At 67.4% G+C, this 57400-nt stretch carries 52 protein-coding genes, 2 tRNA genes and 1 pseudogene (2 of these 55 only partly in view); 38 read left to right on the top strand and 17 right to left on the bottom strand.

The features are described 5' to 3' along the window. Both C0012_RS08220 and C0012_RS08225 read right to left on the bottom strand, forming a co-directional pair. Positions 1 to 814, bottom strand: the 5' portion of a protein-coding gene (locus tag C0012_RS08220; RefSeq protein WP_110589086.1) for an ABC transporter permease. Its footprint begins 164 nt before the window's first position; the window shows 814 of its 978 coding nt (coding positions 1–814); it begins with the start codon at positions 812 to 814; the stop codon falls past the left edge of the window. After that, on the bottom strand, positions 814 to 2130 hold the full coding sequence (locus C0012_RS08225) for a quaternary amine ABC transporter ATP-binding protein (protein WP_198411100.1): 1317 nt from the start codon (positions 2128 to 2130) through the stop codon (positions 814 to 816). Before C0012_RS08225 ends, C0012_RS08220 begins: the two co-directional genes overlap by 1 nt. A 430-nt stretch (positions 2131 to 2560) precedes the next feature. On the opposite strand from C0012_RS08225, the gene C0012_RS08230 reads away from it, so the two are divergent. Both C0012_RS08230 and sufU read left to right on the top strand, forming a co-directional pair. Beyond that, positions 2561 to 3814 carry a SufS family cysteine desulfurase gene (locus C0012_RS08230; RefSeq protein ID WP_110589085.1) on the top strand — a complete coding sequence of 418 codons (1254 nt, stop codon included), beginning with the start codon at positions 2561 to 2563 and terminating at the stop codon, positions 3812 to 3814. Next, the gene (gene sufU / locus C0012_RS08235; RefSeq protein ID WP_110589084.1) at positions 3811 to 4248 is read left to right on the top strand and encodes a Fe-S cluster assembly sulfur transfer protein SufU; all 438 of its coding nucleotides are present in this window, start codon (positions 3811 to 3813) and stop codon (positions 4246 to 4248) included. Before C0012_RS08230 ends, sufU begins: the two co-directional genes overlap by 4 nt. A gap of 4 nt (positions 4249 to 4252) precedes the next feature. Here sufU and C0012_RS08240 read toward each other — a convergent pair whose 3' ends face one another. Further along, positions 4253 to 5122 carry an acyl-CoA thioesterase gene (locus C0012_RS08240; protein WP_110589083.1) on the bottom strand — a complete coding sequence of 290 codons (870 nt, stop codon included), beginning with the start codon at positions 5120 to 5122 and terminating at the stop codon, positions 4253 to 4255. Positions 5123 to 5204: 82 nt separating this feature from the next. On the opposite strand from C0012_RS08240, the gene C0012_RS08245 reads away from it, so the two are divergent. Next, a complete protein-coding gene (locus C0012_RS08245) occupies positions 5205 to 5870 on the top strand; it encodes a hypothetical protein (protein WP_110589082.1) in 666 nt (221 codons plus the stop codon). Between the two features lie 72 nt (positions 5871 to 5942). Here C0012_RS08245 and C0012_RS08250 read toward each other — a convergent pair whose 3' ends face one another. Next, a complete protein-coding gene (locus C0012_RS08250) occupies positions 5943 to 6347 on the bottom strand; it encodes a globin (protein WP_110589081.1) in 405 nt (134 codons plus the stop codon). Beyond that, positions 6347 to 8911, bottom strand: coding sequence for an aminopeptidase N (gene pepN / locus C0012_RS08255; RefSeq protein ID WP_110589080.1), 2565 nt, complete (start codon positions 8909 to 8911; stop codon positions 6347 to 6349). Before pepN ends, C0012_RS08250 begins: the two co-directional genes overlap by 1 nt. Positions 8912 to 9052: 141 nt before the next feature. Here pepN and C0012_RS08260 point away from each other — a divergent pair, with 141 nt between their 5' ends. The 4 genes from C0012_RS08260 to C0012_RS08275 are packed head-to-tail and all read left to right on the top strand — an operon-like array spanning position 9053 to position 13334. Next, positions 9053 to 10279: a ferrochelatase gene (locus C0012_RS08260; protein WP_110589079.1), complete on the top strand. Its 1227-nt coding sequence runs from the start codon at positions 9053 to 9055 to the stop codon at positions 10277 to 10279. Positions 10280 to 10302: 23 nt separating this feature from the next. After that, positions 10303 to 10803 carry a ribose-5-phosphate isomerase gene (locus C0012_RS08265; RefSeq protein WP_110589078.1) on the top strand — a complete coding sequence of 167 codons (501 nt, stop codon included), beginning with the start codon at positions 10303 to 10305 and terminating at the stop codon, positions 10801 to 10803. Between the two features lie 4 nt (positions 10804 to 10807). Then, positions 10808 to 11809 (top strand): Fpg/Nei family DNA glycosylase, encoded by a 1002-nt coding sequence (locus C0012_RS08270; RefSeq protein ID WP_110589077.1) that lies wholly within the window; start codon positions 10808 to 10810, stop codon positions 11807 to 11809. A 16-nt stretch (positions 11810 to 11825) separates the two neighbouring features. After that, positions 11826 to 13334: an amidohydrolase gene (locus C0012_RS08275; RefSeq protein WP_110589076.1), complete on the top strand. Its 1509-nt coding sequence runs from the start codon at positions 11826 to 11828 to the stop codon at positions 13332 to 13334. A 150-nt stretch (positions 13335 to 13484) separates the two neighbouring features. Here C0012_RS08275 and C0012_RS08280 read toward each other — a convergent pair whose 3' ends face one another. From C0012_RS08280 to C0012_RS15420, 3 genes are all read right to left on the bottom strand, one after another. Next, positions 13485 to 13967, bottom strand: coding sequence for a Dps family protein (locus C0012_RS08280; protein WP_110589075.1), 483 nt, complete (start codon positions 13965 to 13967; stop codon positions 13485 to 13487). 152 nt (positions 13968 to 14119) lie between these two features. After that, positions 14120 to 16951 carry a helix-turn-helix transcriptional regulator gene (locus C0012_RS08285; protein ID WP_162621844.1) on the bottom strand — a complete coding sequence of 944 codons (2832 nt, stop codon included), beginning with the start codon at positions 16949 to 16951 and terminating at the stop codon, positions 14120 to 14122. Next, positions 16948 to 17151: a hypothetical protein gene (locus C0012_RS15420; protein ID WP_162621843.1), complete on the bottom strand. Its 204-nt coding sequence runs from the start codon at positions 17149 to 17151 to the stop codon at positions 16948 to 16950. The genes C0012_RS08285 and C0012_RS15420 overlap by 4 nt, the downstream gene beginning before the upstream one ends. Before the next feature lie 126 nt (positions 17152 to 17277). Between C0012_RS15420 and C0012_RS08290 the strand changes: the two genes are divergently transcribed. The 7 genes from C0012_RS08290 (at position 17278) to clpX (ending at position 22584) form a co-directional block, all read left to right on the top strand. Further along, positions 17278 to 17808 (top strand): gamma carbonic anhydrase family protein, encoded by a 531-nt coding sequence (locus C0012_RS08290; protein ID WP_110589073.1) that lies wholly within the window; start codon positions 17278 to 17280, stop codon positions 17806 to 17808. Between the two features lie 80 nt (positions 17809 to 17888). After that, positions 17889 to 17959 (top strand) — tRNA-Gly (locus C0012_RS08295). A 275-nt stretch (positions 17960 to 18234) separates the two neighbouring features. Beyond that, a tRNA-Pro gene (locus tag C0012_RS08300) sits at positions 18235 to 18308 on the top strand. Positions 18309 to 18382: 74 nt separating this feature from the next. Next, entirely contained in the window at positions 18383 to 19720 is a 1338-nt protein-coding gene (gene tig, locus C0012_RS08305; protein WP_110589072.1) for a trigger factor, read from the top strand. Between the two features lie 157 nt (positions 19721 to 19877). Next, a complete protein-coding gene (locus tag C0012_RS08310; protein WP_198411101.1) occupies positions 19878 to 20471 on the top strand; it encodes an ATP-dependent Clp protease proteolytic subunit in 594 nt (197 codons plus the stop codon). 23 nt (positions 20472 to 20494) lie between these two features. Next, on the top strand, positions 20495 to 21151 hold the full coding sequence (locus C0012_RS08315; protein WP_110589070.1) for an ATP-dependent Clp protease proteolytic subunit: 657 nt from the start codon (positions 20495 to 20497) through the stop codon (positions 21149 to 21151). 161 nt (positions 21152 to 21312) lie between these two features. Beyond that, positions 21313 to 22584, top strand: a complete 1272-nt coding sequence (gene clpX, locus C0012_RS08320) for an ATP-dependent Clp protease ATP-binding subunit ClpX (RefSeq protein ID WP_110589069.1) — start codon at positions 21313 to 21315, stop codon at positions 22582 to 22584. Positions 22585 to 22592: 8 nt separating this feature from the next. On the opposite strand, the gene C0012_RS08325 is transcribed toward clpX, so the two are convergent. Beyond that, entirely contained in the window at positions 22593 to 23255 is a 663-nt protein-coding gene (locus C0012_RS08325; protein WP_110589406.1) for a helix-turn-helix domain-containing protein, read from the bottom strand. A 97-nt stretch (positions 23256 to 23352) separates the two neighbouring features. On the opposite strand from C0012_RS08325, the gene C0012_RS08330 reads away from it, so the two are divergent. Further along, positions 23353 to 24282: an oxidoreductase gene (locus C0012_RS08330; protein ID WP_110589068.1), complete on the top strand. Its 930-nt coding sequence runs from the start codon at positions 23353 to 23355 to the stop codon at positions 24280 to 24282. A 51-nt stretch (positions 24283 to 24333) separates the two neighbouring features. Here C0012_RS08330 and C0012_RS08335 read toward each other — a convergent pair whose 3' ends face one another. Further along, positions 24334 to 24567, bottom strand: a complete 234-nt coding sequence (locus tag C0012_RS08335; protein WP_110589067.1) for a hypothetical protein — start codon at positions 24565 to 24567, stop codon at positions 24334 to 24336. A 2-nt stretch (positions 24568 to 24569) separates the two neighbouring features. Then, positions 24570 to 27137, bottom strand: a complete 2568-nt coding sequence (gene valS / locus C0012_RS08340) for a valine--tRNA ligase (RefSeq protein ID WP_110589066.1) — start codon at positions 27135 to 27137, stop codon at positions 24570 to 24572. Between the two features lie 489 nt (positions 27138 to 27626). On the opposite strand from valS, the gene C0012_RS15425 reads away from it, so the two are divergent. The 7 genes from C0012_RS15425 (at position 27627) to C0012_RS08375 (ending at position 34608) form a co-directional block, all read left to right on the top strand. Continuing rightward, complete coding sequence (locus C0012_RS15425) at positions 27627 to 30605, top strand: hypothetical protein (RefSeq protein WP_162621842.1); 2979 nt, start codon at positions 27627 to 27629, stop codon at positions 30603 to 30605. A 50-nt stretch (positions 30606 to 30655) separates the two neighbouring features. Beyond that, on the top strand, positions 30656 to 31387 hold the full coding sequence (locus C0012_RS08350; RefSeq protein ID WP_110589064.1) for a hypothetical protein: 732 nt from the start codon (positions 30656 to 30658) through the stop codon (positions 31385 to 31387). Positions 31388 to 32111: 724 nt separating this feature from the next. After that, the gene (locus tag C0012_RS08360; protein ID WP_269777938.1) at positions 32112 to 32564 is read left to right on the top strand and encodes an SLATT domain-containing protein; all 453 of its coding nucleotides are present in this window, start codon (positions 32112 to 32114) and stop codon (positions 32562 to 32564) included. Further along, positions 32561 to 32713 (top strand): RNA-binding protein, encoded by a 153-nt coding sequence (locus tag C0012_RS15430; protein ID WP_162621841.1) that lies wholly within the window; start codon positions 32561 to 32563, stop codon positions 32711 to 32713. Before C0012_RS08360 ends, C0012_RS15430 begins: the two co-directional genes overlap by 4 nt. A 33-nt stretch (positions 32714 to 32746) precedes the next feature. Further along, the gene (locus C0012_RS08365) at positions 32747 to 33067 is read left to right on the top strand and encodes a hypothetical protein (protein WP_110589061.1); all 321 of its coding nucleotides are present in this window, start codon (positions 32747 to 32749) and stop codon (positions 33065 to 33067) included. An 87-nt stretch (positions 33068 to 33154) separates the two neighbouring features. Then, a complete protein-coding gene (locus C0012_RS08370; protein ID WP_110589060.1) occupies positions 33155 to 33385 on the top strand; it encodes a hypothetical protein in 231 nt (76 codons plus the stop codon). Positions 33386 to 33504: 119 nt separating this feature from the next. Next, on the top strand, positions 33505 to 34608 hold the full coding sequence (locus C0012_RS08375) for a PIN domain-containing protein (protein ID WP_162621840.1): 1104 nt from the start codon (positions 33505 to 33507) through the stop codon (positions 34606 to 34608). Positions 34609 to 34912: 304 nt separating this feature from the next. On the opposite strand, the pseudogene C0012_RS08380 reads toward C0012_RS08375, so the two are convergent. Beyond that, positions 34913 to 36093, bottom strand: a pseudogene (locus tag C0012_RS08380) (IS3 family transposase). Positions 36094 to 36362: 269 nt separating this feature from the next. On the opposite strand from C0012_RS08380, the gene C0012_RS08385 reads away from it, so the two are divergent. Both C0012_RS08385 and C0012_RS08390 read left to right on the top strand, forming a co-directional pair. Continuing rightward, positions 36363 to 36707: an ArsR/SmtB family transcription factor gene (locus tag C0012_RS08385; protein WP_110589058.1), complete on the top strand. Its 345-nt coding sequence runs from the start codon at positions 36363 to 36365 to the stop codon at positions 36705 to 36707. Between the two features lie 2 nt (positions 36708 to 36709). After that, entirely contained in the window at positions 36710 to 37681 is a 972-nt protein-coding gene (locus C0012_RS08390) for an SRPBCC family protein (protein ID WP_110589057.1), read from the top strand. A gap of 50 nt (positions 37682 to 37731) precedes the next feature. Here C0012_RS08390 and ggpS read toward each other — a convergent pair whose 3' ends face one another. From ggpS to C0012_RS08405, 3 genes are read right to left on the bottom strand one after another with little or no spacing between them, the layout of a single operon-like run. Then, positions 37732 to 39318 (bottom strand): glucosylglycerol-phosphate synthase, encoded by a 1587-nt coding sequence (gene ggpS / locus C0012_RS08395; protein WP_110589056.1) that lies wholly within the window; start codon positions 39316 to 39318, stop codon positions 37732 to 37734. Further along, positions 39315 to 40124 (bottom strand): HAD-IIB family hydrolase, encoded by an 810-nt coding sequence (locus tag C0012_RS08400; protein ID WP_110589055.1) that lies wholly within the window; start codon positions 40122 to 40124, stop codon positions 39315 to 39317. The genes ggpS and C0012_RS08400 overlap by 4 nt, the downstream gene beginning before the upstream one ends. After that, on the bottom strand, positions 40121 to 41236 hold the full coding sequence (locus C0012_RS08405; protein ID WP_110589405.1) for an NAD(P)H-dependent glycerol-3-phosphate dehydrogenase: 1116 nt from the start codon (positions 41234 to 41236) through the stop codon (positions 40121 to 40123). The genes C0012_RS08400 and C0012_RS08405 overlap by 4 nt, the downstream gene beginning before the upstream one ends. A 265-nt stretch (positions 41237 to 41501) precedes the next feature. Between C0012_RS08405 and ileS the strand changes: the two genes are divergently transcribed. From ileS to ndk, 4 genes are read left to right on the top strand one after another with little or no spacing between them, the layout of a single operon-like run. After that, a complete protein-coding gene (ileS, locus tag C0012_RS08410; protein WP_110589054.1) occupies positions 41502 to 44816 on the top strand; it encodes an isoleucine--tRNA ligase in 3315 nt (1104 codons plus the stop codon). After that, entirely contained in the window at positions 44813 to 46159 is a 1347-nt protein-coding gene (locus C0012_RS08415; protein ID WP_110589053.1) for a bifunctional folylpolyglutamate synthase/dihydrofolate synthase, read from the top strand. Before ileS ends, C0012_RS08415 begins: the two co-directional genes overlap by 4 nt. Continuing rightward, a complete protein-coding gene (locus C0012_RS08420; RefSeq protein WP_110589052.1) occupies positions 46160 to 46570 on the top strand; it encodes a DUF4233 domain-containing protein in 411 nt (136 codons plus the stop codon). Between the two features lie 52 nt (positions 46571 to 46622). After that, positions 46623 to 47039: a nucleoside-diphosphate kinase gene (gene ndk, locus C0012_RS08425; RefSeq protein ID WP_110589051.1), complete on the top strand. Its 417-nt coding sequence runs from the start codon at positions 46623 to 46625 to the stop codon at positions 47037 to 47039. 62 nt (positions 47040 to 47101) lie between these two features. Here the strand turns inward: ndk and C0012_RS08430 are convergent, their stop codons facing one another. Beyond that, positions 47102 to 47704 carry a vitamin K epoxide reductase family protein gene (locus C0012_RS08430; protein ID WP_110589050.1) on the bottom strand — a complete coding sequence of 201 codons (603 nt, stop codon included), beginning with the start codon at positions 47702 to 47704 and terminating at the stop codon, positions 47102 to 47104. Positions 47705 to 47978: 274 nt separating this feature from the next. Between C0012_RS08430 and C0012_RS08435 the strand changes: the two genes are divergently transcribed. Further along, positions 47979 to 50363 carry an Rne/Rng family ribonuclease gene (locus tag C0012_RS08435; protein WP_110589049.1) on the top strand — a complete coding sequence of 795 codons (2385 nt, stop codon included), beginning with the start codon at positions 47979 to 47981 and terminating at the stop codon, positions 50361 to 50363. Between the two features lie 5 nt (positions 50364 to 50368). Here the strand turns inward: C0012_RS08435 and C0012_RS08440 are convergent, their stop codons facing one another. Continuing rightward, entirely contained in the window at positions 50369 to 50644 is a 276-nt protein-coding gene (locus C0012_RS08440; RefSeq protein WP_110589404.1) for a DUF4031 domain-containing protein, read from the bottom strand. A gap of 285 nt (positions 50645 to 50929) precedes the next feature. On the opposite strand from C0012_RS08440, the gene rplU reads away from it, so the two are divergent. From rplU to rsfS, 9 genes are all read left to right on the top strand, one after another. Beyond that, positions 50930 to 51238 (top strand): 50S ribosomal protein L21, encoded by a 309-nt coding sequence (gene rplU, locus C0012_RS08445; protein WP_110589048.1) that lies wholly within the window; start codon positions 50930 to 50932, stop codon positions 51236 to 51238. Between the two features lie 15 nt (positions 51239 to 51253). Beyond that, the gene (rpmA, locus tag C0012_RS08450; RefSeq protein ID WP_110589047.1) at positions 51254 to 51511 is read left to right on the top strand and encodes a 50S ribosomal protein L27; all 258 of its coding nucleotides are present in this window, start codon (positions 51254 to 51256) and stop codon (positions 51509 to 51511) included. Positions 51512 to 51642: 131 nt separating this feature from the next. Beyond that, positions 51643 to 53163 carry a GTPase ObgE gene (obgE, locus tag C0012_RS08455; RefSeq protein ID WP_110589046.1) on the top strand — a complete coding sequence of 507 codons (1521 nt, stop codon included), beginning with the start codon at positions 51643 to 51645 and terminating at the stop codon, positions 53161 to 53163. Then, entirely contained in the window at positions 53160 to 54011 is an 852-nt protein-coding gene (proB, locus tag C0012_RS08460) for a glutamate 5-kinase (protein WP_110589045.1), read from the top strand. The genes obgE and proB overlap by 4 nt, the downstream gene beginning before the upstream one ends. After that, positions 54008 to 55264 carry a glutamate-5-semialdehyde dehydrogenase gene (locus C0012_RS08465; RefSeq protein ID WP_110589044.1) on the top strand — a complete coding sequence of 419 codons (1257 nt, stop codon included), beginning with the start codon at positions 54008 to 54010 and terminating at the stop codon, positions 55262 to 55264. The genes proB and C0012_RS08465 overlap by 4 nt, the downstream gene beginning before the upstream one ends. 67 nt (positions 55265 to 55331) lie before the next feature. After that, entirely contained in the window at positions 55332 to 55535 is a 204-nt protein-coding gene (locus C0012_RS08470) for a hypothetical protein (RefSeq protein ID WP_110589043.1), read from the top strand. After that, the gene (nadD, locus tag C0012_RS08475) at positions 55532 to 56131 is read left to right on the top strand and encodes a nicotinate-nucleotide adenylyltransferase (RefSeq protein WP_269777932.1); all 600 of its coding nucleotides are present in this window, start codon (positions 55532 to 55534) and stop codon (positions 56129 to 56131) included. Before C0012_RS08470 ends, nadD begins: the two co-directional genes overlap by 4 nt. Further along, positions 56128 to 57093 carry a prolipoprotein diacylglyceryl transferase gene (locus C0012_RS08480; protein WP_110589042.1) on the top strand — a complete coding sequence of 322 codons (966 nt, stop codon included), beginning with the start codon at positions 56128 to 56130 and terminating at the stop codon, positions 57091 to 57093. The genes nadD and C0012_RS08480 overlap by 4 nt, the downstream gene beginning before the upstream one ends. Positions 57094 to 57110: 17 nt before the next feature. Beyond that, a protein-coding gene (gene rsfS, locus C0012_RS08485) for a ribosome silencing factor (protein WP_110589402.1) crosses the window boundary here: on the top strand, positions 57111 to 57400 show its 5' portion. It continues 73 nt past the right edge of the window; only the first 290 of its 363 coding nucleotides appear in the window; its start codon is at positions 57111 to 57113; its stop codon lies off the right edge, out of view.

Here is a 57400-nt window from a genome sequence, read left to right on the forward strand (position 1 = left end):
GTGCCGCTGTGACGCGGTCGAGGAAGACCGCGAGGATGACGACGCCGAGGCCTGCTTCGACGCCCTGCGCGATGTCGATCGTGGAGATCGCCGCGACGACCTCCTTGCCGAGGCCGTCGGCTCCCGCCATGCCGGCGATGACCGCCATCGACAGCGCGAGCATGATGACCTGGTTGACACCGGCCATGATCGTGGGAAGAGCGAGAGGCAGCTGGATTCCACGGAGGATCTGCCCGGGCGCCGCTCCGAACGCGTGCCCGGCTTCCACCGTCTCGCTGTCGACGCCGCGGATCCCGAGCTCGGTCAGGCGTACGCCCGGAGGCATCGAGAAGATCACGGTCGCGACGAGGCCGGGAACGACCCCGATGCTGAAGAACACGATCGCGGGGATGAGATAGACGAAGGCGGGCATCGTCTGCATGAAGTCGAGGATCGGCTTCAGGACCGTCTGCACGGCGGCGTTTCGTGCCGACCAGATGCCGAGCGGAACCGAGATGACGATCGCGACGAGCGCGGCCATCAGGACGAGCGCGAGCGTCTGCATCGCCGGAACCCACATGTCCATCCCGACGATCAGGACGAATGTGATGGCTGTCCCGACCGCGAGCTGCCACGACCGGAAGAGCCAGCTGATGAGTGCCGCGACGATGATGGCGACGGGGATCGGCGTGGCGAGCAGGACGTCGGTGAGCGTATCGACGAGCCAGCTGACGACCATCGTGATGAGGTCGAGCAGCCACTCGAGGTTCTCTTTGACCCAGTCGACGGCGGTATCTACCCATTGGCCGACAGGGATCCGGAAGTTCTCGAACATCAGCGGGCCTCCTCGTGTCCGGTCGCGGGGGAGTCGACGGGGCGACCATCCTCGCTGTCCGCGAGCACCTGGTCGATGACTGTCGTCGGCACGGGCTGCGCCGGGAGCGTGATCTCCTCAGTTGACCCGGGGCCCGGGCCGAGAGCCGCGAGCAGTGTCATGCGGGGGATCACGCCGACGAGCTTGCCCGCTTCGTCGACCACCGCGACGGCGAGCTTCGACTCGACGGCCGGGATGAACAGATCCATCAGCACATCGTCGACGTTGACGGTCGTCGCGTCGTTCTTGATGGCGCCCTGGATCGAACGCTCGCCCTTGCGGACGAGCTTCAGCGCGTCCCGGTCCTCGAGCGTGCCGAGGAGCTTCCGGTCGCGGTCGACCACGTATACGGCGCTCAGGAAGGCGTCGCGCATCGTCTTCAGAGCCGTGCGCGGGCCGGCCGTCGACGAGACGACCGCGATCGGCTTCTCCATGACGTTGCCGGCCGTGAGCACACGGGCGCGGTCGACATCCTGGACGAACTGCTCGACATAGTCGTTCGCCGGGTCCGTGAGGATGTCCTCAGGGCTGCCGACCTGCACGATCCGGCCGTCGCGCATCACGGCGATGCGGTCGCCGAGGAACATTGCCTCGTTGAGATCGTGCGTGATGAAGATGATGGTCTTGTGCAGCTTCTGCTGCAGCTCGAGGAGCTGTTCCTGCATCTCGCGGCGGATGAGCGGGTCGAGCGCGCTGAACGCCTCGTCCATCAGCATGATGTCAGTGTCGGCGCAGAGCGCGCGGGCGATGCCGACGCGCTGCTGCATTCCGCCCGACAGCTGGCTCGGGAACTTCTCGCCCCAGCCGCCGAGGCCGACGAGGTCGAGGATTTCGTTCGCCTTGTCGAGGCGCTCGCGCTTGCCGACGCCCTGCAGCTCCAGCGGGTACGCGACGTTGTCGGCGACCGTTCGGTGGGGGAGCAGCGCGAAGTGCTGGAACACCATCGAGATGTGGTCGCGGCGGATCGCGCGCAGGGCCTTGTCGGAGATCGTCGTGATCTCCTGATCCCCGATCGTGAGCGTGCCTGCGGTCGCATCGTGCAGACCATTGATCATGCGGATCAGTGTCGACTTGCCCGAGCCCGACAGGCCCATGACGACGAAGATCTCTCCTCGCTGCACTTCGAACGAGGCGTCGATGACGGCGGCGGTCGCGCCGTCGAGTTCCTCCCGCGGCGTTCCCGCGCGGAGCTTGTCCACTGCTTCCTGCGTGCGGCGGCCGAAGACCTTGTAGAGGCCGTTGGCCTTCACCAGCACGTCGTTGTTTTTCTCTGTCACGTTCTCCTGCGACGAGCGCGTCCTTCATGACGCAACATGCGCGCTCGGCCCTCGGGTTGGCGGATCGTGATTGATCGACCCCAGCGGCCGTGTCGGACGCGACACCGCGGGACGAGGAATCGGAAGCCGGGTTGCGTGTCGACATTCCTACATTCCTGACAGCCCTAGAATAGCGGGGTGCGAGAACACCGATCGCACATGCGGCCAGATTTCGTCGTCGTCTGTCGAACTCAGAGTGGCGTCTGTCCGCCGAGATGCGTGGAATGACGCGAAAAATGGGGCACCGTCGTGTTGTCCGTCGAGCCTCGGGACGTTATGGAATCGTGAGCGCGAGGTCTCCGAGCGTTCACGTGAGCGTCACGTCGACGCCGGGACGCTCGGGATGCGGGAAGATGGAGGGACACCCCTCGTCCACCAGGGAGCTCACTCGATGCCCACAGCCCTCGGCGCGCCCGTGCGCGCGGACTTCCCGTTCTTCCAGGCGCACCCCGACGCCGTCTATCTCGACACGGGGGCGACGTCGCAGCGCCCGGCCGCCGTGCTCGACGCGGAGGTCGACTTCGTCCGCAGCGACTATGCGGCGGTGCATCGCGGATCCAGCATGGCGACGGGTGAGGCAACCTGGGCGTTCGAGAACGCGCGTGAGCAGGTGGCCGGCTTCGTCGGCGCCGGCGAGCGCGAGATCGCCTGGGCACAGAACGCGACCGATGCGCTGAACATGATCTCCCTCGGGATGGCGGACGCTTCGGCCGGAGTCGGTGACGATCGCTTCGCGCTCAGGGAAGGCGACGAGATCGTCGTGACCCAGGCCGAGCACCACGCGAACCTCATCCCGTGGCAGCGGCTCGCGGCCAAGACCGGCGCGACGCTGCGTTGGGCCCCGGTCGACGAGAGCGGCGTCTGGACGATCGACGGATTGCGCGAGCTCGTCTCGTCCCGCACGCGCATCATTGCGTTCGCTCACGTGTCGAACGTCACGGGCCTGATCGCGCCCGTCGCGGACATCGTGGCGATCGCTCGCGAGTTCGGTGCGCTCACGGTGCTCGACGCCTGCCAGTCCGTCCCGCACATGCCTGTCGACCTCGCCGACCTCGGCGTCGACTTCGCCGTCTTCTCGTCGCACAAGATGCTCGGACCGACGGGCATCGGCGCGCTCTACGGGCGCGCCGAGCTTCTCGACGCCCTCCCGCCCGCGCGCACAGGCGGATCCATGATCACGGTCGTGTCGATGGAGCAGGCTGACTTCCTTCCCGCGCCGCACCGCTTCGAGGCGGGCACGCAGCCCGTCAGTCAGGCCGTCGGATTCGGCGCCGCCGCCGCCTATCTGCAGGGCCTCGGCATGGACGAGGTCTTCCGGCACGAGCACGAGATCGCCTCGGCGCTCGTCGAGGCGGTCGAATCCGTCCCGGGCGTCCGCCTCATCGGGCCGGCAGCGGGGCAGCCCCGTGCCGCCCTCGCCAGCTTCCTCGTCGACGGCGTGCACGCGCACGACGTCGGCCAATTCCTCGACGATAGGGGGATCACCGTGAGAACCGGACATCACTGTGCCCAGCCGCTGCACCGCGCGCTCGGGACGGCCGCATCGACTCGCGCGAGCGCGGGCGTCTACTCCTCGGCGGATGACGTCGAGGCGCTGCGAGTTGCCCTCGGCGACGTGCGCGGATTCTTTGGGGCCGACCGATGAGCGGGCTCGAGTCGATGTACCAGGAGCTGATCCTGGACCACGCGAAGACCCCCGAGGGCAAGGGCGATCCGTCGAATCACCCCTTCACGCACCACGAGTTGAACCCGTCGTGCGGCGACGAGATCACGCTCGGCATCACGGTTGAAGATGGTCGCATCTCGGGGCTTGAATGGGATGGCCAGGGGTGCAGCATCTCGATGTCGTCCGCGTCGATCATGAGCGAGCTGCTCTCGGGGGCGACGCGCGACGAGGCCCTCGCGCGGATCGACGAGTTCCGCGAGATGATGCGCTCCCGCGGTAAGGTCGAGCCGAGCGAGGATCTGGGCGACGCCGCCGCGTTCCAGAACACCGCGAAGTACGTGATGCGCGTCAAGTGCGCCATGCTCGCGTGGGTCGCTCTCGAAGCCGACCTCAAGGCCTCCCTCGCGGCCTGATCCGTCAGGCGTCCGCGGGCGTGCGCGCCATGATCTCTTGCGCGACGCTGGCGACGAGCGCGCCGTCGCGAGAGAAGATGCGGCCGACGTTCATGCCGCGGCCGCCCTGAGAAGTGGGCGACTCGGCGACGTAGAGAAGCCACTCGTCGACCCGGGCAAAGCGGTGCCACCAGATCGCGTGGTCGAGGCTCGCTGAGCGCAGACCGGGCGTCCGCCAGGGAACGCCGTTCGCACGCAGCGTCGGCTCTTGGATCGTGAAGTCACTCATGTAGGCGAGGATCGTCCGGTGGAGGGACGGGTCGTCGTCCAGGCGTTCGCGGATTCGGATCCAGGTGGCCTGGTGCGGCGTCTGCTCCGGCACATCGAGGAAGATCGCTCCGTCGACGTGGCGTGCCTCGATGGGGTTCGCGCGCAGCAGCCGGGATGCGTCTCCGAGCTCCTGCTCGGCCGAGGGCAGATCCTCCGGCGCCGGTGCCTCGGGCATCGCGAACTGATGCTGCATCCCCGGATCCTCGTCCTGGAACGAGATGATGCCGCTGAAAATCGGTGCGCCGCTCTGGTAGGCCTGCACCCGGCGGCGCGAGAAGGAGCGGCCATCGTGGATCCGCTCGACCGCGAAGGTCGTCGGCAGCGTGACGTCGCCCGGGCGCAGGAAGTAGCCGTGCAGGGAGTGCGGGAAGCGGTCTTCGGCGATCGTGCGCGTCGCCGCGGTGACGCACTGCGCGACAACCTGACCACCGAACACGCGCCCCGTCGGCATCGGGTGGGACGCACCGACGAAGATGTCCTCGTGCGTGCGCGCTCCGGTCTCATCGAGCTGGAGCACTCCCATGAGCATGTCGATCGGGTCACTCGGATACTCGATGCCGCTCATGGGGCTCCTTCTCATGACGTGGGATCTGACCTGCGGCGACACAGAGGCGTCTGCCCAGGCGCGCGTCAATAGTCTAGGGAGGGTGAGTGAGCGACTGGTTCTGGCGGATTCCGGATCGGCGCGCGACGCCCTGACCTTCTCCGGGCGGGCGGCGCGCATCGGCGACGAGGGCGTGCGTGTGCAGGCGCGCGGCGGCGTGCTCGCGATGACGGCTGCGGCCCTCGCGCCGCAGGGGCTGCTCGATCGCACTCCGACGGTGCTCGCGATGCGCGTGCTCCGGGCCGACCCCGAGCTCGAGTGCGACTTCGTCGTGGCTGAGCTCAGCGAGACCGACCACGAGAGTCAGGTCGGACTTCCCGAGCAGGCGATGGCTCCCGCGTGGGCCGGCGTGGCGCCGCCGCGGGCCGGTTGGGAGCGCGTGGGCGAGCTCGACGCGGCCACGCTCGCGTCGCGCGCGCAGTGGGGAATCGCGGCCGTCGCCCACCAGGTGCCGACGGACGCGGGCGAGGACGCCGTGCGCGTCGTGCGCGGATCCGTGTGGGGCCAGCCCGACGACGACCTGGGCGGTCTGCCGCTCGGGGTCGCGTTCGCGGCCTTCTCGTTCGGGTTCATCGCGGGCGAGGAGCGTGCGACGGTCTTCACATCGGGTCGCTGGACGCGCGTCTCGCTCGCCCGAGGTCACGTGCTCTCGCGTGGCCCCGCGGTCTCGGGCCTCACCTCGGTGCGGACGACGGGCGGCACTGCCTGACGAGCTGCCGCCACGACACGCCATGTCTCCGCGCGGGCGTAGAGCGTGTCGTGGCGACCGGCGTCTGAGCGGCTACTTCTCGAACGTGTTGACCATCGCGTAGGCGGCGCGTTCGAGGTAGTCCCACAGCGTCGCCTCGTGCACAGGCGAGAGCTCGGCCTCGTCGAGTGCCGTGCGCATGCAGCGCAGCCAGCGGTCGCGCGCATCGGGGTTGACGTGGAACGGCATGTGCCGCATCCGCAGGCGCGGATGCCCGCGCTGCTCGCTGTACGTCGCCGGCCCGCCCCAGTACTGCTCGAGGAAGAGGAGCAGACGTTCGGCGGCGGGGCCGAGGTCCTCCTCCGGGTACATCGGCTTCAGGACCTCGTCCTGAGCGACCTCCCGGTAGAAGACATCGACGATCCGGCGGAACGTCTCGCGACCGCCCACCTGCTCGTAGAAGGTGGGCGGCCCTCCGGTCTTCTGGATCTCGACCATCAGTCCTGTGCGTCCGCTTCGGCGTCGCGGGACTGGGCCGCGAGCGCGCGTTCGACGCCCGCGAGGTTCTCTGCGACGATGCGGCGCAGGGCGGCGGGCGCCTCGGCGTTCTCGCGCAGCCACGCCCGGGTCGTGTCCCGCAGCTCGATGTTCGCGAGGGGAGCGGGGTAGAGAAGCTCGAGGAGGTACGACGCGATCTGGAACGTCCGCTGCTCCCACACCGGCAGAAGCATGTCGAAGTACCGCGGGACGAAGGCCTCGAGGTCGTCGCGCGTTGCCGGGTGGACGAATCCCGCCGACGCGGCGCGCACCACCGTGTTCGGCAGCTCGTCGCTGTCGACGAGCGCTGCCCACTCCTTCTGCTTGCTCTCGGCGCCGGGCAGAGCCGCACGGGCCTGCGCGGCGAACTCGCCGCCCTTCGCGGTGTTGTCCGCGGAGAGGGCCTCGTCGATCTCGGCGCGTCCGATCGCGCCGCCCGAGGCGAGCGAGACGAGCAGCTGCCACGAGAGGTCCTGGTCGATGTCGAGCCCGGGAAGCTCGAGGGATCCGTCGCGCAGCTGCCGCACGCGATCCCAGTGCTCGGAGCGCGACGCCGCGAGCGCGAACGCCGTCGCGAGCTGCAGCTGCATGTCGCTGCCGGGAGCCGCCTTCTCGAGGAGGCTCCACAGTCCGTCGGCGACCTTCGCGCGCTGCGCCTCGCGCGTGTCCGGCGCCACATAGCTGTGGGCGGCGAGCCGCACCTGTGCGAGCGTCGTGCGCACGGTCGTCGACTCGGTCTCCGTGCCGAGGCCGGCGAGGACGAGGTCGATGTAGTCGCGCGCCGTCATCTCGCCGTCGCGCGTCATGTCCCAGGCCGCTCCCCAGACGAGCGAGCGGGCGAGCGGATCCGCGATGTCGGCGATGTGCGCGATCGCCGTGGCGAGGCTCTGGTCGTCGAGGCGGATCTTCGCGTATGCGAGGTCTTCGTCGTTGAGCAGCACGAGTGCGGGCCGCCGATGCCCGACGAGCTCGGGAATCTCGGTGAGATCGCCGTCGATGTCGACCTCGACGTGGTGCGTGCGCTCGAGCGAGTCGCCGCGCATCTCGTAGAAGCCGATGCCCATGCGATGCGGTCGGATCGTCGGGTGATCGGCGGGCGCCGTCTGCATGACGGCGAATCGCGTGATGATGCCGTCGACATCGTCATCGATGACGGGCGAGACGGTGTTCACGCCGGCCGTCTCGAGCCACTTCGCCGTCCAGGTCTTGAGGTCGCGGCCACTCGTGCGCTCGAGCTCGACGAGCAGGTCGTCGAGCCTCGTGTTCTGATAGGCGTGCTTACGGAAGTAGGCCCCGACACCTGCGAAGAACGCCTCAATGCCGACGTAGGCGGCAAGCTGCTTGAGAACGGATCCGCCCTTGGCATAGGTGATGCCGTCGAAGTTGACCTGGACGTCCTCGAGATCGGAGATCTCGGCGACGACGGGATGCGTGGACGGCAGCTGATCCTGCTTGTAGGCCCAGGTCTTCTCCATCGCGTTGAACGTGGTCCACGCTTCGGTCCACTCGGTGGCCTCGGCCGTCGCGATCGTCGACGCCCACTCCGCGAACGACTCGTTGAGCCAGAGGTCGTTCCACCACTTCATCGTCACAAGGTCGCCGAACCACATGTGCGCGAGCTCGTGGAGGATCGTGACGACACGACGCTCCTTGACGGCGTCGGTGACCTTGCTGCGGAACACGTAGGTCTCGGTGAAGGTGACGCAGCCGGCGTTCTCCATCGCGCCCGCGTTGAACTCGGGGACGAAGAGCTGGTCGTACTTCGCGAACGGGTAGGGGACTCCGAACTTCTCCTCGTAGTAGGCGAAGCCCTGCTTCGTCTTCTCGAAGATGTAGTCGGCATCCATATCGGCCCAGAGGCTCTTGCGTGCGAAGACGCCGAGAGGGATCGTGCGTCCCTCGCTGTTGACGAGCTCGTCTCGGACCTCCTCGTAGGGCCCGGCGACGAGCGCCGTGATGTACGACGAAATACGCGGCGTCGGCTCGAAGCCCCAGGTTGCGGATCCGCCCTCCTCGTGGGGGATGGGCTCGGGCGTGGGCTGGTTCGAGACGACCTTCCACTCCTTGGGCGCGGTCACCGTGAACTGGAACGTCGCCTTGAGGTCGGGCTGCTCGAACACCGCGAACACACGCCGCGAGTCGGGAACCTCGAACTGCGTGTACAGGTAGGCCTCACCGTCGACCGGGTCGACGAAGCGGTGCAGCCCCTCGCCGGTGTGCGTGTACTCGCAGTCGGCGTCGACGATCAGCTCGTTCGACTCCTCGAGGTCGTTGAGCACGATGCGCGAGTCGGCGTAGATGTCGGACGGGGCTAGCTCGCGCCCGTTCAGCGTGACCTCGCGCAGGTCGCGCGCGATGAGGTCGATGAACGTGGTCGCGCCGGGAGTCGCGTCGAACCGCACGACGCTGCGCGATCCGAACACCTCCTCGCCCTTCGTGAGATCGAGCGCGACCTCGTAGCTTCGGGTGGCGACGACTCCTGCGCGCTCTTCGGCTTCGACGCGAGTGAGGTTCTCTCCAGGCACTGTGGCTGCTCCCATGAGTTCGTCGGGGGATCCGCCCGCGCGCGGTCGGCGACGCAGGCAACTGCTACAGCCTACGTTGCTCCTTCCAGACCTGGATGAGTGCTGAGCCGGTCGGTGCGGATTCGGTGCGAATATAGATCTGTGACAGTCGACCCACAGCACTCCTCAGCGCAGTCAGACCAGACCGTCCTCTATGCGTCGCCCGCGGCGGCATCGGGAGCGCCCTTCGTCGAGACGCCGACGGCGTACGACGCGGTCCTGCTCGCGAGTTTCGGCGGACCCGAAGGGCAGGACGACGTGATCCCGTTCCTGCGCAACGTCACGAGTGGCCGGGGAATCCCGGACGAGCGCCTCGAAGAGGTGGCAACGCACTATCGCCACTTCGGAGGCGTCAGTCCGATCAACGACCAGAACCGCGAGCTCCTCGCGGCACTGCGTGCGGAGATCGTGAGCCGCGGACTGGATCTGCCCGTCTACTGGGGCAATCGCAATTGGGATCCGATGCTGGAGGCCGCGGTCTCCGAGGCCTACGCTGACGGTCATCGCACGGTCCTCGCCCTCGCGACGAGCGCCTACAGCTCGTACTCGAGCGACAGGCAGTACCGCGAGGACATCGCCCGGGTGCTCGGATCGGGCGAGGGCGGCACGGGGCTCGGTGACGGCGACGACCCGATGACGATCGACAAGGTGCGCCTCTTCTTCGACCACCCGGGATTCGTCGAGCCCTTCTTCGAGGGCATCCGCGACGCCGTGGTGGCATGGCTCGAAGCCGGACGTCCGGCCCGCGAGATCCGCTTGCTGTTCTCGACGCATTCGGTGCCGCTCGCCGACGCCGAACGCTCGGGGCCGCGCGACGTCGACTTCGGCGAGGGCGGCGCGTACGCGGCCCAGCATCGCGCTGTCGCGGCGCACCTGGTCGCGCGGTTGCGCGAGGAGATCCCGGCAGCCGCCGAGATCGACTGGTCGCTCGTGTACCAGTCTCGTTCCGGCCCGCCGTCGCAGCCGTGGCTCGAGCCCGATGTGAACGATGTCATCGCGGGCCTGCCCGACGAGGGCGTCACCGCCGTCGCCGTCGTTCCGCTCGGATTCGTCAGCGACCACATGGAGGTCATGTGGGATCTCGACAACGAGGCGAAGGAGTCGGCCGAGGAAGCGGGCCTCGCGTTCGCGCGCACGCGTACGCCGGGCTCGCACCCGGCGTACGTGGCAGGCCTCGTCGACCTCATCGAGGAACGAATCCACGGCACACCAGCCGCCGAGCGGCCGCACCTGACGGAGCTCGGGCCGTGGTTCGATGTGAGCCGCCCGGGAAGTGACGAGAACGTCCGCCTCGGTTTCCGGCCCGCAGCCGCGGGCATCGCGCCCTGAGCGGATACGGCAGAATCGTCACCATGCGCATCCATATCGCGACGGATCACGCCGGCCTCGAGTTCTCTGACCGACTGCAGGAGCATCTGGTCTCCCAGGGGCACGCGGTCGTCGACCACGGCCCCGACCACTACGACGCCCTCGACGACTACCCGGCGTTCTGCATCCGGGCCGCTCAGGCAGTCGTGGCAGATCAGCGTTCGGGCACCGAGGCGCTGGGCGTCGTGTTCGGCGGCTCCGGAAACGGCGAGCAGATCGCCGCGAACAAGGTCGAGGGCATCCGCGCGGCGCTCGTGTGGAATCTGTCGACGGCCGAGCTCGCCCGCGAGCACAACGACGCGAACGTCATCGCCATCGGAGCGCGCCAGCACACGGTCGAGGAAGTGTTCTCGTTCGTCGATCGCTTCATCGCGACATCGTTCCCGGGTGAAGAGCGCCACGCTCGTCGCATCGCTCAGGTGGGCGCCTACGAGCGCGACGGCGAGCTCGTCGACGGCCCGGCACCTCGCGAACGGAGCGTGTAGCGGGATGCCCGAGGGGCATTCCGTCCATCGCATCGCCCGCCAGTTCGACCGCAACTTCACGGGGCGGTCCGTCGCTGTGTCGAGCCCGCAGGGGCGATTCGCCGACGGCGCTGCCCTCCTCGACGGGCGGAGGATGTCGCGGGCGATGGCCGTCGGGAAACAGATGTTCCTCGAGTTCGACGGAGACCGCTGGCTGCGCGTGCACCTCGGGCTGTACGGGGCGTGGGACTTCGCGGGGGAGATCCTCGTGGATCCGACGATCGCGTCGGCCAATGGGCGTATGGGGCAGACGAATCAGCGCGGGACCGATCTCGAGGAAGCCATTCACGACGACGCGGGCGAGAACTCCCTCGCCTCGATCGGCGCTCCGCGGAAGACGCGCGGACACGTACGCATGTCCGAGCAGACGAAGGGCGTCGACGACGGGGCCGAGCTCGAATGGCCGCCGCCCGTCGTCGGGCAGGTTCGCGCGCGGCTCATGACGGAGGTGACGTGCGCCGATCTGCGTGGCCCGACGGCGTGCGTCGTAGAGACTCCCGAGCAGATCGACGCCGTGCTCGACCGGCTCGGTCCGGATCCGCTCGTGGGGGATCCGCGCGAGAACGAGGAGCGCTTCGTCGCCGCCGTCCGTCGCCGCGGCGTCGCGATCGGTCAGCTGCTCATGGACCAGGCCGTCGTGAGCGGCATCGGCAACGTCTATCGCGCCGAGATGCTCTTCCGCGCGGCGCTCGATCCGCACACGCCGGGTCGACGTGTGCCCGAGGACGTCGTGCGCGGACTGTGGCATGACTGGACGGAGCTGCTCCGCATCGGCGTCGAGACCGGTCAGATGATGACGATGGACGGTCTCACGGGGGAGGAGTGGCGTCGCGCCATGGCGAGCCGAGACGATCGCCACTGGGTATACCACCGGGCTGGCCTGCCGTGCCGCCGGTGCGGGACCGAGATCGCGCTCGAAGAGATGCAGGCGCGCAAGCTGTACTGGTGCCCTGGCTGTCAGAAGTGACCCGCGAAGGGGAGACATGCATATCGGAGAGAACGTCGACGTCATCGCGAACGCGCGCATCGCGGGGGAGGGGCGCGAGCTCCTCGCCCACCCGCACACCGCGCGCGACGGCCTGTTCGATCTCTGGGTGACGGGCGGTCGGATCTCCGACATCGCGCCGTCAGGCAATCTGCGCCCGCGCGGAGCCGTTCTCGACGCGGAGGGCGCATGGGTCGTTCCCGGACTGTGGGATCACCACGTGCACTTCCTGCAGTGGGCGCTGGCATCGAGCAGGCCCTCGGTCGAGCACGCCGGCTCACCCGCAGAGGCGGCCGCGTTCGCCGCGGGGATTACCCCGCAAGCGGACGGACGGCGCGTGCTCTCTCGGCTCGCGACAGCGCTCTGGGAGGCGGAGCCGACACGAGCGGTGCTCGACGCTGCGACAGGCGATGTGCCGAGCTATCTCCTCGGCGTCGACGTGCACTCCGTGTGGATGAACGAGGCTGCATTCCGCCGGGAGGGAATCGCGCCGACCGAGAGCGGACTCGTGCGCGAGTCTGCGGCATTCGAAGTGATCGATCGGCTCGATGACGTCGAGGGATCCGTCGCCGATGCGGCGCATGTCGAGGTCGCGCGGCGCGCGGCGGCGCGCGGCGTCGTCGGGATCTGGGATCTCGAGTTCGGTGAGAACCACGCCCCGTGGCGCCGACGCTCGGATGCCGGGTGGGACGCGCTGCGGGTGTTCTCGAACGTCTACCCCGACGATCTGGAGGACGTACTCGCGCAGGGCCTGGCGACGGGCGATCCTCTCGCCGCGAATCCGCTTGTGCGACTGGGCATGCTGAAGGTCATCGGTGACGGTGCGCTCGCGAGCGGGACTGCGGCCACATCGCACGACTACGACGCGCACCCGCATCATCGCGGCGTACTCGGAGCCTCGCCGGAGCAGATGGCCGATCTCGTTGCGCGGGCGGCGGCCGGTGGCATCGCGACGACGATCCACGCGATCGGCGACGCCGCGAACACCGCCGCGCTGGATGCGTTCGCGCGATGCGACGTGCCCGGGCGCATCGAGCACGCGCAGCTCGTCTCGGCGAGCGACATCCCGCGCTTCGCGCGTCTCGGCGTCGACGCGAGCGTGCAGCCTCAGCACCTCATCGACGATCGCGAGCTCACCGATCGCTTCTGGGCGAATCAGCCGGCGCGGCCCTATCCACTGCGCGATCTGCGGGACGCAGAAGCGAATCTCCTGCTCGGATCCGATGCGCCCGTGTCGCCGCTCGACCCGTGGATCCAGATGTCAGCGGCCGTGTTCCGCACGGACGACGCGCAGGATCCGTGGCAGCCGGAGCAGGCTCTCGAAGCGCGCACGGCCCTCGCCGCGTCGACGGAGGGCGGATCGGCGGATCCGGTCGCGATCGAGCCGGGGGCGGTGGCCGACCTCGCCGTCGTCGCGCACGATCCGCTCGTCGCGACGCGAGATGAACTGCGTGCGATGCCCGTCGCCGCGACGATGATCGGCGGCCGGTTGACGCACCTCGGGTGACCCGAGCCTCACCAGATTCGGAGATCTCACGAGATTCGGATCCTTTCGGCGGATCCGCCCGCGATTCGTGAGATCTCCGCATTTCGTGAGCCCGCTCACGCACGCGGCCCCGCCGCCCGGAGGCGACGGGGCCGTGCGCGATGCGTCAGATCACTCTGCGACGTGGGCCACGAGGAACCAGCGGTCCTTCTCGAGGCCGGCCTTGATGCCGATCGCGATGTCCTGGCTCGTGAGGTCGATCTCGTCCAGGCCGTCGATCGCGGCGTCGAGGTCGGCGATGACGGCGTCGATGTCCTTGACGACGCCGGCGATGATCTCGTCGGACTGCGCGAATCCGGCAGGGGCGCCCGTCTCCGAGACCTTCGCGGCGACCTTGTCGATGCGCGAGTCGATCGGCAGGCCCAGAGCGACGATGCGCTCCGCGGCCTCGTCAGCCCATCCGCCCGCGTGGTCGACGAGCGTGTCGAGGAACTCGTGCACGCCGACGAAGTTGGCGCCGCGGACGTGCCAGTGCGCCTGCTTTCCGTTCACCGTGAGCGCCTCGAGCCCGAGGACGATCGGGGAGAGGAACTGCGAGCTGGCGGCGGCGACGGTCGGGTCGGCGGCGGTGGTTGCGATGGTGGTCTTACCCATGATGGTCCCCTTCTTTTGGTTCGAGACGGGATGATCGGTTCCCGCGTCATGGTCAACGTTACTCGTCTGGCTCCCGCGCGCAAGCAAGGAAAGCCTCGTTTGAATCTGGGTGTGACCTGGGGAAAGTGAGCCTGTCCTCAGTGAGGAAGGCCTTACCTCGACGACGTTCCGATGCGGGCGGCCTCGGTGCGATTCGCGGTGCCGAGCTTCCGGAGCACAGCCGATACGTGCACGCTGACCGTCTTCGCGCTGATGAAGAGGCGTTCGGCGATCTCGCGGTTCGTCAGCCCGTCGGTGAGAAGGGCGAGAATCTGTTCCTCCCGCGGAGTGAGCGACGATCCTGTGCGCGTGCGACCGGGAGTGAATCCCGACTCGCGAGCAAGACGCTCGGCGTGATCAACGAGCAGGCCCGTTCCGCGTGCGCGGGCGAGCGTCAGTGCCTCCTCGAGCGCGTCCGCTGATGCGCGGCGTTCCCCCGCACGGAGCAGCGCCTCGGCGTGCCGGATCCGTACGTACGGGGAGACGACACTCAGGAGGCGCGGGTCGTCCGCGACGACCGCGGCTTCCGCCCAGGCCGGAGCGTCGTCGGAATCCTCCGCGCGGATGATCGGCTCCCAGGCGGAGGCGGAGGGCCACCACGAGAACTTCGCCACGTGGGCGCGAAGACGTCGCATCTCGCGCTGCGGGTCGAGCCCGGGGACCGTCGTTCGCCGGGCGAGCGCGATCGTGCGGGCAGCGGTCCACGCGAACGGGAAGACGTGGGCGGCGTCGAACGCACCACCCGGGGCGATGAACATCTCCTGCGATGCGTCCCAGGCGGCTGCTGCGTCCGTGCGGGCGAGGGCCAGATCGGCGCGGACCCGCGCGACCTCGAGCCGGGACTGCTGGTCGATCGGCGCGAGGGCGGTGAACGTCCTGTCCTCCGCGGCGAGCGTCGCGGTGGCGGCGTCGAGTTCTCCCGTCCAGGTGAGCACAGAGGCCTTGGCGCGCGCGAGGTACGAGCGATAGGTCGATGGCGGTGAGAGCGCGAGGGCGCCGCCGATCTCAGAGCGCGCCTCGCTCCAACGCCCGAGCGCGATGAGCGGATCGGCGGCGTTGCTCGCGAGGATCACGCCGGATGTGCGGTCGATACCGCGGCGGCGGGCGCCGGCGATGCCCTCGCGGGCAATGGCGAGCGCGCGCTCATGATCGCCCGTGCGCTCGGCGAGGTCGGAAGCGTTGACCCAGTACCGGATCATCGCGCCCGAGTGATCCTCCGCGAGCGCGCGCGCCCGCTCCATCCCCGCGTAGGCATCGGTGATGCGACCGAGCGACCCATACGAGCGCGCGGCGAGGTTGACCGCGATCGATTCCAGGAGGGGATTGCCGATCTCTCGTGCGAGTGCGGCGCCCTGATCGGCGACCTCGCACGCTTCGGCGATCTGCCCGATGAGCATGAGCCGACCTGCGAGGGAGGTCATCGCGGACGCGCGCAGGCTCTGCACCTCGCGTGACGGTTCGAGTTCCGCGAGGATCTCGAGAGATCCGCGATAGGCCTCGACCGCGCCGGGCCGGGCCAGAAGGCTCAACGTCTTCCCGCGCCCATTCAGCAGATGGGCCGCGTCGAGCGAACCGGCCGGGGCGTGGGAACGCGCGCCATCGATGAGGCGCAGCGCGCGTTCGGCGTCGCCAGCGTTTCGCAGATGGGAGGCGGTGCGACCGGTGAGCTCGATCCGCGACATTCGCGCGAGACGCTCGGCATCGGGGACGGCATCCCACAGGGCGAGTGCCCGCTCGCCGTGCTGCGCGGCCGACGCGAACGCGAAGGCGGCGCGGGCGGCGCGTGTCGCCTCGATCCACGCGGGAAACGCGCGTGCCGCGTCACGGGCGCCATCCCAGTGCGAAGCGATCGCGGCGAGCTGCCCTTCGTCGCCCGCGCCGTATTCGAGAGCCTCGGCGTAGCGTGCGTGAAGGAGCTGTAACTCGCCCGGCATGACGTCTCCGAGGATCGCCTCTCCGACGAGCGCGTGTCGGAACGCGCAGACCTGGCCGTCGAGGACGATGAGCCGCTCGCGCGCCGCTTCCCGCAGGGCGTCGTCCGGATCCGCGACGGCGTCGTCGAGCACGCGGATCAGCAGCTCGTGTCGAACCCGGATCCCGCCGACGGCCATGTGGCGCAGAACCCGCTGCGCATCGGCCGACAGGCGTTCGTATCGCACGAGCAGCAGCTCGCGAAGTCCGTCGGGCAGTCGCGCGTCGTCGCCGAGCGCGACGACCTCTTCCAGGTAGAACGGCACGCCGTCGCTGCGCTCGACGAAGCGATCAAGCTCCGCCGGTGACGGTGTGCGTCCGCTCAGGGCCGTCGTCAGCCGGCGCACGTCATCGCGGTCGAGAGGGTCGAGCGCAATGCGGGTCGCCCCTCGGTCGCGACCGAGCTCTCGGAGGAACCCACGCACAGGATCCGTTCGCCCGACGTCCTCCGGTCGTGCCGTGATGATGAGCAGGATCCGCGCAGCCGGAGGCACTCGCACGAGCGCGCGGATGACGCCCAGGCTCGCCGGATCGACCCAGTGCAGATCCTCGATTGCGAGCATGAGCGGCCGTTCTCGCGCGGCGTCCTCGAGAAGGAGGGCGATCGCCTCGTTGACCTGGGCCGCGGTCGAATCGCCGACGTCGCCGTCGGCAAGCTGGGGGAACAGTCCCTGCAATGCGCGATAGCCGGCCCCCGTGATTCGACGAAGCTCTTCGGGGTCGCGTTCGGCGACGATCGGGCGCAGCGCCCCCGCGATCGAGGCGTAGGCTGCGCCGTCATCGACGCAGCGACCTTCGACGACGCGTACGTCGGCTCGACGCGCGGCGAGCTCTGAGAGAAGACGAGTCTTGCCGATACCCGCTTCGCCCTCTACGAGCGCTGTGCGCAGGGCGCCGTCTGCGTCGTCCAGGGCGCGGGCGAGCGCCTCAAGAGCGTCCTCTCGCCCGACGAGCGGGGTGCGTGGGGTCGTCACGCCGTCATTCTGCCAGCGGTGCGCGCCCAGACGGTGCGGAGCCAACTGCCGCGATCCCGACGCGGGCGTGCGGCCTGGTCGAGGCCGACCTGGCCGTGCGGATCGCGTTCGCGCGCGAGTCGCTCGGACGCGATGCGCCGTTCGGCCTCGCGAACGTGCGCCTCGTACTGGATGAGGGCGAAGGTGTGATTCCCGTGCATGCTGCCTCCTCGGTGGGCGTGTCTCCACGGTCCGCTCTGAGGAGGGGGCTCGGCATCGGACGGATTCCCTATCTTCGGGGCTGCGAAGTGTCTGAGGATCCGGGGCTCCCGAGTAGGGTCGGCCCCATGACGGTCTCAGATCAGGCGACGGTCCGTGGTTTTCGTGGGGCGATTCCCGAGGCCCACGAGACGGCGTACGTCGCCGAGGGTGCGCGGATCATCGGCGACGTCGCGATCGCGGAGGAGGCGAGTGTCTGGTGCAACGCCGTCCTGCGCGGCGATGTGTCGTCGATACGGATCGGCCGCGGTAGCAATCTGCAGGACAACGTGACGGTGCACGTCGATGCCCAGCACCCGACGGTGCTCGGGGACTTCGTCTCGGTCGGGCACGGCGCGGTGGTCCACGGCTGCGAGATCGGCGATGGATCCCTGATCGGGATGGGGAGCGTCGTACTCTCCGGCGCGCGGATCGGCGCCTCCTGCCTCGTCGCCGGCGGCGCGGTGGTGCTCGAGGGGACCGAGATCCCGCCGCGGTCCCTCGTCGCCGGGGTCCCCGCGAAAGTACGGCGCGCCCTGACTGATGAAGAGGTCGCCCGGATCCGCGACAATGCTGTGCGCTATGTCGGCTACGCGAAAGAGCACGCTGCGGAGATGTGACGCGCCCGGGAGGTCGGGCGGTTCGGGACCATCCCACAGGATCCGATAGACTCGTCCGAGTCGCCTGCACGGGCGGCCGCGGGGATGTAGCTCAATGGTAGAGCCCCAGTCTTCCAAACTGGTCACGCGGGTTCGATTCCCGTCATCCCCTCATCTGGACCCTGGTTGGTGCCACGCACCTTCCAGGGTCCTTTGCGTTCTTCTCGGCCCCGGATGTCGCCTTGGGCTATCGGGCACGTTCACGTCGGCAACACAATGCAGTCAATCTGCAGATTGCCGCCATCTGCGGGCCCGATGCTCTGCGGGGTCTGAGTCAGACCCCATTCAGATCGACTGCGTTGTGCTGTCTCGTTATCTGTGAGGATCCGGCGTGCGCGTCAGCTAGACTCGTCGAGGCCGTTTCGTGTTCCCAACGCGTGGAATCCGCGGGGCGTAGCTCAGCTTGGTAGAGCGCCCGCTTTGGGAGCGGGAGGTCGCAGGTTCAAATCCTGTCGCCCCGACGTCCGGCCCATTCCAGACCTCAGCCCGTGGCGCAGCTCGTCGTGGGCGACGCAACAAGGAGAAGCGAACCAGCATGGTGAACACCACCGTCGAGAAGCTGGGCCCGACGCGGGTCAAGCTGCACATCACGGTCACGCCCGACGAGCTCAAGCCGAGCATCGACCACGCCTACTCGCACATCGCGAAGGATGTCGAGATCCCGGGCTTCCGCAAGGGCAAGGTGCCGGCTCCGATCATCGACCAGCGCATCGGTCGCGGCGCCGTCATCGAGCACGCCGTCAACGAGGGCCTCGACGGATTCTTCCGCGACGCCGTTGTCGAGAACGAGCTGCAGATCCTGGGGCGTCCGCAGGCTGATGTGACGACCTGGCCGGCGGAGAAGGACTTCTCGGGTGACCTCGAGGTCGACATCGAGGTCGATGTCGCGCCCGAGTTCGAGGTCCCGGATCTCGAGAACCTGAAGGTCACCGTCGACGCCGTCGAGGTTGATGACGCCGCCGTCGACGCCGAGCTCGAGGAGCTCCGCGCTCGCTTCGGCACGCTCGTCCCCGTCGACCGCCCCGCATCGAAGGGCGACTTCGTCGAGCTCGACCTCGTCGCGACCATCGGCGACGACGAGATCGATCGCGCTGAGGGCGTCTCCTACGAGGTCGGCTCCGGCGAGCTGCTCGAGGGTACGGACGAGGCGATCGACTCGCTCACTGCGGGCGAGGAGACGACCTTCCGCTCGAAGCTCGTCGGCGGCGACCGCGCCGGCGAAGAGGCTGAGGTCAAGGTGCTCGTCAAGGCCGTCAAGGAGCGCGAGCTCCCCGAGGCCGACGACGACTTCGCGCAGATGGCGAGCGAGTTCGACACCGTCGCCGAGCTGCGTGAGTCGCTCGCGGAGCAGGCCAAGCAGAAGAGCACCTTCTCGCAGGGTTCGGCCGCGCGTGACAAGCTCGTCGAGCAGCTGCTCGACGCCGTTGAGCTGCCGGTTCCGGAGAGCGTCATCGAGGACGAGGTGCACCGTCACCTCGAGCAGGAGAACCGCCTCGAGGACGACGAGCACCGCGCCGAGGTGACGGAGGCGAGCGAGAAGCAGTTCCGCACGCAGCTCCTCTTCGACCGGATCGCGAAGGAGCTCGACGTTCAGGTCTCGCAGGACGAGTTCACCCAGTACCTCATCCAGGCCTCGAGCCAGTACGGCATGAGCCCGCAGGACTTCATCCAGGCGCTGCAGCAGGGCAACCAGCTGCAGGCGGTCATGGGCGACGTCGCGCGCAACAAGGCGATCTCCGTGGTTCTCGCGAAGGCCGAGGTCGTCGACTCGAACGGTGACGCCGTCGACCTCTCGGGCTTCGTCCCCTCCGAGGACGACGAGGTGGAGGAGGCGGAGGAGTCGGCTGACGCCGACACCGAAGACGCCAAGTGATCTGATCGGATCGCGTGTCGAGAGGGCCGCTCGCCTGCGTGGCGACGGCCCTCTCGCCGTGTCCGGACGGTACATCGTATGCCCACGGCGAACACGGCCGGAGTGACGTGGAGCCGCCGGTAGTGTCATATCGACGCCACACCTGAATGGAGTGAGAATGCCTGAACCGCTGATGGCACAGAGTGTCTTCGACCAGCTGCTGAAGGACCGGATCATCTGGCTGGGATCCGAGGTCCGCGACGAGAACGCGAATGAGATCTGCGCCAAGATCCTTCTGCTCGCCGCCGAGGACTCGAAGAAGGACATCTACCTCTACATCAACTCGCCCGGTGGCTCGATCACCGCCGGCATGGCCATCTACGACACCATGCAGTTCGTGCCGAACGACATCGTCACGGTCGGCATTGGCATGGCGGCGTCTATGGGCCAGCTTCTGCTCACGAGCGGGACGAAGGGCAAGCGCTACATCACGCCCAACGCGCGCGTCCTGCTCCACCAGCCGCACGGCGGCTTCGGTGGCACCGCGAGCGATATCAAGACGCAGGCCGAGCTGATCGTCTCGATGAAGAACCGCCTCGCCGAGATCACGGCGTCGCAGACCGGCAAGACCGTCGAGCAGATCAACGAGGACGGCGACCGCGACCACTGGTTCACGGCCGAGGAAGCCCTCGACTACGGCTTCGTCGACCACATCCGCGAGAGCGCGAGCGACGTGGCCGGCGGCGGCGGCACCGAGCGCGAGTCGAACTGATCAAGCAAGGGATTTCTCTGACGATGCACACTCCATACACCCCGACGTCCCAGGGCCTGCAGGTTCCGTCGAGCCGCTACATCCTCCCGCAGTTCGAGGAGCGCACGGCGTACGGCTACAAGCGCCAGGACCCGTACAACAAGCTGTTCGAAGATCGCGTGATCTTCCTCGGCGTGCAGGTCGACGACGCGTCGGCCGACGATGTCATGGCGCAGCTTCTCGTGCTCGAGAGCCAGGACCCCGACCGCGACATCATCATGTACATCAACTCGCCCGGCGGCTCGTTCACGGCGATGACGGCGATCTACGACACGATGCAGTACATCTCGCCCGAGATCCAGACGGTCGTGCTCGGCCAGGCTGCTTCGGCCGCGTCGGTGCTCCTCGCCGCGGGCGCGCCCGGCAAGCGCCTCGCGCTTCCGAACGCACGCATCCTGATGCACCAGCCCTCGATCGGCGGATCCGGCCACGGCCAGGCCTCCGACATCGAGATCCAGGCCGCCGAGATCACGCGCATGCGCACGTGGCTTGAGGAGACCATGGCGAAGCACACGAACAAGTCGGCGGAGGAGGTCCACAAGGACATCGACCGCGACAAGATCATCGGTGCGCAGGAGGCCGTTGAGTACGGTGTCGTCGACCAGGTCCTCACGACCCGCAAGCGCGGACCCGTCAGCTGATCGGTCCCACGCGTCGACATCGCGCCCCGTCCGGTTCGCCGGGCGGGGCGCGTCGTCGTCGGGTGACGCGCCGGGTATCCGACACCCCGCTGCGGTCGAATGTCGGAGGTTGCGACTAACCTGGAAGGACACCGCGACCAGACCTCGTAAGGAGTGATCGCATGGCCCGAATCGGCGAGAGCGCCGACCTGTTCAAGTGCTCGTTCTGCGGAAAGAGCCAGAAACAGGTTCAGCAGCTGATCGCAGGGCCCGGCGTGTACATCTGCGACGAATGCGTCGAGCTGTGCAACGAGATCATCGAAGAGCGCATGGCCGAGTCGGCCGGCGAAGGCGAAGTGGCCGAGTTCGATCTGCCGAAGCCGCGCGAGATCTTCGATTTCCTCGCGGAGTTCGTCGTCGGACAGGATCGCGCGAAGCGCGCTCTCGCGGTCGCGGTCTACAACCACTACAAGCGGGTTCGCGCGGGCGGTGAGCTGAAGTCGGCCGACGAGAAGGCCGAAGAGGTCGAGATCGCCAAGAGCAACATCCTCATGCTCGGCCCGACGGGGTCCGGGAAGACGTACCTCGCGCAGACGCTCGCGAAGCGACTGAACGTGCCCTTCGCGGTCGCCGACGCGACGGCTCTCACTGAAGCGGGATACGTCGGCGAGGATGTCGAGAACATCCTTTTGAAGCTGCTGCAGGCCGCCGACTTCGATGTAGCGCGCGCGGAGCAGGGCATCATCTACATCGACGAGGTCGACAAGATCGCCCGCAAGGCGGAGAACCCGTCGATCACGCGCGACGTCTCCGGCGAGGGCGTGCAGCAGGCGCTGCTCAAGATCCTCGAGGGGTCGACGGCGCAGGTGCCGCCGCAGGGCGGGCGCAAGCACCCGCACCAGGAGTTCATCCAGATCGACACGACGAACGTCTTGTTCATCGTGGCGGGCGCCTTCGCGGGCCTCGACGACATCGTCTCCTCACGTGTGGGGCGCGCGGGCGTTGGATTCGGTGCGCCGCTGCAGTCTAAGAACGGTAACGAGGCGCTCTTCTCCGAGGTGCTCCCGGAAGACCTGCACAAGTTCGGACTGATCCCTGAGTTCATCGGGCGCCTTCCCGTGATCGCGGCGGTCGACCCGCTCGATCAGGATGCGCTGGTCGATATCCTCACCGTGCCCCGCAACGCGCTCGTCAAGCAGTATCAGCGGATGTTCCTCATCGACGATGTCGAGCTCGACTTCGAAGAGGACGCACTTCGCGCGATCGCCGATCTCGCGGTCGAGCGCAAGACGGGTGCCCGAGGGCTCCGCGCCATCCTCGAGGATGTGCTCGGGCCGATCATGTTCGAGATCCCTTCGAACACCGACGTGGCGAAGGTTGTCGTCACGCGTTCCGCCGTCGAGGACGGCGCCCCGCCGGCGGTCGTGCTCCGGGAACGCCGGAAGAGCGCTTAGGCGCGCCCTTAGATCAGTCCCAGTTCCCTGGCGCGCGCCCCGGCCTGGAATCGCGAATCCGCGCCGAGCGCCGTCATCAGGTCGGCCACTCGGCGTCGGTAGGTGCGCACGCTCAGCCCGAGTTCTCGAGCGGCGGCCTCATCCTTCACGCCGCGACCGAGCAGATCGAGCACCTGCGGAGCGATGAGCCGGATCTCCGCGGCTGTGGCGTCGTACGCGGCCAGATCCGTCGCCGAGCGCCAGGCGGCATCGAAGAGGGAACGGATCCCGAGGACGGTCTCGCGCTGAGTGATGAGGCTGTAGGAGCGCGCGCCGAAGCGCATATCGCCGGAGAGGATCGCGAGACGCCCGTCGATGATGACCGTCTCGTTCACCTCCTCGCTCGTGACGCGGATGTCAACCTGTGGATGGTCGAGAACGACGGACATGCGCTGCGTCCACGCTGGATCCAGGAGCATCGCCGTGCGGTAGACCTTGCGGACCTGAGCGTCGTGGCGGGGCGGCGGCGGACCATCGCCGGTGCCCTGCGTCCATCTCCACGCGGCGAGCGTGTTCGTCGCGCAGTCGAGGGTCGTCGCGTTCTCCAGCAGGTGCGCTGTGCGCCGGTACACCTCCTCCTCGCCGTGCACCACCGTGACGCCGCCAGCGGTCGCCCTCGTCGAGTTCCTCATGTCGTCCACACTCCTCGCTCGACCACGCAACTTCTGTATGCGTGGCAACAACCTGCCACGCTCGGAGATTCCGACGTCCGCATCCCAGGCTGATGACATGACGATCCACGAGACGACCGTGACCACCTCCGCGACAGACACGGGCACCTGGCGACTCGGCGACCGCGAGGTCCGCCGCATCGGATTCGGGGCGATGCGCCTGACCGGCATGCCGTCGGATGAGAGTCCCCGCGAGCGAGAGACGGCGATCGCCGTTCTGCGACGAGCGGTCGAGCTCGGCGTGAACCACATCGACACCGCCGCGTTCTACTTCCACCAGACCCGATCAGCAAACGAGCTCATCAGCACGGCCGTGCAGCCCTACCGCGAGGAGCTGGTGATCGCCACCAAGGTCGGTGCGAGCCGGTCCCGGGCTGGCGAGTTCGAACGATACGCCCGACCCGACGAGCTGCGAGACCAGGTGGAGGAGAACATCCGCCAGCTCGGCCTCGACCACCTCGACGTCGTCAATCTGCGCTGGGGGACAGGCCGGGAGAAGGAGACGGGCTCTGTGGCCGAGCACGTCGGCGCCCTCGTCGAACTGCGCGAAGCGGGCCTCCTCGCGCATATCGGCGTGTCCAATGTCTCGGCTGAGCAGATCGCGGAGGCGATGGCGATCACGCCGATCGTCGAGGTGCAGAATCGCTATGGTCTCACCGAACGCGACGATGACGACATCGTCGCGCTCACGGGAGAACATGGCATCGCCTTCGTGCCGTTCCTCTCGATGGGGGCTGCCATCCCCGGTGCCGTCCCGGGCGGCACGGCGGACACGTCCGGGGAGTCCCAGGTCACGGCCGTCGCCCAGGCGCACGGCGCCACACCCGCGCAGGTCCGACTCGCATGGACCTTGCATCGCGGTTCCCACGTGATCGCCATCCCCGGAACAGGAGACGTGGCGCATCTCGAGGAGAACGTCGCCGCCGGCGAGATCGCCCTCACTGACGACGAGCTCGCGCGGCTGGACGCGATCGTCCCGTCAAGCTGACGGGACGGATGGGGCGGGCGCCGGTCGTGACGACCGGCGCCCGTCGTGATCTCAGTCCATCGGGTCGAACGTCGACACGGTCGCGGCGCCGTCGGCATCGACGGTCACCTCGATTCCGCTGTCGAGCTCGGCGATGGGGCGCGATTCGAGCCACGTGAGGGTCCACATGGGCATCGGTCCCACGTGCGGCAGAGCCGCCTCGACCTTCGCGATCTCGTCGCGCATCACGGCGGGGAGGTCCGACGGGGGATCCCCGCCGGCCTGCCATCGGGTGCCCAGCTGCATGATCAGGCCTCCTGTTCCTCGAGTGCGATCGACGCTACCTGCAACTCGTCACCCGAGGTGAGAGCGAGCTCGGCGATGCGCCCGACTGCTCGCAGATCCTGTTCCGCGAGGCGCAGCAGCGCGAGCTGCGACTCGGGTGCGACGATCTCGGCCGTCGCGACCGGGGTGCGCTGCGACGCCTTCGCCTCCGTCTTGGCGCGCCGGATGCCGATGAGCGCCTGCGAGGCCGCTGCGAGCACGTCGGGGTCGCCGCCGAGATCGGACGGCATCGGCCACGCGGCCGCGTGCACGGATCCCTCTTCGAACCAGCTCCACGTCTCCTCCGTCGCGAAGGAGAGGACCGGGGCGAGCAGGCGCAGGATGGTCGAGAGGGCCGTGCGCAGGGCGACAGCCGCGGAGGCGCCCGCGGCGCCGCCCTCGTATGCGCGCTCCTTCACGAGCTCGAGGTAGTCGTCGCAGAACGTCCAGAAGAACGCCTCCGAGACCTCGAGAGCGCGTGCGTGATCGTACTCGTCGAGAGCGGTCGTCGCCTGGGCGACGACGCGGTCGAGGGCGGCGAGCATCGACAGATCGAGCGGCTCGGTGACGGATGCTCCGGCGGGGGCCTCGAAGCCGAGCGCGAACTTCGCCGCGTTCAGCACCTTGATCGCGAGACGACGGCCGATCTTGATCTGCGTCGGGTTCTGCGGGTCGAAGGCCGCGTCGGTGCCGAGCCGGCTCGAGGCCGCCCAGTAGCGCACCGCGTCGGAGCCGTGCTTGTCGAGGATGTCGGCGGGCGTGACGACGTTGCCCTTCGACTTCGACATCTTCTTCCGGTCGGGGTCGACGATGAAGCCGGAGATCGCGGCGTGGCTCCACGGCGCGCGGTCGTCCTCGAGCGCGCTGCGCAGCAGCGTCGAGAACAGCCACGTACGGATGATGTCCTGGCCCTGCGGGCGCAGATCGAACGGCGCGACGAGATTCCAGAGCTCGTCGTCGCTCTTCCAATGCCCGGCGAGCTGCGGCGTGAGCGAGGACGTCGCCCACGTGTCGAAGACGTCGGTCTCGGCCTCGAAGCCGCCCGGCACGCCCCGCTGATCTTCGGAGTAGCCGCTCGGAACATCGCTCGAGGGATCCACGGGGAGGGACGCGGCGTCGGGGACGAGGACGCGGTCGTAGTCGCGCTCTCCGTTCTCGTCGAGGCCGTACCAGACGGGGATCGGCACTCCGAAGAAGCGCTGGCGCGACACGAGCCAGTCGCCCGTGAGGCCGTTCACCCAGTTCTCGTAGCGGACGCGCATGAACTCGGGGTGCCAGTCGATCTGCTCACCGAACGCCAGCAGCTTCGCGCGGAGCTCCTCGTCGCGGGCGCCGTTGCGGATGTACCACTGGCGGGTCGAGACGATCTCGAGCGGACGGTCGCCCTTCTCGAAGAACTTGACGGGGTGGGTGAACTGCTCGCCAGTCTGGACGAGCTCGCCCGACTCGTCGAGGAGCTCGACGATGCGCTTCTGCGCGCTGAACACGGTCTTGCCCGCGAGCTCGCCGTACGCGTCGGTGCCGCGCTCGCTCGTGATGACATCGGGGGCGTCGGCGACGACGCGGCCGTCCTTGCCGATGATGGTGCGGTTGGGCAGGTCGAGCTCGCGCCACCAGATGATGTCGTTCATGTCACCGAAGGTGCAGATCATCGCGATGCCCGAGCCCTTGTCGGGCTGGGCGGCCGTGTGTGCGAGGACGGGGACCTCGACGTCGAACAGGGGCGTGCGGACGGTCGATCCGAAGTGCGGCTGGTAGCGCTCGTCGTCGGGGTGGGCGACGAGGGCGACGCACGCGGCGAGCAGCTCAGGGCGCGTCGTCTCGATGAGGATGTCGCCCGATCCGTCGGTCTTGTGGAACGCCAGCCGGTGGTAAGCGGCAGGCCGATCGCGGTCCTCGAGCTCGGCCTGTGCGATCGCCGAGCGGAAATCGATGTCCCACAGTGTCGGCGCCAGGGCCTGGTAGGCCTCGCCGCGCTCGATGTTGTTCAGGAACGCCGCCTGGCTCGTGCGGATCGTCTCGTCGGAGATCGTGCGGTAGTTCTGCGTCCAGTCGACCGACAGGCCCAGCTGGCGCCACAGCTCCTCGAACTTCTCCTCGTCCTCGAGCGTGAGCTTCTCGCAGAGCTCGGTGAAGTTGCGGCGGCTGATCGGCACCTGATCCGCGGCCTTGATGTTCTTCGTGGTGCCCTCGAAGGGGGGCGTGAAGTCGGCGTCGTACGGCAGCGACGGGTCGCAGCGCACGCCGTAGTAGTTCTGCACGCGGCGCTCGGTCGGCAGGCCGTTGTCGTCCCATCCGATCGGGTAGAACACGTGCTTGCCGCGCATGCGCTCGAAGCGCGCCTTCACATCGGTGTGGGTGTAGCTGAACACGTGTCCGATGTGGAGAGATCCCGAGGCCGTCGGCGGGGGAGTGTCGACCGAGAAGACGCCATTGCGGCCCACCTGCTGAGCGGCGGCGCGGTCGAAACGGTACGTGCCGTCGGTCTCCCAGCGCTCACCCCACTTCGTCTCGAGTCCCTCGAGTTTGGGCTTGTCGGGCATCTCGGCCATGCGCGGAACTCCTCGCGATATGTGCGGCACGGTGTCTGCGTGCCAGATGTGGTGGGAACGCGCGCCAGTCTACCCGCGCCGGATCGGGCGATGTCGGGAACATGGTGAAGTGACACTAGATGTAACGCCGAACCGCGATTTTGGGCGCCGCCGGGCGTGCTTTTCCGTGACAATTTCCGTGATCGGCGCTCGATGACGATGGCCCGGTTCCGGCCTGCCCCCGTACGGAGGCATCCCGGGCTCGACTCGCGGAGCTTGCACCGTCACCGCACGGATGGGAGGTCGTTGCTGGGAAAGCAGCCGGATGTCGACCATCTTTAGGTCCTTCTTGCGACGATCACACCACCGGCGCCCAGGGCACAGCGGTACCCAGCTGTCGGGGATGCGGAGCGGAGAGTCCCATTCCCCAGTGATCGATCTCCCCATTGAACAACGTCTTCAATGCACAGCAATGGGCTGGGGGTCGCCGACCTACGCTTGAATGCTTGCATGGGAAAGAGCAGAAAATCTAGTAGAAACAAGCGGCCTCGATCTCGACCGCGCGCGGTGAGCGCCACGCAACGGGAGCCAGACGCACTCGAACAGGTCTTTTCAGCGTATGATCCGGACGAGCTCTGGACGTTGATATTCGCCGCCGCCACGTCCCCGGGCAACAGGCATCGATCGGTGACATTGGGAAGCAGCTTCGCGGCCGCACTACGAGCCTCCGCCGCTCCGGCATCAGACGAGTACCAGCCGCTGCCGTCGATCCAAGCACTGTCCGATCTAGCGGCTACCATCTATGGGATCGGCCCGGCGCGTGAAGACTTCATTCCCACCGACCCGACCCGAACAGCCTTCCTCGCCGTCGGCTCTGAGCCACTGCGTGCGGTTCCTGGCCTCACCGAACGGCCGGTCGCCGACCTCACGCGTGCGCTCAGAATGGCAGAAGCGGTGGACGGTCGCCTCCACCGGCGATTTCGATTCGGTATCGCGAACGTGGTGAACGTAGCGATGAGGTACGGCGATCTCTGCGTCCGACACCTAGCGGACGCTTGGGTGCCGGCCCCAGACCTCAAGCTCAACGATGACGTTTTGTTACCGGACGCTGAACACGAAGCGACGCGGGTCTTTCTCAACCTGGACCCCCTCGACCACATCGAACTCGGTGAGGCGGACAGAAAGGCTCTGGAATGGATGACGAACTCCGCAAGTGAGGCCGTATTCGATGCTGAGAGTCCGTCCAGTCCGTTCGGAAGGTTCCTTCGCTTTGGTGACTCAGCGGGCGCATTCCGATGGGTGCCGCCACTCTTCATCCCAGAGATCATGGCTCATGCCGTCCAAGAACTGGTATCCGCGCTCGATCGAGACGGGCATGCGCGACGGGCACTCCGGAGTTCTTGCCTGAACCAGATCCGCCAGGCCCTATGGCGCTTTTCCAACAGCTTGATCGAAGCCCCTCCCAGCAGCGAAGGTGTCGATTCCCCGATTCGAGGGATTGACGTTCAGTGGCTGGTGCCGGTGAACCCATCCACCTGCATAGCTGTCTCGGTCATTCATGTTCCCGACCTGGGGTCCACTCCACCGCCCCGCATCGGCTCAGTGGAGCTGGCGAAACAGATGAGGTCGCAATCCGGCCCTGTTTCGGTGCGCATGGGGGGAGGGCGACAAAGAACCATCAGTCCGGGCGCGGAGGTCATCCCGCTGACGGTGTTCGTCGCGGCCGGTCACATCGCTGTGCCCCAGGCGGTCGGCGAAGCTAACCTCGCGCTCGAAGACCTGACCTGGATCGCGGAAACGGCCACGTCCGACGATGATCTCTACGCATTCGCGCGGGATCTGAGCGCTCCCGATTTCCCCGAGAGTTTCGGGTGGGAGGCGATCAACTACTGGGAGCCATGGAAGGCCAATGGTAAGTCGTTCTTCAAGGGCGGTGTGGTACCTACTGCCGTCTACTTTGAAGCGCATGCGGGCGAGGCCGAGTGGGATCGAGCAGTAGAGCTATCGGATCTCGAAATGGCGCTCCTCAGGGTTGGGCTTCCCCCGATTCGAGACCTCCGAGCAGCAGAGGTCGCCCCGGGACCCGTCGCAAACGTCGCGGTGATCGCAGGTGACTCCAGGTACGATGCCACCCGCGGCGTCGTCACCGCGCCGGGTGTTGACGGGTGGTCCCTCGCTCTCACCGAACCCCCCGTTGCCGTGGCACGGACGAGCCTGGAGGAACTGTCTGCCGACCACCGACGGTTCGTCTTCGACTTATGCGGCGGACTAATCTACGGCTTTGCTGCGCTTGGTGATCGATGGCGTTCCGCGCACCAGGCGATCGATGTGCCCGGATACGTCCTCTATCTCCACACATCGGAAACGGTCTCGGGTGAATCAACCAGCGTGGTCACGCCGTATCTCGCCCCGCACGCACGTGCCGTCGATGAACCAGTCAACGTTTTGTGGCGCATCGATGTCGAGGGATTCGCAGATTCGGCGAATGGAGATCCGCACGCGGCGAATCTCCTAACAGGGGACGCAGTGTTCGATCTGCTCCGCGTGGGAGGCATGGATGTCGAAGCGGCGGCGGCGCTCCGCGACCAGTGGCGTACAGCGAAGCCCTTTCTCATCCTGGAGATGAAGCAGGCGCGGACCACTCTCAATCACCTGCCTGATCCGTGGCGTCTACGACCCTCTGACGAGAGCCGCATGGTCGCGGCTTTGGGGCGACGACTCCACGGTGCCGGCGTCGAACCTGGAGAGTACCGAGCGGACGACGCGAATCGACTTATCCGCGAACATCTTGCGCCCCTTGCTCTCGAAACTCTGATGGAAGGAATCAGGAGACACGACGTGAGCGAGGTGGTGTTGACGGGGATGGAGCAGCTGGCGAGATTAATGGACAGCGCTATTCATCAGCAAGACGATCTGTCCCGAGTCGCAGCGAACCTCTCGACCGAATGGGATCCGCTCACCCGCACCGCCGAGCTCTCGGCGGAGACACTTCAGCTTCGTCAATGCAACGAGATCGTGGTGGAAGCCGCCTTGCGCCTCCTGGACGCGCCGGCGGAAGCGAAGCCGATCACTCCTCAGGCGTGGAGCGGTCTTCTTGCCGCCGCAGACGCGTACCTCACCGCGACCACACTGAGCGAACGGATGTATCACCAAGTCGCGCCTGCAGTCATCAACCTCAGCCCGATGTACGAGCTGGCCGTCGACGACGATTCGCATCCCGACGCATCGGCGTGGGGTCTGCGTAACGACGAATTGAGCCGTGCGGCCGCAAGCGTTCGGCTGTATGGCACTCAAGATGACGATTCGCTGCAACAGGCGAACGAAGGAGACGACGTCGAGGGTGCTTTCCAGCAGGCATGGGGGGGGCGACGTCGCAGGACATGCTCTCCGCCCTCGCCGCTCTCGCAAAGTGGGAGACGTTCGAGCCAGGCAGAACGACCGCGCACGTCACCGTGGCCGAAGCAACAGCATGGGTATGTGACGCGCTAGGCCCGGGCGCGGATGAGTTACAGAGTACGCGTGTCGAAGCCGCTATCGGGATGCTCACGAGCACGGCCGTCCAGATGCAAGCCGTGGAATGGAGGCCCTGGCAAACGCGCACACGGCGTCATCGGCTCCTCGTGCAACCGGTGGTGCAAGACTTGGACGGAAGACTCATTGTCAGCCCGCAGTACTTGCTGACGTCCTTTCAGGTCTACTACCGCCACCTGCTCCAAGGCGTTCTTCCCTGGGCGGGGGACGTTCCTCAGCCTGTCACCGACGCGCTTGCGGGCCGCCGTGCGCGCCGCAACATTCGGTTCGAAAGGTCCCTCCAAGTACGGCTGGAGCAACTCGGATACGCCACGGTCGCCCGCGTGAAACCCAACGACCACGCGCGGCTCGGCGTGCCGACTCTCACTACCGAAGTTGACCTCGTGTGCGGCCGCGCTGGCGATAGCACCGTGTGGCTGATTGAGGCAAAAGACCCCGCATCGGTTCACGGATTCGCCGAGACGGCGCGCCAACTGCGCTCCTTCTTCCGGGACCAGGTAGGAGCCCGCGGGACCAAGCCCTGCTACACCACACAGCTGTCCCGCAAGGAGAGCGAACTAGCACCCCACGTCGCGAGCATTGCGGCGCACCTCGGGCTCGGCGACCCGCCCGACGGCGAGCAGTTTCGCCTGAGCACGCTCTTCGTAACTCGAAATCTCACTCCGGCGAGTTACGTCGACGAGCGGTATCGGGTTGAGACGGCGGCGGATTTTCTTGCAGCTCGAGGCCAAGCCGCGTAGACGACCTGCGAGCGGCGGCGCCATCAGAGCAGACACCGACACCCATCCCTTGTCTTCAAAAGGTCGATGGTCTCGCTCGGGCGCGGCACGACTTTCCCCGGCGAGGACAGACTGAACTGCCACGACGGAAACCGCTTCGACTGGGAGACACCAACCGCGTGCAATTCTCCGCGATCGGCGGCCGCGAAGAGAGAAGCACCGTTCGTGTTCAAGAAGGTGGACGTCGCGGCTGCCGGCATGCTCTGATGCAGGCTCGTCTGAAGAGGCCCGCCGCAACCGCCGCGAGGCCCCGCGAGCGACCCGAGTCGACGTCGGCTCGAATGTCTCCGGGGTGAACGTCTTGGACTGGACAAGGTAGCTGATCTCCTGAGGCGTCAACTCCTCCTGATCCGCGATCGGTCGCTCAGCAAGCTGGTCCGTCAGCGCCCGAACCATGAGATCACCGTCGGTATTCCAACGGCAACGGCGTCAGCAAACGCTGCGACCACGTCGTTGGATGACCGTGCTGCCGCAGGCGGGTCCGCGGCTGCCTTCAGCCGGGCGATCGCATACCTGTCGAGCTTCTCGCAGATGCCCGGCGCGAACCCCGACCCGCAGCTTCTGCATCCAAACCCCGCAAGGCGCCGAAGATCTTCCTGCGGTGACGTCAGCGACGTCGTTGGCGAGCGATACTGTGGCCGAATGACGGAAGATGTGCGGGTTCTGATCGAAGCCGAGCGCGCGCATCGAGGAGAGCGCCATGTTCTCAACCGAGGGTCAGATTGAGGCGAGCAAAATATGGACCGGGCTCCACTGGATCCTCGGCGGCGGCACCGCGATCGCCAGCGGCGTCACGGCAGTGCTGACCTTCGCCTTGGGAGGTCTCCAGGTACTCGCGGGATGCTTGGCACTGCTCGCGGCGATCACCGCGGCCGTACACGTCACGCTGCGACCGGACAAGCGAGCGGAGCGCACTCAGGCGGATGCGGCGCGATACAAAGCCCTGCAGGGCGCTGCGCGCCGGCTCGCCATTGACCTCGCAACTCGTCCGGTCGACGACGCTCGCACGGACCTGAACACGCTCGCCGCCGAGGTGGACGCCCTGAACACGTCGGCCGATCCAATCCCCGGGCGAGCATACTGGCGAGCCAGGAAGAACATCGAAAACGGCGGTCAGACTTTCCAGGTCGACGTGTGACCACGGTCACTGGCTACCTCACCTTCGTCGCCTCCGTGGCGACCCCGACTGACGCGGATCGTGCACGCGCAAGCCTGCACCGGAGTGCAATCGAGCGGCGCCTGAAGGCTGATCTCGGAGTCTTCTACATCTTCGAGACGGGGTCGTAGTCTCACGACACAGCCGCCTCTCCCTGGAGCGACGTGGACTACTTCGCATCAATGCCCGGTGTGCGTCTGCAGACGAGCGCGGGAGATCTGGAGAGGATTCGAGCCGCACTCTCTCTCGAATTCCCGGACGTATACGCGCATGTCGACCGGCCCGTGGTGAAGCTGACGTTTCCGGATGGCCCGTATATGGAGATTGCGCCGGCGCACTACGTCGGTGACGATGACAACGACATCCCTGATCCGACTGGCGCGGGCTGGAGACGCAGCAGCCCGACCAAGCACAGAGAGTACGTCAACGAGTCGAAGAGGCAGGTGCCTCAGACGAAGCGATTCGTGCGCCTGCTTAAGGAGTAGAAGCACAAGCAGCACGTTCCCATCTCTTCGCTATATCTCGAGATGCGTGCGGCAAAGCCCGTCCGAGACAACAAGCCCTGTGTTGACGTGTACGACTTCGCGTGGTTCTTCCGCGATCTTGAGAGAAACAGTCTCGCCGATATGAACGATCCGAGCCGGTTCGATGGTCGGCGCATCGTTGCGGTGGACGATTCCGAGCGCGCGACGGCTCGAGAGTCGGTGCGGATAACCGCCGAGGTCACGAAGTTGACCCTCGAATGCCACAAGAACGGCAACGAGGCCCTAGCGGTCGAGGCAATGAAGATCCTCTTCACTTAGCGGGCCACTTACCGCCCAGACCCCGGTGAACGCGCGCCGCGCGTGAAGCGGACGGGCCCCCGGGCTGGCGAACGGTAGGACGCTGACGGACGGCCTAGTTTCAGGGCATAATGGTGCGCATGCTCGTCGTTGTGCTCGATACCAACGCCGTCCACAGCGACCCGTGGCTGGCTAGTCCGCCAGGCAAGAAGCTCCTGGACCTGGCCGCGAGCGGATCCTGCGTGGTCGTGTACCCGCAGGTGGTGATCGACGAGTTGCTTCGACAACGCCGAGAGGCGGCCGATCGTGCTCACAGCGAGGCGGCCAAGGGGGTCGGCGACATGGCGAAGTCCGGCGTCGACGTCAGACAGACGATCGCTGACCTGGAGGCGAGCTTCGCCGGGATCGGCGCGGACCTGCTTTCGGCATTCGGGGCAGTGCTGAAACGCGACAACGTCACTGCCGAGCCTGTGCCAGATGTGGCCGCAACGGAAATCCTCAAGCGAGACCTTGCACGTCGGCGACCGTTCATTGAGATCGATTTCAAGCAGAAGCCCGCATCGGTGGGCTTCCGCGACACCCTGATCTGGGAGACGGTGCTCGCTATTCTGGCCCGGGACAACGAGCGGAAGATATTGTTCGTGACCGCGGACAAGGGGTTCCTGTCCGTGGATTCGAAGACGCTTCACCAACATCTGCTCGAGGATCTCGACGAACGTGGGATCGGACGCAATCGCGTCGGGAGTGTGAAGAACGTTCCGCATGCGATTGCCGAAGTCGAAGCAGCAGATCATGCTGCGCTGGTGACTGCGGCTACCGATGCCCTCTACGAACTCGCGGATCGGGAGATCTCACAGCAGATGGGCTACGGCGGCGACTACGACTATCCGGACTTTGTGAAGTTCGAAGTCCCCGCAATGGAGGGCGGCTCCATCAGCTATATCGATCAGACGACGGAGTTCGAGTTCGCCCGACAGCCCGGTTCAGTCGCCGTCACCGCCACAGCCGATGCGCTCATCTATATCGAGGGCCCCGTCTTCAAGGGAGACTGGTTCATCGACGGAGGCGAATCTATGAGCCTCTCGGGCGAGCTTAACGATCACTACTTCGAAGCAAGCAGCGAGATCGCGGTGCGGGTCGTCGTCGAGCTCGACACGAGCGGAGACAGCCCCCAAGCTCTCAGCATCCAGCTCGAGGATCTGCCCTCATCGTCCAGCGGGTCGGAGGAGACAGAGACGGCTTGAGGACGAGGAGGCGGAGCGTTCGGAGCCATTCGGATGGCGGTTCTCCCGTGCCACGTGCGGTTGAGAGCGGGAAATAGTACTGCTGATCGACCCCGGTGGTGATGAAGACGGCGGCACGGCGGATCGGCCGGACACTCCGCGGGCGCGTGCGCCCAGGGGCGGTGTGCTGGGCGGGTTGGCCGGCGCGGAAGATTTTGTGTCTGAGTGCCGAAAGGTAGGGCAATGTCGGAGCTTTCGACCACACTGATGTGAGTACAGGTGGAATACGACAGGGTCTGCTGAACGGATAGGTGACAGGGGTTAGTCAGACCGCGAGGGCCATGGACGGTCTCATCGTGGCCTCGAACTCGACCGGGGTCAACTTCCCCAGACGGGCCTGCCGCCTGCGCCGGTGGTAGGTGCGTTCGATCCAAGTCACGATCGTGATGCGCAGTTCCTCACGCGTCGCCCAGGATCGCCGGTTGGGGACGTTCTTCTGTAGGAGACTGAAGAACGATTCCATCGCGGCGTTGTCGCCGGCCGCGCCGACTCTGCCCATCGACCCGACCAGGCTGTGACGGGCCAGCGCACGCACGGTCTTCCGAGCGCGAAATTGGCTTCCTCTGTCGCTGTGAACGACACAGCCAGCGACGTCACCGCGCAACGCGACTGCGTTGTCGATGGCGTTCACGACCAGGCGGGACTTCATCCTCGAATCGATCGAATAGCCGACGATCTTGCCGGAGAAGGCGTCCCTGATCGCGCAGAGGTAGAGCTTGCCCTCGCCGGTCTTGTGCTCGCTGATGTCCGTCAGCCACAGCCGGTTCGGCGTATCGGCGACGAACTCTCGTTGTACGAGATCGTCGTGCATGGGCGGACCAGGCCTCTTGCCCGCCCCGCGGGCCTTCTTCTTCCCGAACGCCGACCACCAGCCGTTTCGCGAGGTGATCTTCCATGCCGTCCGGTCCGACATCGCTTCCCCCGGCGTTGCGGGCTTCGTCGGCGAGGAATCGGTGCCCTAACTCGGGATCGTCCCGGTGGGCGTCGAACAGCGCGCTCGCGCGATACGCCTCGGTCAGTTCAGCCTCGGTGATTGGGCTCTTCAGCCAGCGGCAGTTCGGCTGGCGAGCGAGCTTCAGTACCCGGCACGTCACCGCGACGGGGATCCCGTCGACGGCGAGCTCCGTCACGAGCGGGTAGAGCCATTTCCCGGCAGATGCGCCTGGGACAGACACGCGGTCGCTCGGCGGAGGACCTCGTTCTCCTGCTCGAGGAGACGGATCCGCTTGTTCGCCTCCCGCAGCTGCTCGGTCTGCGCCGTGGTCGGCATCGCGGCGGTCGGATCCGTGTCGCCGCGGTCGATGCGAGCGCGTTGGAGCCACTTCTGCAGCGTCATGGGGTGAACGCGAAGTCCTTCGCGATCTGCTCGATCGTGACGCCGGACTCACGGTTCTCTGCGACGCGCACGTCGTCGTCGCGGAACTCCTGAGGGTAGGGAGCGGGCATGGTGTCATCCTTCCGGGCACGCCCTCCGGGCACGCCATCTCAGATGTCACCTACTCGTTCAGCAGACCCCCAGAGCCCAATCGCTCCTGCATCTGCCGCTGATGTTCCTCCCGCGAGAGGCGCAACTTCCGTAAGGCGTCGGCGTTTCGTGACACACGGTGGCACCTCATCAGAGCTTTGTGTCATCCAAAGGCCGGTTGTGTCACCGGGACGCGTCCCGACAGGAGAGGCCTTGTGCGCGGACGCCCATCGCGCTAACGTGCAACCAAATGGTTGTAGATAGTGAGTTGAGCGACGCCGAGGTGGACCGAGTCTTCCGTGCCTTGGCTGATGCGACGCGCCGTGACATCGTGCGACGCGTCCTGACAGAGGAAGCCGCCGTGAGTGAGCTCGCGGCGGCGTACGACATGTCCTTCGCGGCCGTGCAGAAGCACGTCGCGGTTCTCGAGGAAGCGGGACTCGTGTCGAAGCACCCGAGAGGCAGGCAGCGGATCGTGCGGGGAGACCCGGATCGGATTCGCCGCGCCCGACGGCTCCTCGCAGCCTACGAGGACATCTGGAGGGCGCGGATCTCGCGACTCGACGCCCTCCTGGACGAACCGAAAGGACCCTGACGATGCCCATCACATCCGTCGACACCGATCACGACGCCCTCACCCTGTCGTTCGTCGCCGACTTCGCGGCGAGCAGACAGCGCCTCTGGGACGCCTACGCCGACCCGCGCCTCATCGAGCAGTTCTGGGGTCCGGAAGAGTATCCGGCCACGTTCACGCGCCACGATATGTTCGCGGGCGGGCAGAGCCGATACTTCATGACCGGGCCCGGCGGCGACATCGCGGCCGGATTCTGGGAATTCCTGTCTGTCGACGCGCCGAACTCGTTCGAGGTGCTCAACGGCTTCGCGAGCGACGACGGCGAGCCGAATCGCGAGATGCCGACGATGCGCATGCGTTTCGCGTTCGAGGAGACGAGTGGCGGATCCCGCCTCACGGTCGTCACGCACTTCGCCTCCCTCGAGGAGCTCGAGCAGCTCGTCGAGATGGGGATGGTCGAGGGGACGACGTCGGCGATGGGGCAGATCGATGCCGTCCTCGCCGATCTGAGGACCTTCGCGGCGGACATCCCGACGCACGCGCAGAAGCTCTCGGATACCCAGATCCGCGTCTCGCGCGTGATCCGCGGATCCCTGGAGGACGTCTGGCGCGCGCATCACGAGCCCGATCTGCTGCGGAGCTGGATGCTCGGCCCCGACGGCTGGGAGATGACGGAGTGCGTGCCGCCGGCTGGCGCGGGCTCGTCGACCCGCTATCGCTGGGCCCCGAAGAAGGGGGAGCCGGGCGAGCCGTTCAGCATCATCGGCGACGTGCTCGAAGCAGACGCGCCGCGCCGTCTTGTGCACACCGAACAGATGGAGGGGCTGCCGGGAACGACGGTCAACGAGCTCACTCTGACGCCCGTGCCCGAGGGGACGCTGCTCGTCTACCTCATGACGTTCGAGAGCGCCGAGATTCGCGACCAGATCCTCGCCACCGGCATGACGGACGGCATGGAGGCGAGCTACGCGCGCCTCGAGGGAGTGCTGGCCTGATCGCAACCGGCGCGGACTCTCCCGGTGAGGGATCCGCGCCGGTTCCCGCGTCAGCCGATCGATGTGTCGGAGGCGGAGACGATCGGGATTTCGCTCGTGCGGTCGCTCGCCAGCGCGGCCGAGGGCGTGATCTCGGGCTTCTCGCCGCGGCGGAGGGCGCGGAACAGCTTCATGGTCGCGTCGGACCACGCGGTGATGTTCCAGCGTTTCGACGATCGCACCAGGTCGCGCATCCGCTCGCGTCGTCCCTCCTCGCTCATAGCGAGGGCCGCGTCGAGCGCGCGATCCATGTTCGCGAAGCTGAAGGGGTTGACGGGGATCTGCCCCTCGAGGAGCACCGCGCAGCCGGCGAACTCCGAGAGGATGAGGGCACCGGAGCCTTCATCGCCCTGCGCGATGCAGAACTCCGGTGCGACGAGGTTGAGACCGTCTGCCAGCGGCGTGATCGAGCAGATGTCGGCCGCCCGGTAGTAGGCGACGAGATCCTGCATCGGGATCGCGGTGGACACGAGAGAGACGGGCTGCCACTCGAAGGATCCGTGCGTGCCGTTGATGCGCCCCGTGAGCTCTTCGATGCGCTGCTGGATTTCGTCGTACGCCGCCATGCTGCGGTTCGCGCCGACCGAGACGAGCATGAGCCGGACCTTGCCCCGCAGCTCAGGGCGTCGCTGGAGAAGCCGCTCGAAGGTCTCGAGCTGCTCGATGTTGCCCTTGGTGTAGTCGGTGCGCGAGACCGACAGGATCATCGTCGCGTCTCCCACCCAGTCTCTGATCTCCTGCACCCGCTGCTCGAAGCCTTCGCGCTGGGTGAGCTCCTCGACGTATGTGTCGTTGACGCCGACGGGATTGGTCTCGATGTGGATGAGGTGCCCGTGATGCTCCATGAGCGTGGGCGTCCACCGCTCCGAGAGTGCATCGCCGCGCGGGGACATATCGGGGTCTGTCGGCTGATCGGCGATCGTGCGCGCCGACGTGATCGAGCGCGCGACCGACACGAAGCTCTGCGCGTATCGCGGGATGTGGAAGCCGATCGAGTCGGATTCGAGCAGCGAGCGGATGATCTCCTCGCGCCACGGCAGCACATTGAACATGCCCGACGCCGGGAACGGCGTGTGGTGGAAGAACGCGATCTTCACGCTCGGCTTGATCTCGCGGAGGAATCCGGGAACGAGCCAGAGGTTGTAGTCGTGGATCCACACGACGGCGTCGTCGCTCGCGGCCTCGGCGGCTGCCTCGGCGAACTTCCGATTGACGGCGCGGAACGTGTCCCAGTCGACGGGGTCGTAGTTGTAGCGCTCCTTGAAGCCGTGCAGGATCGGCCAGAACGCCTCTTTCGACGTGAGGTGGTAGAAGCTCGAGACCTCGTGCGCTGTCAGCGGCAGGCGGTTCACCGTGTACGAGCCGTAGGAGTCATCGATCTCGATGATCTGGTCGAACTGCGGATTCTGCGGGTCGTCGGTCTGCTTCCAGGCGACCCACGCGGCCGACTCCATCTTGCCCATCACCCCCTTGATGGTCGGGACGATGCCGTTGGGGCTCGCGTTCTCACGCAGCTCGACGGTGCCGTCGTCGAGGGTGACCTCTTCGTACGGCTGGCGGTGGTACACGACGACGAGGTCGCTCTTGTCGGCGGTCATGCCGTCACCTCCTCGGGGGGATCAGGGTGCAGGTCGAATGCGCGGATCGCCTCGGCGATTCCCGCAGCGCCCGGAAGCGCGCAGCGTCGCGCGTGCGGGAGATCGGCGGTCGCGTCGACGAGGGCCTGCTCGGCGCCGCCGACGACGGCCCCGTGCAGCCCGGTCTCAAACATCGACAGGTCGTTGAGCGTGTCGCCCGCGACGAGCACCCGTTCGTCCGGAACGCCCAGCTGATCGAGCAACCGTCGGAGCGACGGTCCCTTCGACACGCCGCCGGGGAGCACGTCGAGGTAGCAGCCGTGGGAGATGAGAACGTCGAGCCCCGCCTCCTCGAGGGGGCGCACGCTCGCAGGATCGTATGTCGCCTCGTCCCAGTGGTACGAGACCCGGTGCCGAAACGCCGTCTCCTGCTCGACGAGCCCGGGCGCATCGGCAAGGACGTCGCGGATCCAGTCGCCGCGATCCCGCCACGCGTCGCGGATGTGCTCCTCGAGCGCTTCGATCGGCGTGACGCGTCCGTCCGCGATTCCGGCGATCGTCGTTCCCACATCACCGACGACGTAGTCGGGCCAAGGGGCACGCACGCGGTCGCCGCGCCAGGCGTCTGCGCCGTCGCGGCAGAGGCTTTCGATGTACTCGGGATCCCGCCCCGTCACGAAGACGAGGCCGATCTCGTCGCGGCGTGCTTCGATCCAGTCGTAGAGGGCGGTGCGCTGCGCGGCGCTGCCGCCGAGGAAGGTGCCGTCGAGGTCGGTCGCGAGTACGAACCGCCACGACGCGTGGTCGTTCAGGGAATCGTGAGTCATCCGTTGAGGTCCTCGAATCGTTTGGTGACGGCCTCGATCGCGGGGTGGGCGATCTCGAGGTCGAGCGCGCGAGGCTCGGCGCGAATGGGGGCGGCCCAGTAGGTCGCGAACGCGTCGCCGATCGGCTCTCCGTCGGCGACGATCGCGCGCACCATCTCGCTGATCGGCATCGTGATCCCGAGCAATCGCGCGAGATCGGTGACGGTGATCGCGTTGTGCCGCCCCTCGACGACGACCGGCTTGCCGCCGAAGACCTCCTCGTCGCCGAGGCCCTGTCCGCGCTGGAAGCCGTACGAGAAGTTCCGGGACTGCCGAGACGAGCAGGTGAGCATGAGGTCGCCGAGCCCGCCGAGACCCGTGACGGTCTCGCGCGCGCCGCCGAGCTTGACGGCCAGCTCCTTCATCTCGTCGAGGCCGCGGGTGATGATCGCGGCGCGGGAGTTCTCGCCGAAGCCGGCGCCCTCGAGGATCCCGCACGCGATCGCGATGACGTTTTTCACGGCGCCGCCGACCTCGACGCCGGGCATGTCGTTCGACACATAGGGACGGAACGCGCCCGTCGCGAGTGAGATCGCCATGCGCGTCGCGGCGCGATCCCGCGGTGGCACCCGCACGCCGGAGGTGCAGGCGACAGTGACAGCCGTAGGGTGCCCGGCCGCCGTCTCGGTCGCGAATGTCGGGCCGGTGACCGTGCCGATCGCGCGCCCGGGCGCAGCTTCCGCGGCGACCTCGCTCATCAGGAGTCCGGTGTGCGCTTCGATGCCCTTTGCGCAGACGAAGATCGGTGCGCCCGGCGCCGCGACGTCCCCGATGCGCTGCGCCATGTCGCGCACGGTCGTCGACGGCGTCACGAGCAGGACCGCGTCGGCGCCGTCGAGCGCTCGCGCGAGATCGGTCGTCGGATGGATCCCGCGCGGCAACTCGATGCCTTCGAGATACCGGGTGTTGCCGCGGCCGGCGGCGATGTCGTCGGCGAGGGCCTCGTCGCGCAGCCACAGGCGCACATGACGCCCCGAACGCGCCGCGACCGAGGCGAGCGCCGTTCCCCACGCGCCGCCGCCGATCACCGCGATCTGTTCGTAGGGCTGGGGCGGGCGAGTGTCTGGGCGCATCGGGCCCACCATAGCGAAGCCATGCGACGCGGAGGTTTCGCGGGGTAGAATCGTGTACGCAACGGCATCGATCCGGATATCACCGGGGAGCTCGCGGAAGAACAGCTGCTCGCAGCCCAGTAGAACCGCGCGGGGCAGGCCCGTCACAGCCGCAGTGAGAGGGGCATCGTGCGCGATGCAACGCGGGGTGGTACCGCGGCCCGTTCCGAGAGATCGGCAGGGGGTCGTCCTCGCAGTTCGAACCGTCACGAGCTGCTGGAGTGAGATGACCTACCCGAAGAGCGCTTTCGGCCCCGCCGCCGACGCCGTCACGCCCTCGCCGCGCTTCCCCGAGATCGAGCAGGAGATTCTCGACTTCTGGACGCAGGACGACACGTTCCGCGCATCGATCGAGCAGCGCGAGGGCGCCGAGGAGTGGGTGTTCTACGACGGCCCGCCGTTCGCGAACGGCCTGCCGCACTACGGCCACCTGCTCACGGGCTACGCGAAGGATCTGTTCCCGCGCTTCCAGACGATGCTCGGTAAGAAGGTCGACCGCGTCTTCGGCTGGGACACGCACGGCCTGCCGGCAGAGCTCGAGGCGATGAAGCAGCTCGGCATCACCGAGAAGAGCGAGATCGAGCAGATGGGCGTCGACGCGTTCAACGCGAAGGCGCGCGAGTCGGTGCTCACCTACACGCGCGACTGGGAGGACTACGTCACCCGTCAGGCGCGGTGGGTCGACTTCGAACGCGGCTACAAGACGCTCGATCCGAGCTACATGGAGAGCGTTCTGTGGGCGTTCGCGCAGCTGTACGACAAGGGTCTCGCCTACGAGGGCTACCGGGTGCTGCCGTACTGCTGGCGCGACCAGACGCCGCTCAGCAACCACGAGCTGCGCATGGACGACGACGTCTACCAGGACCGTCAGGATCCCTCGGTGACGGTCACCTTCCCCTTCGAAGGAGAGAAGGCCGCCTCGCTCGGTCTCGACGGCGTCGCGGCCCTGGCGTGGACGACGACCCCGTGGACGCTCCCGACGAACCTGTCTCTCGCGGTCGGCCCCGACATCGAGTATGTCGTCGTCCCGGCGGGCCGCGACGGCGCGAAGGAAGGTGCGAACGGTGCGACGTTCCTCCTTGCGGGGGATCTGCTGCCCGGCTACGCGAAGGATCTCGGATACGCCGAGGCCGCCGATGCGCAGGCCGCCGTGACGAAGCGGATCCGCGGCGCCGAGCTCGCGGGGGTGCGGTTCGCGCCCCTGTTCGACTACTTCGCCGACACCGAGACGTGGGGCACCGAGAACGCCTGGCAGATCCTCGTCGACGACTATGTCACGACGAGCGACGGCACGGGTGTCGTGCACCAGGCCCCGGCCTACGGTGAGGATGACAAGCGACTCAACGACGCGGCGGGCATCCCGACGATCGTCTCGGTCGGCGACGACGGCCGGTTCCTCGACTCCGTGCCCGATTTCGCCGGCGAGCTCTGGCTCGACGCGAATATGGACATCGTGCGCCGTCTGCGCGGTGACGGTCGCCTGCTGCGCCTGCAGTCGTACGTGCACAGCTATCCGCACTGCTGGCGTTGCCGCAACCCCCTGATCTACAAGGCGGTTTCGAGCTGGTTCATCCGCGTGACGGAGGTCAAGGACCGCCTCGTCGAACTCAACGACGAGATCACGTGGGCTCCCGAGAACGTCAAGCATGGCCAGTTCGGGAAGTGGCTGGAGGGCGCACGCGACTGGTCGATCAGTCGCAATCGCTTCTGGGGATCGCCGATCCCGGTGTGGAAGTCGGACGATCCGAACCACCCCCGTGTCGACGTGTACGGCTCGCTTGAGGAGATCGAGCGCGACTTCGGCAGGCTCCCGCGGAACGAGCAGGGCGAGGTCGACATGCATCGCCCGTACATCGACGAACTCACCCGGCCGAACCCCGACGACCCGACCGGGCGCAGCACGATGCGGCGCATCGAGGACGTCTTCGACGTGTGGTTCGACTCCGGGTCGATGCCCTTCGCGCAGGTGCACTACCCGTTCGAGAACAAGGACTGGTTCGACTCGCACGCGCCCGCCGACTTCATCGTCGAGTACATCGGCCAGACGCGCGGCTGGTTCTACGTCATGCACGTGCTCTCGGGGGCGCTGTTCGACCGCCCCGCGTACACCGGTGTGTCGTGCCACGGAATCGTGCTCGGCAGCGACGGCCAGAAGATGTCGAAGTCGCTGCGCAACTACCCCGACGTCAACGAGGTGTTCGACCGCGACGGTTCCGACGCCATGCGCTGGTTCCTGATGTCGTCGAGCGTGCTGCGTGGCGGCAACCTCTCGGTGACAGAAGAGGGGATCCGTCAGGGCGTGCGCGAGTTCCTGCTTCCGCTGTGGAACTCGTGGTACTTCTTCTCGACCTATGCGAATGCGGCGGGCGGGCCGGAGGGATCCGGCTACGAGGCCGAGCGACGCACGGACTCGACGGACGTCCTCGACCGCTACATCCTTGCGCTGACGGGTGAGCTCATCGACTCCGTGAAGGCGGATCTCGAGCGGCTCGACTCGACGACGGCATCGGCGCGCCTGCGCGACTTCGCCGAAGTGCTCACGAACTGGTACATCCGTCGCTCGCGAGACCGCTTCTGGGAGGGGGTGACGGAGGCCCCCGAGAGCCGGCAGGCGTTCGACACGCTCTTCACGGTGCTCGAGACGCTCTGCCGCATCGCGGCGCCGATGATCCCGCTCGTCGCGGAGCGCGTCTGGCAGGGCCTCACCGGTGAACGCAGCGTGCACCTGACCGACTGGCCGGATGCGGCAGAGTTTCCCTCGGCGACCGATCTCCGGGAGGCGATGGATGCCGTTCGCGAGGCGTCCAGCGTGGCGAACGCTCTGCGCAAGAAGGAGAAGCTGCGCGTGCGCCTGCCGCTCGCGAAGCTCACCGTCGTTGCCCGCGGATCGGAGGGGCTGCGCCGTTTCGAGGACATTCTGCGCGACGAGCTCAACGTCAAGGTCGTCGAGCTCGATGAGCTGCGCGAGTCCACCGCCGAGCAGTACGGCATCTCGCACCGACTCACCGTCAACGCTCGGGCGATCGGGCCGCGACTGGGGAAGCAGGTGCAGCAGGTGATCAAGGCGTCGAAGTCGGGCGACTGGAGCGAGTCGGACGGCGTCGTGACGGCGGGCGGCATCGCGCTCGAGCCGGGCGAGTACGAGCTGGCTCTCGACACATCCGGCCGCCCCGCCGGTGAGGCGATCGCGACGTTGCCCGGCGGCGGCTTCGTGATCCTCGACACGACGACCACGCCCGAGCTCGAGGCGGAGGGCCTGGCGCGCGACCTGATCCGCGCCGTGCAGGACACCCGCAAGAGCGCCGGCTTCGAGGTGAGCGACAGGATCCGCCTGCAGCTCATGTTTGCCTTCGCCGATGATCGCGCCGCTGTTGAGCGCGCATGGCATGCCGCCGACGTCGCGGGGGAGACGCTCTCTGTCGAATACGAGATCGATGAGGGCACCGCGGGAGCCGAGTTCGAGCAGACGATCCCCGCCGGGAAGTACGCCAACGCGGGCGATGTGACGATCGCGGTCGCCCGGATCGGAGCAGTGCAGTGACCGACACAGACGTTCAGCGTGCCGACGCGGTCTACGAGAAGCTCCTCGCGCGAGCGGGCGAAGCGTGGGTCGAGCCGCGGCTCGAGCGGACGGCACGTCTGCTCACGTACCTTGACGATCCGCAGCGCACGTATCGCGTCGTGCACGTCACAGGGACGAACGGCAAGACGTCGACGGCGCGCATCATCGAGTCGCTCATCCGTGCGCACGGCCTGCGCACGGGCCTCTTCACGAGCCCGCATCTCGTCCGTTTCACGGAGCGGATCCTCATCGACGGTGAGCCCATCGCCGATGATGCCGTCGCCGACGCATGGGACGACATCGAGTCGTTCGTGCCCCTCGTCGACGCGGAGCTCGAAGCCGACGGCCAGAATCCGCTCACGTTCTTCGAGCTGCTGACCGTGCTCGCGTTCGTCGCGTGCGCAGACGCCCCCGTCGACGTCCTGGTGCTCGAGGTCGGCATGGGCGGCGCCTGGGACGCCACGAACACGGCCGACGGCGACGTCGCGGTCATCGCGCCGATCGACATCGACCACGCGGACCGTCTCGGGAACACGCGCGAGGAGATCGCGGAGGTGAAAGCCGGGATCATCAAGCCCGGCGCGGACGTCGTCTCGGCGCGCCAGGATCCTTCTGTCGCGGCCGTCCTCCGTCGCGTCGCCGCGGAGAAGGGCGCGACGATCGCGTTCGAGGGCGATGAGTTCGCACTCACGGACGACGCCCTCGCGGTCGGTGGTCAGCTCGTCACGATCCGCGGACTCGCGGGGGAGTACGACGAGGAGTACCTGCCGCTCTACGGGCGCCACCAGGGCGCCAACGCGGCGCTCGCCCTCGCGGCGGTCGAAGCCCTCATCGGGGGCGGCGAGCAGAAGATCGCCGCCGATGTGCGCACGCAGGGCTTCGCCGAGGTCGCTTCGCCCGGGCGCCTGCAGCTCGTCGGCACCGAGCCGACCGTGATCGTCGATGCGGCGCACAATCCGCATGGCGCGCGGGCGCTCGTCAGCGCGCTGCAGGAGGCGTTCGATTTCGAGGAGTGGGGCGTCGTGCTCGGCGTCATGGCAGACAAGGACATCCCGGGGCTCATCGAGGCGCTGTCTCCCGTCACGACGCACCTGTTCGCGACGCAGTCCGGCTCGGACCGTTCGGCATCGGCCGATGAGGTCGCAGACGCCGCCGAAGAGCTGGGCATGCGCCCGACCGTGCACGCCGACATCGCCGACGCGACCGACGCGGCGCGCGAGTGGGCGGCATCGGGGGAGAAGCGCGGCGTCGTCGTCGCCGGATCCATCGTGCTCGGCGGCGAGGCGATCGCCCTCGCCCGCGTCGACGGCTGGAAGTCGTAGATGACGAACGCCGAGTCGCGTCCGCGCCGCTACCGCACGCTGCCCGAGAAGGTCGGATCCGTCGTCCTCGCCTTCGAGGCGATCGTCGTGTTCCTCGCGGGACTCGTTCTCTATGGGCTGCGCGCGCTGCCCGAGGGGGTGCCCCCGTGGTGGGGCATCGTCGCGGGAGCCGTGATGTTCGTCGCCCTTCTCGTCGTCAGCGGCGCGCTCCGCTGGCGGTGGGCGCGCGTCGCGGGATGGGTCCTGCAGGGCGTGATCGCCCTCGGAGCCCTCCTCGTCCCGTCGATCCTCCTGATCACGATCATCTTCGGCGGGCTCTGGGCCTACGCGATGATCGGCGGCGCGAAGATCGAGCGGCGCGTGCAGGAGCAGCGCCGCGCCGCGGAGGGCGACCTCTCAGACACGCCGTAGCGTCCCCGCGATAGGTTCGGTGCGTCCCCTCCCCGACACAGGAAGGCTTCCCATGGCTACAGAAGAGACCCTCGTCCTCGTCAAGCCCGACGGCGTGGCGCGCGGCCTGACCGGCCAGATCCTCGCCCGTATCGAGGCGAAGGGATACGAGATCGTCGACATCCGCAAGTTCACGCCCGCTCGCGAGGTGCTGGCGGCGCACTATGCAGAACACGAGGGCAAGCCGTTCTACGAGCCGCTGATCGAGTTCATGATGTCGGGCGACGTCGTCGCGGTGCGTGTCGCCGGCCACCGCGTCATCGAGGGCTTCCGCTCGTTGGCTGGCGCAACCGAGCCGACGACCGCGGCTCCCGGCACCATCCGCGGCGATCTCGGTCGGGACTGGGGCCTCAAGGTGCAGCAGAACCTCGTGCACGGCTCGGACAGCCCCGAGTCGGCCGAGCGCGAGCTCGCGCTCTGGTTCTCCTGAGCCGCTGAACGACGAACGGCGCCCCACGCGATGCGTGGGGCGCCGTTCGTCGTTCGGAGGGATCAGCCGAAGATGTAGTCGAGCACCTGGGGAAGCCGCACGACGGCGATGATCGCGACGATGGCGTACGACACGGTCGCGAGCAGCGGGAGCCATCCCATGAGGGTTCCTGCGGTTCGTCGCAGGCTGTTCGGGAGGGGGATCGCCCCGATGCGTGCGCTGTGGAGGACCACAGCGTAGAACGAGGGGATCGTGACGACCCACGTGACCATGCACCACGGGCAGAGGGTGCCGATGAAGAAGATGCTCTGCCAGATGAGCCAGCAGACGAAGCCGAACGCGAACGTCATGCCGACGGAGAACAGCGCCCAGAACCACTTCGAGAAGCGCGCGCCGGCGAGGAGAGCCATGCCGACGACAAGGGGCGCCATCCAGCCGACGAGCCCGATGAGCGGGTTCGGGAAGCCGAACACGGATCCCTGCGGCGCATTCAGGTTTGCGCCGCACTGCACGAGCGGATTGAAGTCGCACGCCGCGACATGGGTCGGATCGACGAGCACCTCGAACTTCTCGATGGTCAGTGCGAACGCGGCGATGAGGCCGATCACTCCGGCGGCGACGAGCCAGATGGCGAGCGCCGTGGGGCGCTTCTGCGTCTGATGCATGGATCCAGTCTTCCACCGAGACGCCGAATGCGACGCGCCGGGACCCGTGAGACAGGTGGGAATGCGCGGATCGGCGCCGAGGTGAGATAATGGCTTCGGATCCTCGCCGCGTGCGCGCCTCGAGGAGCTGAGAAGAAGACTTCGGAGCAACGGATGCTCCGCGCGATCAGAGCCGACCAGGCCGGTCGCAGACCAGTGAGAAGCTGATCCGCCAGGCGCGAGACAGCACGATTTCCACGGGTGAGAGACCGCCCGTGCAGGGAGTTCGCCAGAGATGGCCGAAGAAAACAACGACACCAACGACACGACATCGCAGGGCGACACGGCGATCGAAGAGCGCGACGCGCCGCACGCGCCGGAGTCCGGAGCCGGGACCACCGCAGCCGCGGAGGAAGCGCACGGAGCAGTCTCGGAGGGGACGGCGGGGGCCGAGGCAGGCGAGCCTGCCGCCGAGAAGGAGCCCGATGAGCCCGCGATCCCGACGGCTGTGAGCCTCGGTCTGCTGCCCGAGAACTTTGTCTCGCGCGTGTCGACCGCGCTCAGCTTCTATGCGCCCGATGTGCGCCTTCTGCCGCCGCTGGAGTCCTTCGACGAGCCGCGGCGAGATGAGCGCCGCGACGACGGACAGGACGAGGGCGGCGGCCGATCGTCACGTCGTCGCCGGCGACGCGGCGGATCCGGATCCGACTCCGGTGGCGATTCGGGCGGGCGCAAGCGCGTCGTCGAGGTCGTCGACGAGCCGCAGCGGATCAAGGGCTCGACGCGGCTCGAGGCGAAGAAGCAGCGTCGTCGCGACGGGCGCGAGGCGGGTCGCCGCCGGACGGTGGTGACGGAGGCCGAGTTCCTCGCGAGGCGCGAGGCCGTCGATCGCCAGATGGTCGTGCGCTCGAAGCAGGGCCGCACGCAGATCGGCGTGCTGGAAGACGGTGTGCTCGTCGAGCACTATGTCGCCCGTGCGCAGGATGCGTCCCTGATCGGCAACGTCTACCTCGGCCGCGTGCAGAACGTGCTGCCGAGCATGGAAGCGGCGTTCGTCGACATCGGGCGCGGACGCAACGCGGTGCTCTACTCGGGCGAGGTCGACTGGGATGCCGTCGAGACCGGCAATCAGCCCCGCCGCATCGAGCTCGCGCTCAAGCCGGGAGACAGGGTCCTCGTGCAGGTCACGAAGGATCCGGTGGGACACAAGGGCGCGCGCCTGACGAGTCAGATTTCGCTGCCGGGCCGATACCTCGTGTACGTGCCGGGCGGATCGATGAACGGCATCTCGCGCAAGCTCCCCGATACGGAGCGGTCGCGCCTGAAGAAGATCCTCAAGAAGGTGCTCCCCGAATCGGCCGGCGTCATCGTGCGCACGGCAGCGGAAGGGGCGACGGAGGAGCAGCTCACGCGCGATGTGAATCGGCTGACGCAGCAGTGGGAGCACATCCAGAAGCAGGTCGAGAAGGGCAGCGTGCCGAACCTTCTGCACAGCGAGCCCGATCTGCTCGTCAAGATCGTCCGGGACGTCTTCAACGAAGACTTCCAGAAGATGATCATCCAGGGCGCCGATGTGCAGAACACGATCACGAGCTATCTCGAGTCCGTTGCGCCAGACCTGCTCGAACGCGTCGAAGAGCATGCGGGCGACGATGACCCGTTCGATGAGCACCGAATCACCGAGCAGATCGAGAAGGCCCTCGACCGTAAGGTGTGGCTGCCTTCGGGTGGCTCGCTCGTGATCGACCGTACAGAGGCCATGACGGTGATCGACGTGAACACCGGCAAGTTCGTCGGCACGGGCGGGAATCTCGAGGAGACCGTCACGAAGAACAACCTCGAGGCGGCCGAAGAGATCGTGCGTCAGCTGCGACTGCGCGACATCGGCGGGATCATCGTGGTCGATTTCATCGACATGGTTCTCGAATCGAACCGTGACCTCGTGCTGCGCCGGCTCGTCGAGTGCCTGAGTCGCGACCGCACGAAGCACCAGGTGGCCGAGGTCACCTCGCTCGGTCTTGTGCAGATGACCCGCAAGAAGCTCGGCCTGGGTCTTCTCGAGACCTTCAGTGAGGCGTGCGAGGTCTGCGCGGGCCGGGGCGTCATCGTGCACCACGACCCCGTGACGAAGCACCGTTCGGCGAACAGCGGAGGCGGCGGTCGTCGCTCGCGTGGGGGATCGAATGGCGGCGGCAAGGGCCGCAGCGGGGGACAGAAGAACGAGCGCTCGAATGAGAAGGACGAGCCCGTCGCGCCTGTCAATACCGAGGGGGCCAAGTCGGCTCTTGCGAAGATCGCTGCGTCGACGATCGCGAAGGACGAGGCCGCGGAGAACGAGGGGCAGGACTCTGCTCCCGCTTCCACACCCGCGTCGTCGCCCGCTGTCGCGCCCGCATCATTGGATCAGCTGGCGGGTGTGCTGCCGGAGGGGCCGCGCGGCGCCGAGGCGTCCGACGATCAGGCCGACGAGCGCCCGCGGAAGCCTCGTCGTCGCCGCGCCTCTGACAAGGGCGGTTCGACAGCGCCGAAGGGCGAGCCTGCGAATCTGCTGGACTCGGTTCTCGAGGCGCTCCCGGAGCCCAAGGCGCCGGGGCAGGGTCGCGGTCGGCGGCGCGTCACGACGGCGGCACTGACCGGCACAGCCGTTCCCGTCGGCCCGGCGAGCGACGACAAGAGCTGACGTCGTCAGTGCGCGTCCGGGCGATCCTTCGCCCGGACGCGGAGGCCCGAGGCGATGAGGGCGCGTGTGAGCTCGCCTCCTGAGACGGGCCGTGCACCCGCTGCGACGAGTCGGCCGATCGCCTCTTCGGGCACGTCGTAGTGGTCGAGGTCGAACGCGCGCCGAGGGATGTCGGTGCGTTCTGCGAAGGCGTGCAGCTCGTCGAGGTTGCGGTCGCTGATGAGGTGGGACCACAGGCGGCCGTGTGCGGGCCAGAGGGGAGTGTCGACGAGAATAGTCATATTCACCAGCATAGAACTCTCCGGGCGTCCTGGGCGGCTTTGCGCGACGCGCCGCCGGTGCTGATTCGGAGATTCCCGCTGGAATCAGGTAAAGTGGTCCGCTGGTGCGTCCCCTGTCGCGCGCTCTCCCACTGGCGGCGCGGCGGAGACCTGACAGATGCACCCCGCACAACCAGTGCGGTGCAATCAGTGAGTGCCCAGCTCGGTTCCCTCGGAGCGAGGCGCCCAGACTTCCCGTGAGATTCGGATGGCCGAAGGGCCGTCCCCAATGAAACAGGTATCAACGTGGTTTACGCAGTTGTTCGCGCCGGTGGCCGGCAGGAGAAGGTCGAGGTCGGTTCGGTGATCACGCTCGACCGTGTCCAGGCTGCCGAGGGTGAGTCGATCGAGCTGCCCGCCGTCCTCTTCGTCGACGGCGACAACGTGACGACCGACGCCGACGCGCTGTCGAAGGTCACGGTCACGGCCGAGGTCGTCTCCGATCTCCGCGGCCCGAAGATCGTCATCCAGAAGTACAAGAACAAGACCGGCTACAAGAAGCGCCAGGGCCACCGTCAGGAGCTCACGCGCGTCAAGGTCACCGGCATTAAGTAAGGCGGAGAGGCTGACATGGCACATAAGAAGGGCGCAAGCTCCACTCGCAACGGTCGTGACTCGAACGCGCAGCGCCTCGGCGTGAAGCGCTTCGGCGGCCAGGACGTCAACGCAGGCGAGATCCTCGTGCGCCAGCGCGGAACGCACTTCCACCCGGGCGCGAACGTCGGGCGCGGCGGCGACGACACTCTGTTCGCTCTCGCAGCGGGCGCTGTCGAGTTCGGCAGCAAGGGCGGCCGCAAGGTCGTCAACGTGGTGGCCGCAGCCGAGTAATCGCCGGCATCACACGCAATCTGCATCCAGAACGGGGGCGGGCTGACGCTCGCCCCCGTTCTGCGTAGCGTCGGTCAGTCCGCGCACGTCACAATGGGGTCCGAGAACCCCGAGATCCGAGAAGAGGCACCATGGTCACGTTCGTCGACGAGGTCACCCTGCACCTGCGGGCGGGCAGCGGCGGCAACGGCTGCGTGTCGGTTCGTCGCGAGAAGTTCAAGCCGCTCGCCGGCCCCGACGGGGGAAACGGTGGTGACGGGGGCGACATCGTCCTCGTCGCCGATACGCAGACCACAACGCTGCTCGGCTATCACCACTCGCCGCACCGTCGCTCCGAGAACGGTGGCTTCGGCATGGGGGACATGCGCTCTGGTGCGCATGGTCAAGACCTCGAGCTCCCGGTTCCGGTCGGCACGGTCGTGAAGGACTCGTCGGGCGATGTTCTCGTCGACCTCGATGAGGCCGGCATGCGGTTCATCGCGGCTCCGGGCGGGCAGGGTGGGCTCGGAAACGCGGCCCTCTCTTCGCCGAAGCGCAAGGCCCCGGGCTTCGCGCTGCTCGGCACGCCGGGCTGGGAGGGCGACCTCGTCCTGGAGCTGAAGACGCTCGCGGATGTCGCGCTCGTAGGATTCCCGTCGGCCGGCAAGTCGAGCCTCGTCGCCGCCGTATCGGCCGCCCGTCCGAAGATCGCCGACTACCCGTTCACGACGCTCCACCCGAATCTCGGAGTCGTGCAGGCCGGCGACGTGCGCTTCACGGTCGCCGACGTTCCCGGCCTCATCGAAGGGGCGAGTGAAGGACGCGGGCTCGGACTCGAGTTCCTCCGCCACGTCGAGCGCTGCACGGCCCTCGTGCACGTGCTCGACTGCGCCACGCTCGAGCCGGGTCGCGACCCGGTCAGCGACCTCGAGACCATCCGCCGCGAGCTCGGGAGCTACCCCGTTCCGGAGGGGCAGCTGCCGCTTCTCGAGCGACCGCAGCTCGTCGTGCTGAACAAGATCGATGTGCCCGAGGCCGAGGAACTCGCCGCGTTCGTGCGAGCCGATATCGAGGCGCTCGGCTACCGCGTCTTCGAGATCTCGACTGTCGCCCATCGCGGCCTGCGGGAGCTCACCTTCGCCCTCGCCGAGATCGTCGAGGAGCATCGCACGACGATCTCGACCGACGAGCCGCGCGAGCGCGTGGTCATCCGTCCGAAGGGTTCCCGGCGCGAGTTCACCGTGACGGCCGAGGGCGGCACCTACGGCACGACCTTCCGCATCCGCGGCGAGAAGCCAGAGCGCTGGGTGCAGCAGACTGATTTCCAGAACGACGAGGCCGTCGGCTATCTCGCCGACCGCCTCGAGAAGATCGGCATCGAAGACGCGCTCGTTCGCGCGGGTGCCGTCCCGGGTTCGCCCGTCGTCATCGGTGACGGCGACGGCGTCGTCTTCGACTGGGATCCGGCTCTCAGCTCGGCAGCCGAGCTCACGCAGGCGCCGCGCGGCACGGATCCCCGCCTCGATGGCACGCACCGTCGCACGACGGCGGAGCGCCGCGACGCATACAAGGCCAGGCAGGACGCGCGCACGATCGAGCGCGCACTGGAAGAAGAGCGACGCCTCGCTCGCAGAGACGAGGACGCGCTCGAAGGGATGGATGGTACAGAGTGACGGCACAAGCACGTCAGGATCTGGCAACCGCGAAGAGAATCGTCGTCAAGGTCGGTTCGTCGTCGATCAGTGGAGATGCGTCGTGGCGCATCGACATGCTCGCCGACGCGATCATCGAGGCGCGTTCACGAGGGCAGGAGATCATCCTGGTCTCGTCCGGCGCGATCGCAACGGCGGTTTCGCTGATGGACCTCGGGACGGGCAAGCCGTCCGACCTCGCGACACAGCAGGCCGCCGCGGCGGTCGGGCAGAACGCGCTGCTCTGGCGCTGGCAGTCGAGCCTCGACCGGTTCGGCGTCCTCGCCGGGCAGGTGCTGCTCACGCTGAGCGACATGCAGAACAGCACCCCGCGGAGCAACGCGCGCCGCGCGATCGACCGCATGCTGACGCTCGGCGTCCTGCCGATCGTCAACGAGAACGACGCGGTCGCGACGCACGAGATCCGGTTCGGTGACAACGACCGGCTCTCGGCACTCGTCGCGCACCTCATGAAGGCCGACGCGCTCGTCCTTCTCAGCGATATCACGGCCCTGTACACGGCTCCGCCGGACCGCGAGGGCTCACACCCGATCGACACGATCGAGGTCGATGACGATCTGCGCCAGTTCGAGTTCGGCGGCAAGGTCGTCAACAGCGTCGGCACGGGAGGCGCGGCGACCAAGGCTACGGCCGGTCGCCTGGCGCAGGAGCACGGAGTGGGCGCGCTCGTCACGAGCGCCGACAACATCTCCGATGCCCTCGCGGGCCACGACATCGGGACCTGGTTCGCGCCGGCCGCGACGGGACACCCGAAGACGGAGGCGATCTCCGTGATTCTGCAGGACGACGAGAATGAGGAGGATCGATGACCATCACCGACGCACCCGAAGCCCGTTTCGCCCTCGCCAAGAAGTCCGCGCGAAGCGTCGCCGCGCTCACGAGCACGCAGAAGTCTGACGCTCTGCACGCGATCGCCGACGCCCTGATCGCAAACGAGGAGCGGATCGTCGCCGCCAACGCCGAGGATCTCGAGCGCGGCCGCGAGAAGCAGATCGGCGACTCGCTGCTCGATCGCCTCGCGCTCTCGTCGGAGCGCATCGCGGCGCTCGCTGACGCGACGCGTCAGGTTGCGGCACTCCCGGATCCCATCGGTCAGGTCGTGCGCGGCGAGCGCATGGCGAACGGGATCCGCCTGGAGCAGATCCGCGTTCCGTTCGGCGTCGTGGGCGCGATCTACGAGGCCCGTCCGAACGTGACGGTCGACATCGCGGCGCTCGCGCTGCGATCCGGAAACGCGGTCGTGCTCCGTGGCGGCAGCGCCGCGATGAGCTCGAACATGGCGCTCGTGGCGATCATGCGCGATGCGCTCGAGACGCAGGGCATCGACCCCGAGGCGATTCAGACGGTCGACGAGTTCGGCCGCGAGGGCGCGAACGCTCTCATGACGGGGCGTGGATTCATCGACGTGCTCGTTCCGCGCGGATCGGCGGCCCTCATCGAGACCGTTGTGACGAAGTCGACCGTTCCGGTCATCGAGACGGGCGCGGGCAATGTGCACGTCGTCCTCGATTCCACGGCTCCCGACGACTGGGCGCGCGACATCACCGTCAACTCCAAGACGCATCGCGTGAGCGTGTGCAACTCGGCGGAGAGCGTCCTCGTGCTGCGAGACGCAGCCGAGCGTCTCGTTCCGAGTGTCGTCGGCGCACTTCAGGAGGCCGGCGTCACGGTGCATGGCGACGAGGTGGTCCAGCAGCTTGCGAACGACATCGTTCCCGCGACGGAGGACGACTGGGGAACGGAATACCTCAGCCTCGACATCGCGATGAAGGTCGTCGACACGCTCGACGAGGCCATCGAACACATCGATCGCTACAGCACGCACCACACCGAGACGATCGTGACGACCGACGTGCGCAACGCCGAGAAGTTCCTCGCCGAGGTCGATTCGGCGGCGGTGTACGTCAACACGTCGACCCGCTTCACCGACGGTGGCGAGTACGGATTCGGTGCAGAGGTTGGCATCTCGACGCAGAAGCTCCACGCGCGCGGACCCATGGGGCTGCCCGAGCTCACGAGCACGAAGTGGATCGGACGTGGCGCCGGCCAGATCCGCCCCTGAGCGGTTCTGCGGCCCTCAGGCGATAGTCTGAGAAACGACGATCCCCCATCTTTCGAACGGAGACAGGATGCACATCGCCTCCGCGCTTTCGCACATCGCGGCCGAGACCGAGCACCACGGCAATGTGGCGCTTGAGACGCTTCCCTACGGCGTCGTAGCCATCGCCGTGTTCGGCGTGCTCGCCCTCATCGCGGCGTCGTACCGAAACGTCGCGAACCGCCACGCGGATCCCGCCCCGCACACCGACGAGCAGCCGTCGGCTCAGCAGTGACCGGCTCGTCGCGGCCCGTTCGCATCGGGGTGATGGGCGGGACGTTCGATCCCATCCATCACGGCCACCTTGTGGCTGCGAGCGAGGTCGCGACGAGCTTCAGTCTCGATGAGGTCGTCTTCGTCCCGACGGGAACCCCGTGGCACAAGCCCGAGGTCTCGCCGGCACAGCAACGCTACGAGATGACGGTCATCGCGACGGCGTCGAACCCGAGCTTCACTGTGAGTCGGGTCGACGTCGATCGGGCGGGGCCGACCTACACGGTCGACACCCTGCGCGATCTGCAGAAGGAACGACCGGGTGCGGAGCTGTTCTTCATCACGGGGGCCGACGCCGTGGCGCAGATTCTCAGCTGGCGCGATCATGATGAGCTGTGGGAGCTCGCGCGATTCGTTGCCGTCACCCGGCCGGGTCATGACCTCGACGTCGCCGACCTGCCGAGCGATCGCGTCAGTCTTCTCGAGATCCCGGCGCTGGCGATATCGTCGACGGACTGCCGGACTCGGGTCGAAGGGGGATTGCCCGTGTGGTACCTGGTTCCCGACGGCGTCGTCCAGTACATCGCCAAACATCATCTTTATCGGAGCAGGGTATGAGCACATCGGGCGAGCAGGGAAGGCGACCGCTGACGCGGCGCGAGCTGCGCGAGCTGCGCGCGAAGGGCGGTGAGCCCGCGGTCCGCGAGGCTCTCGACGCGGCGTCTGCCGAGGATCCCCCTGCCGCACCCGGCCCGCACGTGGTGGCGAGCGTCCCGCAGGATGCCGAGTCACCGCACGCGCTCACCCGCAAGGAGCTGCGTCGGCTGCGCACCAACGAGGTGCCGATCGTCTCGGCCGACGACGCCGCATCCTCGTCCGAGGATGCCGCAGTCTCCTCCGACGGCGAGACGACACCCCACGATGCTTCCGGAGACGTCGCGGCGACGGGGGAGCGGCATCCCCAGTCGATCGATGCCATCGACTCTCCGTCCGAAGACGAGGCGCCGTCCGTTCAGGACGAGGAACAGCCTTCCCCGCAGGCCACTGCGTCTGTGCCTGCCGACGTTAAAGACGCGTCGGTCGTGGCGATGGCGGAGGCTGAGAAGCCCGCGGGTACGGACGACGCCGCTCGCGCAGACGACACGGTCGATTCCGCGCCGGCTCTGAACCCGAGCTTCGGCGCGGGAGTCGGCGAGACGCAGCGAGAGCCCGAGGCGGCCTCCTTCGACGACCTCATGGGGCAGTACGCGACGACGTCGCCGAGCTCGATCATCATGACGAGCTCGCACCGGCTGCCCGAGGGGCTCGGTTCGGAGGGCGCAGCGAAGGGCACGACCGATGGTCGAGAGGCTGATGCTGTGCTCGTCGACGGCGAGCTGCCTGCGAGCTCCTCGCCGACACCCATCGCGGCGTCGGCTGCCATCTCGACCCAGAAGGGCGCTCACGATGTGATGCGCCCGCCCGCGCCCGAGAAGGGCCGCGGCCTGCTCTTCGCCCTCGGCATCACGGCGGGGATCCTCGGGATCGTCGCCGTCGGAACCCTCGCCACCCTCTACTTCACGGGAGCCTTCAACCAGTGAATCCCTCATCCGTCGACATGCTCCAGACCGCCGCCGCGGCCGCCGACAAGATGGGTGGTGAAGACCTCGTCGCGCTCGACGTCTCGCAGCCGATGCCGCTCGCCGACATCTTCCTCATCGTGACGGGACGCTCTGAGCGCAACGCCGGCGCGATCTCCGACGAGATCGAGCGCGAACTCCACAAGGCCGGGCACAAGCTGCTGCGCCGCGAGGGAAAGGCCGAGGGTCGGTGGATCCTCTGCGACTTCGGCGATCTCGTCGTGCACGTGTTCCATCGCGAGGAGCGCGAGTTCTACGGCCTCGAGCG

The organism is Microbacterium suaedae, assembly GCF_003254645.1.
Classification (GTDB): domain Bacteria; phylum Actinomycetota; class Actinomycetes; order Actinomycetales; family Microbacteriaceae; genus Microbacterium; species Microbacterium suaedae.

Excerpts from the sequence above, each read along its gene's own strand:
- C0012_RS08230 (WP_110589085.1), top strand. The coding sequence starts at position 2,561 with ATGCCCACAGCCCTCGGCGCGCCCGTGCGCGCGGACTTCCCGTTCTTC.
- sufU (WP_110589084.1), top strand. The coding sequence starts at position 3,811 with ATGAGCGGGCTCGAGTCGATGTACCAGGAGCTGATCCTGGACCACGCG.
- C0012_RS08240 (WP_110589083.1), bottom strand. The coding sequence starts at position 5,122 with ATGAGCGGCATCGAGTATCCGAGTGACCCGATCGACATGCTCATGGGA.
- C0012_RS08250 (WP_110589081.1), bottom strand. The coding sequence starts at position 6,347 with ATGGTCGAGATCCAGAAGACCGGAGGGCCGCCCACCTTCTACGAGCAG.
- C0012_RS08265 (WP_110589078.1), top strand. The coding sequence starts at position 10,303 with ATGCGCATCCATATCGCGACGGATCACGCCGGCCTCGAGTTCTCTGAC.
- C0012_RS08270 (WP_110589077.1), top strand. The coding sequence starts at position 10,808 with ATGCCCGAGGGGCATTCCGTCCATCGCATCGCCCGCCAGTTCGACCGC.
- C0012_RS08275 (WP_110589076.1), top strand. The coding sequence starts at position 11,826 with ATGCATATCGGAGAGAACGTCGACGTCATCGCGAACGCGCGCATCGCG.
- C0012_RS08280 (WP_110589075.1), bottom strand. The coding sequence starts at position 13,967 with ATGGGTAAGACCACCATCGCAACCACCGCCGCCGACCCGACCGTCGCC.
- C0012_RS15420 (WP_162621843.1), bottom strand. The coding sequence starts at position 17,151 with ATGCACGGGAATCACACCTTCGCCCTCATCCAGTACGAGGCGCACGTT.
- C0012_RS08290 (WP_110589073.1), top strand. The coding sequence starts at position 17,278 with ATGACGGTCTCAGATCAGGCGACGGTCCGTGGTTTTCGTGGGGCGATT.
- tig (WP_110589072.1), top strand. The coding sequence starts at position 18,383 with ATGGTGAACACCACCGTCGAGAAGCTGGGCCCGACGCGGGTCAAGCTG.
- C0012_RS08310 (WP_198411101.1), top strand. The coding sequence starts at position 19,878 with ATGCCTGAACCGCTGATGGCACAGAGTGTCTTCGACCAGCTGCTGAAG.
- C0012_RS08315 (WP_110589070.1), top strand. The coding sequence starts at position 20,495 with ATGCACACTCCATACACCCCGACGTCCCAGGGCCTGCAGGTTCCGTCG.
- clpX (WP_110589069.1), top strand. The coding sequence starts at position 21,313 with ATGGCCCGAATCGGCGAGAGCGCCGACCTGTTCAAGTGCTCGTTCTGC.
- C0012_RS08325 (WP_110589406.1), bottom strand. The coding sequence starts at position 23,255 with ATGAGGAACTCGACGAGGGCGACCGCTGGCGGCGTCACGGTGGTGCAC.
- C0012_RS08330 (WP_110589068.1), top strand. The coding sequence starts at position 23,353 with ATGACGATCCACGAGACGACCGTGACCACCTCCGCGACAGACACGGGC.
- C0012_RS08335 (WP_110589067.1), bottom strand. The coding sequence starts at position 24,567 with ATGCAGCTGGGCACCCGATGGCAGGCCGGCGGGGATCCCCCGTCGGAC.
- valS (WP_110589066.1), bottom strand. The coding sequence starts at position 27,137 with ATGGCCGAGATGCCCGACAAGCCCAAACTCGAGGGACTCGAGACGAAG.
- C0012_RS15425 (WP_162621842.1), top strand. The coding sequence starts at position 27,627 with ATGGGAAAGAGCAGAAAATCTAGTAGAAACAAGCGGCCTCGATCTCGA.
- C0012_RS08350 (WP_110589064.1), top strand. The coding sequence starts at position 30,656 with ATGCTCACGAGCACGGCCGTCCAGATGCAAGCCGTGGAATGGAGGCCC.
- C0012_RS08375 (WP_162621840.1), top strand. The coding sequence starts at position 33,505 with ATGCTCGTCGTTGTGCTCGATACCAACGCCGTCCACAGCGACCCGTGG.
- C0012_RS08385 (WP_110589058.1), top strand. The coding sequence starts at position 36,363 with ATGGTTGTAGATAGTGAGTTGAGCGACGCCGAGGTGGACCGAGTCTTC.
- C0012_RS08390 (WP_110589057.1), top strand. The coding sequence starts at position 36,710 with ATGCCCATCACATCCGTCGACACCGATCACGACGCCCTCACCCTGTCG.
- ggpS (WP_110589056.1), bottom strand. The coding sequence starts at position 39,318 with ATGACCGCCGACAAGAGCGACCTCGTCGTCGTGTACCACCGCCAGCCG.
- C0012_RS08400 (WP_110589055.1), bottom strand. The coding sequence starts at position 40,124 with ATGACTCACGATTCCCTGAACGACCACGCGTCGTGGCGGTTCGTACTC.
- C0012_RS08405 (WP_110589405.1), bottom strand. The coding sequence starts at position 41,236 with ATGCGCCCAGACACTCGCCCGCCCCAGCCCTACGAACAGATCGCGGTG.
- ileS (WP_110589054.1), top strand. The coding sequence starts at position 41,502 with ATGACCTACCCGAAGAGCGCTTTCGGCCCCGCCGCCGACGCCGTCACG.
- C0012_RS08420 (WP_110589052.1), top strand. The coding sequence starts at position 46,160 with ATGACGAACGCCGAGTCGCGTCCGCGCCGCTACCGCACGCTGCCCGAG.
- ndk (WP_110589051.1), top strand. The coding sequence starts at position 46,623 with ATGGCTACAGAAGAGACCCTCGTCCTCGTCAAGCCCGACGGCGTGGCG.
- C0012_RS08430 (WP_110589050.1), bottom strand. The coding sequence starts at position 47,704 with ATGCATCAGACGCAGAAGCGCCCCACGGCGCTCGCCATCTGGCTCGTC.
- C0012_RS08435 (WP_110589049.1), top strand. The coding sequence starts at position 47,979 with ATGGCCGAAGAAAACAACGACACCAACGACACGACATCGCAGGGCGAC.
- C0012_RS08440 (WP_110589404.1), bottom strand. The coding sequence starts at position 50,644 with ATGACTATTCTCGTCGACACTCCCCTCTGGCCCGCACACGGCCGCCTG.
- rpmA (WP_110589047.1), top strand. The coding sequence starts at position 51,254 with ATGGCACATAAGAAGGGCGCAAGCTCCACTCGCAACGGTCGTGACTCG.
- obgE (WP_110589046.1), top strand. The coding sequence starts at position 51,643 with ATGGTCACGTTCGTCGACGAGGTCACCCTGCACCTGCGGGCGGGCAGC.
- C0012_RS08465 (WP_110589044.1), top strand. The coding sequence starts at position 54,008 with ATGACCATCACCGACGCACCCGAAGCCCGTTTCGCCCTCGCCAAGAAG.
- C0012_RS08470 (WP_110589043.1), top strand. The coding sequence starts at position 55,332 with ATGCACATCGCCTCCGCGCTTTCGCACATCGCGGCCGAGACCGAGCAC.
- C0012_RS08480 (WP_110589042.1), top strand. The coding sequence starts at position 56,128 with ATGAGCACATCGGGCGAGCAGGGAAGGCGACCGCTGACGCGGCGCGAG.